Source organism: Pseudomonas sp. UYIF39, from assembly GCF_029963765.1.
Taxonomy (GTDB): Bacteria; Pseudomonadota; Gammaproteobacteria; order Pseudomonadales; family Pseudomonadaceae; genus Aquipseudomonas.
On the sequence record NZ_JALBYU010000002.1, the window covers coordinates 342,652 to 399,302 of the forward strand.

The window sequence follows — 56,651 nt, forward strand, 5'->3', positions numbered from 1 at the left end:
CTTTATCCTAGACGCGCTAATGCTTATGTATATTTCATTCGGGTATTTAAGAATTTTTCTAAATGATATTAGGGTATATGGGAAGGCCTTCAGCATTGGCGTTTGATTGCTTATGGCGGCTCCGGAAGGTCGACTGTCTCTTAGCACTTTTCGTTTTAGTATTACTGCTATATGTTCTATGACGTGAGTGTTGCTTATATTTTGTAATGATTGCAGGGCCGAAATTTCATCGCCATGAGTGCCATCGAATCTGCTTTTTTGAATCTGGCTTACCCTCCGCGGCTCGATCTGGGGCCGCAGCTCACGCACGAACAATTGCTCAGCTCAATGCAGTCGACAATGGCGCGCCACAAAGGCGGGCCGGTGTGGCTGTTCGCTTACGGTTCGCTGATCTGGCGTCCCGAATGCGCAGCGGTGGAGCGAGTGCGCGGTCGGGTGCATGGCTACCATCGCGGTTTGTATTTGTGGTCCCACGAACATCGCGGCACGCCCGAAGTGCCTGGGCTGGTGTTCGGCCTGGATCGCGGTGGTTCTTGCAGCGGCTTCGCCTATCGCTTGCCTGAAGAACAACTTGAAGCCTCTCTTTACGCACTTTGGCAGCGCGAAATGCCATTCCCGTCCTATCGCCCACACTGGCTCAACTGCCGTCTTGAAGACGGGAGTCAGGTTCAGGCGTTGGGGTTTGTATTGGAGCGGCATCTGCCCAGCTATGCGGGCAACTTGCCGGATCACGTGCTGAGCCACGTGTTCGAAAACGCTTGCGGGCGTTACGGCACGACTCGCGATTATGTCGAGCAGACCGCACACGCCCTGCGTAGCCACGCCATGCCAGACCGGAATCTGGAGGCGCGGCTCAAGCGCTGCAAATCAAAGGCCGATCAGGCGATTGCTTCGCGACTCTGACTGGCGACTTGTTTGTGCCACAGCGTTGGCGCAAGGAAGGCCATCGACAGTAAGCATGCGCCGATCAGCAGCACGAAACCGCCGTCCCAGCCGAAGTGGTCCACGGTGTAGCCCATCGCTGCACTGGCCGCGACCGAACCACCCAGATAACCGAACAGACCCGTGAAGCCCGCTGCCGTACCGGCGGCTTTCTTCGGTGCCAACTCCAGCGCTTGCAGGCCGATCAGCATCACCGGGCCGTAAATCAGGAAGCCGATCGAGACGAGCGCGATCATGTCGACTGTCGGGTTGCCCGCCGGGTTGAGCCAGTACACCAGGGTCGCAACAGTCACCAATGCCATGAACACCATGCCGGTCAGGCCACGGTTGCCACGGAAGATCTTGTCCGACATCCAGCCACACAACAGCGTGCCCGGAATACCTGCCCATTCGTAGAAGAAGTAGGCCCACGAGGTTTTATCCACGGTGAAGCCCTTGGCTTCCTTGAGGTAGGTCGGTGCCCAGTCCAGCACGCCGTAGCGCAACAGGTAGACGAAGACGTTAGCCAGGGCGATGTACCAGAGCATTTTGTTGCGTAGCACGTATTTGACGAAGATTTCCTTGGCGCTGAATTCTTCTTCGTGGCTGGCGTCGTAGCCTTCCGGGTAGTCGTTCTTGTACTTCTCGATCGGCGGCAGACCCACCGATTGCGGAGTGTCGCGCATGGTGACGAAGGCAAACACTGCCACCGCCATGGCGACCGCCGCCGGCACATAAAACGCTGCGTGCCAGTCATTGAACAGGCCCATGCCGAGCAGGAACAGCGGGCCGATCAGGCCGCCACCGACGTTATGCGCCACGTTCCACAAGGACACTACGCCGCCGCGTTCCTTCTGCGACCACCAGTGCACCATCGTCCGCCCACTCGGCGGCCAGCCCATGCCCTGAGCCCAGCCATTGATAAAGAGCAGGATGAACATGATGGTCACGCTGGACGTCGCCCAGGGCGCGAAGCCGAAAATGAACATCACGACGGCCGATACCAACAGGCCGAAGGGCAGGAAGAAACGCGGATTGGAACGGTCGGACACGATGCCCATCAGGAACTTGGACAGGCCGTAGGCAATGGCGATGGCCGACAACGCCAGGCCCAGCTCACCGCGGGTATAGCCCTCTTCGATCAGATAGGGCATGGCCAGGGAGAAGTTTTTGCGCAGCAGGTAATAGCCGGCGTAGCCGATAAAAATACCGGCGAAGATCTGCCAGCGAAGGCGACGGTAGGTGTTGTCTATTTTTTCTTCAGGCAATGGAGCCTGATGTGCGGCAGGACGAAAGAAAGCAAACATTCAAGAGCTCCAGATTTCTTGTTTTGACTGCGGATGCGAATGTTACAGTTTCGTTACCGAAAATAGCACCGGTTCGTATCGGCCAAATAGCGCAAATGCTGGAGATTGAATGTTCCTTTATGAACATGTCGCTCAGGTATAAATGTAGGGCGTTGTGGGAAACGTTACTGGCAGGTCTTCATGACGCATTTCGCTCCAGGATAGGACGAGGCTTTGGGAAATGTCCTTCGTTTGATTGGGAAGGAAGCGGTCTGAACAACTTCATTTGAAGTCCAGACCGCGTTATTGGGCTCAGCGAACCTGAACCACCACTTTCCCGACTGCTTTGCGCTGGCCAAGATCATTGATTGCCTGCGCCGCATTGCTCAGTGGATACACCTGCGACACCAACGGCTTCAACTTGCCTTCGGCAAACCAGCCAAACAATTGCTGGAAGTTCGCCGCGTTGTCTTGAGGCTGGCGCTGGGCGAACGAACCCCAGAACACGCCGACCACCGCTGCGCCTTTGAGCAGCGCAAGATTGACCGGCAACTCAGGGATGCGACCGCTGGCAAAGCCCACCACCAGCAGACGGCCGTTCCAGGCAATGGCGCGGATGGCCTGGTCGAACAGGTCGCCGCCCACCGGGTCGTAGATCACGTCGGCGCCCTGGCCATCGGTCAGGCGCTTGATTTCGTCCTTGAGACTGGTTTCGCTGTAGTTGATCAGCTCATCGGCGCCGGCAGCTTTGGCCACCGCGAGTTTTTCGGCGCTGCTGGCGGCGGCGATTACGCGGGCGCCCATGGCTTTGCCGATTTCCACGGCGGCCAGACCGACACCGCCGGAAGCACCGAGTACCAGCAAGGTTTCACCCGGTTGCAGGTTGCCCCGTTGCTTGAGCGCGTGCATCGAAGTGCCATAAGTCATGCTGAACGCGGCGGCGGTGTTGAAGTCCATCGATGGCGGGATGGGCAGCACGTTGTAGCCCGGCACCGCGACCCGTTCGGCGAAACTGCCCCAGCCGGTCAGCGCCATGACCCGATCGCCGACCTTAAGGTGGCTGACCTTTTCGCCTACTTCGCTGACCACGCCAGCCGCTTCGCCACCCGGGGAAAAAGGGAAGGGCGGTTTGAACTGATATTTGCCCTCGATGATCAGCGTATCCGGGAAATTCACCCCGGCGGCGTGCACGTCCAGCAGGATTTCATTCTTCTTCGCGACAGGGCTGGCGACGTCTTCCAGCACCAGCGATTCGGCAGGGCCGAAGGCTTTGCACAGCACGGCTTTCATCAGGGCTATTCCTTTGGGAGTGATGGCCGATAAGTGTAGGTGTGTGAGTCGATGGGTCAACGAGCATGCCCGGCCCTGATAGTCAGCCATAAGCTTGTGCTTGAGCGGCGGGTCGTTATGCTAGGCCGCAAACCGGATAAGGAGCGAATTGTGAAAGCGTGGATCATGTTGTTGCTGGCCCTGTCTCTGCCTGTGGCAGCGATGGCCGAAGAAGCCAAAGAAGGTGCAGCTCCGAAGGTCAATTACATCACCCTGAGCCCGCCGTTCGTGGGCAACTACGGGCTGGACGGGACGCCGAAGCTCAAGGTCTACAAGGCCGATGTGGCGTTGCGAGTGACCGGTGATGAGGCGACCAAACTGGTGAAAGCCAACGAACCGTTGATTCGTAATCAACTGGTGGCGTTGTTTGCCCAGCAGACTACCGAAGCGATGAACAACGTCGAGGCCAAGGAAAAGCTGCGTCAGGAAGCCCTTAAACAGACCCAGCAAATCATGAATGACGAAACCGGCAGCCCGGTGGTTGAGGATCTGTTGTTCAACAACCTGATCATCCAGTGAGTCTTGGCTTGTCTGATTAATTGCCAAGATCGCAGCCTTCGGCAGCTCCTACGCCGAGCGCGGTTCCCTGTAGGAGCTGCCGAAGGCTGCGATCTTTTGGCGCCCGTCAGCGTAACGCAATAACTGCAGCCCATTGCTCAGCGGTCACCGGCATCACCGACAGTCGCGAGCCTTTCTGCACCAGCGGCATCTCGGCCAGCGCCGCCTGCTGTTTCAGATAATCCAGCTTAAGCACTTTGGGAAACGTCTCGACATGCGCGACATCGATCGCGCTCCAGGCGTTTTTCTCTGCCGTGGCCTTCGGATCGTAGTAATGACTCTCCGGCTCCAGCGCCGTCGGGTCCGGATACGCGGCTTCGACGATCTTTGCGATCCCGGCGATCCCCGGTTCGGGGCAACTGGAGTGATAGAAGAAAAACTCGTCGCCCACGGCCATGGCCCGCAGAAAGTTACGCGCCTGATAGTTGCGAACCCCGTCCCAGCGCGCTTTGCCAAGCGTCTCCAGGCCCTTGATCGAGAGCTCGTCGGGCTCGGATTTCATTAGCCAATAAGCCATGGTTTTTGCTCCTTGCGAAGTGGGTGGGCAAGTTGTCGGGGAATTTTATGACAAACCGACGGTCGGTTGACGCCAGCGTTTGCGTGTCGGTTCACGTTGTCGCAAAATGCCGGCCTTCTAAGCTTGACGCTGCTGCACGGCCTACACCTACAACGGAAACCGCTGCTGTCATCGTGTTGATGTGCCTTTGGGGGGCAATCGATGAAACGCAAACCGGATTTACTATGGATTTTGGTTATTTTGTTTGGCCTGGGCGTCGTGACCACCGGCTATGCCCAAAGCCTGTGGAGCAACAAGACCGACGCTCCGATCGAAATCGCGCAGCAACAACAGCCATCGGCCTTCAAACGCTGAAACTGTCTTCGGACGCTGCTGATTCCAGTGGCGTCTAGCCGGCGAAATACCACGCCTTGTCTGTCACCGTTCCCTGTAGCGGCACATCCCAGCTCGCTTGAGCCAATCGTTCGACCTTCTGACATTCATGGGCCAGCCCCAATAGCGTCGGCTTGCGCCAGTTTTTACGTCGCGCCAGGTACGCCAGGCTTCGATCATAGAAACCACCGCCCATGCCCAGGCGTCCGCCGACATCGTCAAATCCCACCAATGGCAACAGCACCAGATCGAGCGCCCAGACTTTGCGTTGCCGGGCGAGGTTGTGCCGGGGTTCGAGAATACGAAAGCGGTTGGGTTTCAGTTTTTCGCCGGGACGAATTCGCTGGAACACCATTTTGGTTCGTGGCCAGGCGCTGAGCACCGGCAGATACGTCGCCTTGCCCCGACGTTGAGCCGCACGCAGCAAAACACGCGGATCGATTTCACCGTCAGTGGGCAAATAGAGAGAGATATGTTTTGCGCGGCGAAACAGCGGATGCTGGGCCAATTGCTTGTACAGCCCGCGAGCAGCCTGGCGTTGCTGACTGGGAGTCAGTGCGCGGCGGGCCTTGCGCAGCATGCGTCGAAGTTGCGGGCGGGGCAGCAGCGCAGGTTCGGTCATGGATTCGGGCTTCGGCAGTGCGGGTACATAAAGCGTACCCGTAAAAAAGCCGATGCCGGTATTTAAACCGGCATCGGACTGGAATCAGGCTCCCCGGATGTACCGCTGTCGACTTAGCCCTTGAACCCGAAAGTTCAAGGTGGAAGATGCAGTAGGCTTTAAGGCTTTCCGTCTAGCGGACATGCACACCAGCCCAACGTGCAACCTCCAGGGTATAGCAAATCGGCTCAGGGACATCGCCAACTGGCAAGCACCCCAGGGAGTTTTGCGAGTATACCCCAAGCGGTTTTGTGTTTCAGCCCTTGGTGACGTCCGGATCGGTGGCGAGCACCAGATCGACGCGATCCAGCAAGTCGCGAACCTGCTCGCGGGTCGAGCCGCTGGCCTGCACATCCGGGCGTTCTTCCTTGTGCAGGAGATCGTGAGTGATGTTCAGGGCGGCCATCACGGCGATGCGATCGGCGCCGATGACTTTGCCGCTGCTGCGGATTTCGCGCATCTTGCCGTCCAGGTAACGGGCGGCGCTCACCAGATTGCTGCGCTCTTCCTGCGGGCAGATGATCGAATACTCTTTATCGAGGATCTGCACGGTAACGCTATTGCTTGAACTCATGAGTCTTGCTCCAGGGCCTTGAGGCGCGAAATCATTGATTCGACCTTACGCCGGGCGATTTCGTTCTTTTCAATGAGGTGAGCGCGTTCCTCGCGCCAGGTCTTTTCCTGAGCTAATAGGAGTCCGTTTTGACTCTTTAGTTGCTCGACACGGGTAATTAGCAGTTCGAGTCTGGCCATTAGCGCTTGCAGGTCGGTGTCTTCCATTGGGTCCACTGAAATTGTGTCAGATGGGTGATAGCTGGCGGACAGCCTTTAATAGTCTTGGCGAGTCTGTCGATGTAGGATACAAGGCCTTCATTCTAGACATAGCGCCGTCTGGCGCCTAGCTGCCCATGCCCATTCAGAATTCCCCGTACCAAGCCTTCGCCAAACTGCTGACTTCCAGCGGTCATAACGTCTCGCCTGCCGAACTGCATGGCCTGCTGCTCGGCCGCAGTTGCGCCGGTGCCGGTTTCGATGCCGAAGGCTGGCTGATTGATGCCGCCGAGCTGCTCGAAAGCGAGCCGCAGGATAATGTCCGCAACGCCTTGATCGGCTTGCAGGAGATGGTCAAGGGCGAGCTCACCGGCGACGACGTGACCGTCGTTCTGCTGCTGCCGACCGATGACGAGCCACTGGCCGACCGCGCCGCCGCACTGGGCCAATGGTGCCAGGGCTTCCTCAGCGGTTTCGGCCTGAACTGCCGTGACAGCAGCATGCTGAGCACCGAGGCCACCGAAGTACTTCAGGACCTGGCGGCTATTTCACAGGTGCAAGACGCCCTGGAAGAGTCCGACGACGGCGAAAGCGATTACATGGAAGTGATGGAGTATCTGCGCGTCGCGCCGCTGCTGCTGTTCACCGAAAACAAAAAGCCGGACGCGTCGGCTGCCGCCAAACCGTCGTTGCATTAATCGCGTGCCAGGGAAAGCCATCTGCCCATGATTCATATCCCGAAATCGGAATACAGCCGTCGCCGCAAGGCCCTGATGGCGCAGATGGAACCCAACAGCATCGCCATCCTGCCCGCCGCCGCCGTTGCGATCCGCAACCGCGACGTCGAGCACGTCTACCGTCAGGACAGCGACTTCCAGTACCTCAGCGGTTTTCCCGAGCCTCAGGCGGTCATCGTTTTGATGCCTGGGCGTTTACATGGCGAATACATACTGTTCTGCCGTGAACGCAATCCCGAACGGGAGTTGTGGGACGGCCTGCGCGCCGGGCAGGAAGGCGCGATCCGCGACTTTGGCGCCGACGACGCCTTCCCCATCACCGATATCGACGACATCCTGCCGGGCCTGATCGAAGGTCGCGACCGGGTGTATTCGGCCATGGGCAGCAACCCGGAATTCGACCGGCACCTGATGGACTGGATCAACGTGATCCGCTCTAAAGCGCACCTCGGCGCCCAGCCGCCGAACGAATTCGTTGCCCTGGATCATCTGCTTCACGACATGCGCCTGTATAAATCGGCGGCAGAAGTGAAGGTGATGCGCGAAGCCGCACGAATTTCTGCCCAAGCACACATCCGCGCCATGCAGGCCAGCCGTGTCGGCCTGCATGAGTTCAGCCTCGAAGCCGAACTTGACTACGAATTTCGCAAGGGCGGGGCGAAGATGCCGGCCTACGGTTCGATCGTCGCCGCTGGGCGCAACAGCTGCATCCTGCATTACCAGCAGAATGACGCGGTGCTCAAGGACGGCGATCTGGTGCTGATCGATGCCGGTTGCGAAATCGACTGCTACGCCAGCGACATCACCCGCACCTGGCCGGTCAACGGCAAGTATTCAGCGGAACAGAAGGCAATCTACGAGTTGGTGCTGGCGTCGCAAGAAGCTGCGTTTGCGGAAATCGCCCCGGACAAACACTGGAATCAGGCCCATGAAGCCACAGTCCGGGTGATTACTGCCGGGTTGGTGAAGTTGGGCCTGTTGCAGGGCGACGTCGACGAGTTGATCGCCAGCGAAGCCTATAAAGCGTTCTACATGCACCGCGCCGGCCACTGGCTGGGCATGGATGTGCATGATGTCGGCGAGTACAAGGTCGGCGGCGAATGGCGTGTGCTGGAAGTCGGCATGGCGCTGACCGTGGAACCGGGCATCTACATCGCCCCGGACAACCAAAATGTGGCGAAGAAATGGCGCGGCATTGGCGTACGAATCGAGGATGACGTAGTGGTCACCAAAACCGGCTGTGAAATCCTGACCAAAGGCGTACCGAAAACGGTCGCCGAGATCGAGGCCTTGATGGCCGCCGCGCGGACACAAGCGGCATGAGTCGAGTCAATCTGGCAATTATCGGTGGTGGTCTGGTCGGCGCCAGCCTGGCGTTGGCGTTGCAGGCCGGGGCCAAGGCTCGTGGCTGGAAGATCGTGCTGATCGAGCCGTTTGCCCCCGGCGACACTTATCAACCGAGCTACGACGCCCGCTCTTCGGCGTTGTCCTACGGCGCCAAGCAGATTTATCAACGCTTGGGCGCGTGGCAGGAAATCTCCCGCCGCGCCGAGCCGATCAAACAGATTCATGTCTCCGACCGTGGACGTTTCTCCACCGCGCGATTGTCCGCGATGGAAGAGGGCGTTCCGGCGCTGGGTTATGTCGTGGAAAACGCCTGGCTCGGCCAATGCCTCTGGCAGGGGCTGGACAAGGACGTGATCAGCTGGCGTTGCCCGGCGGAAGTCACGCGCATGGAGCCGCTGATCGATGGCTATCGCCTGACCCTCAACGACGAAACCACTCTGGAATGCGATCTTGCGGTGCTGGCTGATGGCGGCCGTTCCGGTCTGCGCGAGCAACTGGGGATCGGCATCAAAAAGCGCCCGTACAACCAGAGCGCGTTGATTGCCAACATCACGCCGAGTGAAGCGCACAACGGCATGGCCTTCGAGCGTTTCACCGATGACGGGCCGATGGCCTTGTTGCCGTTGCCGGAAAACCGCTGCGCACTGGTCTGGACTCGATTGGGCATGGACGCGCAACGGCTGGCGGCCCTCGATGAAAAGAGCTTCCTCAGCGAGTTGCAAGGCGTGTTCGGTTATCGCCTCGGCACTTTGAAGCAGGTTGGTGCGCGGCATTTATACCCGCTGACATTGATCGAGGCCGAAGAGCAGGTGCGTCCGCATCTGGCGATTCTCGGTAATGCTGCCCACAGCCTGCACCCGATTGCCGGGCAAGGTTTCAACCTGTCTTTGCGTGATGCTCAAGCGCTGGCCGATGCGTTGCTGGCCAGCGAAACGTCTCCCGGCGATTTTGCGACCTTGCAGGCTTACCGCGAGCGTCAGCGTCTGGATCAGAACCTGACCGTGGGTTTCTCCGATCAGGTCACCCGTTTGTTCGGCAGCACTCAACCGCTGGTTTCCCTGGGCCGCAACATCGGTCTGCTCGGTCTCGATCTGCTGCCGCCGGCCAAACGCTGGTTCGCGCGGCAGGCCATGGGTTTGGGTACGCGTCCCGATGCTTAAGTGGCGGTCGGAAAATCCCTTTATATGCGGCTCAAGCCGCAAGCGAGACAGGCTTAAAGCATGGAAATGCGCGCAGATCTGCTGATTGTCGGGGCCGGAATGGTCGGCAGTGCCCTGGCGCTGGCGTTGCAGGACAGCGGGCTGGAAGTCCTGCTGCTGGACGGTAGCCCGATGAGCGTCAAACCCTTCGATGCCCAGGCTTCGTTCGAGCCGCGAGTGAGCGCCTTATCGACTGCCAGCCAGCGGATTCTTGAGCGTCTGGGCGTCTGGGACGGCATCGCCAATCGACGCAGCAGCCCCTACACCGACATGCAGGTTTGGGACGGCAGCGGCACCGGGCAAATCCATTTTTCGGCGGCCAGTGTGCATGCCGATGTGCTGGGGCATATCGTCGAGAACCGCGTGGTTCAGGACGCCTTGCTCGACCGCTTGCACGACTGCGACCTCGGAATGTTGGCCAACGCGCGCCTGGAGCAAATGCGTCGCTCCGGCGACGAGTGGCTGCTGACCCTGGCCGATGGCCGCACCTTGCGCGCACCTTTGGTGATCGCAGCGGATGGCGCTAATTCCGCCGTTCGGCGTCTGACCGGCATGGCGACGCGCGAGTGGGACTACATGCACCACGCGATTGTCACCAGCGTGCGCAGCGCCAAGCCTCATCAAATGACGGCCTGGCAGCGCTTCACCGACAACGGTCCGCTGGCGTTTCTGCCGCTGGAGCGTGACGGTCAGCAGGATTGGTGCTCGATCGTCTGGTCGACCACCCCGAGCGAAGCCGAACGCCTGATGGCGCTGGATGACGACGGTTTCTGCAAAGAGCTGGAGCGGGCCTTCGAAGGCCGACTCGGTAAGGTGCTCAGCGCCGATCCGCGTCTGTGCGTACCGCTGCGGCAGCGTCATGCCAAGCGTTATGTGGCTGAAGGTTTGGCGTTGATCGGTGATGCGGCGCACACCATTCACCCATTGGCCGGGCAGGGCGTGAATCTTGGTTTCCTCGATGCCGCCGTGCTGGCCGAAGTGCTGTTGCAAGCGGCCACGCGTGGCGAGCGTCTGGCGGATGTGAAAGTGCTCAGTCGTTACGAACGTCGGCGCATGCCCCACAACCTGGCGTTGATGGCGGCGATGGAAGGCTTCGAGCGCCTGTTCCAGGCCGATCCATTGCCGGTGCGCTGGTTGCGCAATGCCGGGTTGAAGATGGTCGACCAGATGCCTGAAGCCAAGGCGCTGTTTGTGCGCGAAGCACTGGGTTTGATCGGGGATCTACCGGCACTCGCCAAGGCCTGAGATTTTCACTGAGGCCGGAACATTCACCGCAAATTTCCAACCGTGCAACATCTGGTAACTCCTCCGCAAACTGTTCGATTGAGAACGCAAATGTGAGTCCATATCATTTGTCCTCACTTTTTCAATCGAGAGATCGCGCCCATGTTGGTACCGAAGCGTCTACTGACCGCACTCGCCCTGACCCTGATTGGCAGCACTGCTGCCCAGGCCGCTGATGAGGTGGTGGTTTACTCCTCGCGTATCGACGAGCTGATCAAGCCGGTCTTCGATGCCTACACCGCGAAAACCGGTGTGCAGGTGAAGTTCATCACCGACAAGGAAGCGCCGCTGATGCAGCGGATCAAGGCCGAGGGTGAGAACGCCACTGCGGATTTGCTGCTGACCGTCGACGCCGGTAACCTCTGGCAGGCCGAGCAAATGGGCATCCTGCAACCGTTCACCTCCAAGGTGATCGACGCCAACATCCCGCTGCAGTACCGCTCATCCGCCCATGCCTGGACTGGCCTGAGCCTGCGGGCGAGGACCATCGCTTACTCCACCGACCGGGTGAAACCCGGTGAGTTGACCACTTACGAAGGTCTGGCCGACAAGAACTGGGAAGGCCGCCTGTGCCTGCGCACGGCGAAGAAGGTCTACAACCAGTCCCTGACCGCCACCATGATCGAAGTCCATGGCGCCGACAAAACCGAGAAGATTCTCAAGGGCTGGGTGAGTAACCTGTCCACCGACGTGTTCTCGGATGACATCGCGGTGCTGGAGGCCATCAACGCGGGTCAATGCGACGTCGGTATCGTCAACACGTACTACTACGGTCGCCTGCACAAGCAGAAGCCTGATCTGGCGGTGAAGCTGTTCTGGCCGAACCAGGGCGACCGTGGCGTGCACGTGAACCTGTCGGGCATCGGCCTGACCAAACACGCCCCGCACCCGGAAGCGGCCAAGGCCTTGGTGGAATGGATGACCACACCTGAAGCGCAGAAGATCTTTGCTGACGTGAACCAGGAATTCCCGGCCAACCCTGCGGTTCAGCCTTCTACAGAAGTGGCGAGCTGGGGCAAGTTTGTCGCCGATACGTTGCCTGTGGAAATTGCCGGCAAGCGTCAGGCTGAAGCGATTCGGATGATGGATCGGGCTGGCTGGAACTGAGTCTGCAGCTTTAAAGATCAAAAGATCGCAGCCTGCGGCAGCTCCTACCGGGTGTACCCCATCCCAATGCAGGAGCTGCCGCAGGCTGCGATCTTTTTGCGTATGACGCACATTTCGCTGATTTTCTTCAGAGAGCTTTTCCTTGGCCCACCCCGCCCAACGCCGTTGTTACCCCCTGGTCTTCGCCATCGCTGCGCTGGTCCTGCTGCCCCTCAGCGTTTTGTTGTTGTCATGGCAAACCATCGATCATCAGATCTGGTCCCACCTCTGGGATACCCAGATGCCGCGCCTGCTGGGCAATACCCTGACCTTGGTGCTCGGCGTCGGTATCGGCGTGACGCTCTTGGGCGTGAGCCTGGCCTGGCTCACCAGCCTCTGCGAATTCCCCGGTCGGCGTTGGCTGGACTGGGCGCTGATGCTGCCATTCGCCATTCCGGCTTACGTGCTGGCATTTGTCTTCGTCGGCCTGCTGGATTTTGCCGGCCCCGTGCAAACCCTGTTACGCGAATGGTTCGGCTCGGGCTTGAGGTTGCCGCGCGTGCGCTCCACTGGCGGCGTGATTCTGGTCCTGGTGCTGGTCTTCTATCCCTACGTTTACTTGTTGGCGCGAACCGCGTTCCTGGCGCAGGGCAAAGGCTTGATGGAAGCGGCGCGAGTCCTCGGGCAATCCCCGTGGCAAGCGTTCTGGCGAGTCGCTTTGCCCATGGCGCGCCCGGCGATCGGCGCAGGCGTGGCGCTGGCGCTGATGGAAACACTGGCGGATTTTGGTGCGGTATCGGTGTTCAACTTCGACACGTTCACGACTGCCATCTACAAGACCTGGTACGGATTTTTCAGCCTCTCCACCGCCGCGCAACTGGCTAGCCTGTTGCTACTGGTGGTGATGGTCGTGCTGTACGGCGAGCGCCGTGCTCGCGGGGTCAACCGGGCGAGCAACGAACGACCAAGGGTCAAGGCGCTGTATCACCTGCACGGTTTCAAGGCGCTGGCGGCCATGAGTTGGTGCGGTCTGGTGTTCGCCTGCGCTTTCGTCATTCCAGTGCTTCAACTGGTGGTGTGGTTCTGGCAACGCGGGCGCTTCGACCTGGATGAGCGTTACGCGGGGCTGATCGTCCATACGTTGTACCTAGGCGGCATGGCGGCGCTGATCACCGTCAGTGTTGCTTTAGTGCTGGCGTTTGCCCGGCGTCTGGCCCCGACCCGAGCGATCCGCACCAGCATCAGCCTGGCCAACCTTGGCTACGCCTTGCCGGGTTCCGTGCTGGCGGTGTCGATCATGCTGGCGTTCAGTTACCTGGATCGCGAACTGGTGATCCCGTTGTCGGGTTGGCTGGGGGGCGCCGGCAAGCCATTGCTGCTGGGCAGCCTGTCGGCGTTGTTGCTGGCTTATCTGGTGCGTTTCATCGCGGTGGCTTATGGGCCGCTGGAAAGCAGTCTGGCGCGAATACGGCCATCTTTGCCCGAAGCGGCACGTAGCCTTGGCGTCAGTGGGCCACGACTGTTTTTCAAATTGTATCTGCCGTTATTGTTGCCCGGCACGTTGAGCGCCGCGTTGCTGGTGTTCGTCGATGTGCTCAAGGAAATGCCCGCGACCCTTCTGATGCGCCCGTTTGGCTGGGATACGCTGGCGGTACGCATCTTCGAAATGACCAGCGAAGGCGAGTGGGCGAGGGCCTCTTTGCCGGCCTTGACTCTGGTTTTTGTTGGCCTGCTACCGGTCATCGGATTGATTCGACGTTCAGCGCATCGAAACGCCTAGGTGCCAGTCCTACACCTTGAGGCTACAATGCGCGGCATTCGGTGCGGTCCGTCCTACAGACCAGGTAGCTGAAATCGGCCGAAAGCCTTCTATTTCAAGGCTTTGACCCCGTACAGCACCGGCCCGCACCTTCGCCACGCCCGGAAGGAGAAACCCATGGGACAGCGCACGCCTCTGTATGACCTTCATCTCGCCCTCGGCGCGAAGATGGTCGATTTTGGCGGTTGGGATATGCCTTTGCATTACGGCTCGCAGGTCGAGGAACACCATCAGGTGCGCCGCGATTGCGGGGTTTTCGATGTATCCCACATGACCGTGATCGATGTCAGCGGCCCTCAGGCCAAGGCCTGGCTCCAGCATTTGCTGGCCAACGACGTCGAGCGCCTGCACAGCACTGGCCGTGCCTTGTACAGCACCATGCTCAACGAGCGCGGCGGCATCGTCGACGACATGATCGTCTACCGTCTCGAGGATGGTTATCGGCTGGTGGTCAACGCCTCCACCCGCAATCAGGACCTTGCCTGGATGCAGGCTCACCTCGATGGTTTCGATGTGCAGCTCAACGAGCGATCCGAGTTGGCGATGCTGGCCATTCAAGGTCCTCAGGCCCGGCACAAAATCTCCGAACTGGTGACCCAGTCCCGCGGCAACCTGATTCAGATGCTCAAGCCCTTCGAAGGCCAGGCCGATGGTGACTGGTTCATCGCGCGCACGGGTTACACCGGCGAAGATGGTCTGGAAATCGTTCTGCCGGCCAATCAAGCACCAGGCTTCTTCAACGATCTGGTGGGCGCGGGCATCTCGCCAATCGGCCTCGGCGCGCGCGATACTCTGCGGGTCGAAGCCGGCATGAACCTCTACGGTCAGGACATTCATCAAGACGTTTCACCACTGGCCTCCAACATGGACTGGAGCATTGCGTGGGAACCGGCCACTCGCCAGTTCATCGGTCGCAGTGCTCTTGAAGCCGAGCGGGCGGGTGGCGTGCAGCACAAACTGGTCGGTCTGGTCCTTGAGGAGCGTGGGGTTTTGCGCGCTCATCAAGTAGTCCGCATCGCCAATGTTGGCGAAGGGGAGATCACCAGTGGTAGTTTCTCTCCTACGCTTAGCAAGTCGATAGCACTGGCGCGCGTGCCGATGGCGACAGCCGACCGCGCAGAAGTGGAAATCCGTGGCAAGTGGTACCCGGTCCGAGTGGTCAAACCGACCTTCGTACGCCATGGCAAAACCTTGATCTAACCTTTTTTGGCGGGCAACGACCGCTGACAATTCTCTTGAGGACACAGAACATGAGCGATATTCCTGCCGACCTGCGTTTTGCCGAAAGTCACGAATGGGCCCGTCTCGAAGCCGATGGCACCGTCACCGTGGGCATCAGCGATCACGCTCAGGAAGCCTTGGGCGACGTGGTGTTCGTTGAGCTGACTGAAGTCGGAACAGTCTTCGCTGCCGGTGATCAATCCGGTGTGGTGGAGTCGGTTAAAGCCGCTTCGGACATCTACTCCCCGGTTGCCGGTGAAGTGATTGCCATCAACGAAGAGCTGAGCGCCAACCCTGAGTTGCTCAACTCCGACCCGTACGGTGCCTGGATCTTCAAGCTCAAGCCAAGCAACGCTGGCGATCTGGACAAGCTGCTCGACGCCGCCGGTTACAAGGCTGCCATCGGCGAATAATCTTCGTTTTGCGAAATCCATGTGGGAGCGGCGGTGCGACGATTCGACTTGCCCGCTCCCACAGGTTTTATGGCTTTAGAACGGCTTTCACCGCCGCCACCGAACGCTCAACATCCGCTTTAGTCATGGCGGTAAACATCGGCAGCGAAACAATCAGGCGACCGACCCGTTCGGCCACCGGAAACATCCCTTCCTTGAACCCGCGCTCGCGATAAAGACTCAGCAGGTGAATCGGCGGGTAGTGATAGCCGATGCCGACACCCAACGCCTGCATCTGATCCATGAAGGTAGCCCGTGCCGGTTTGCCATCCTTGCGCTCTGGCAGCACCAGCTGGAATAAATGCCAGTTGCTGTTCTCGAAATCCGCCGGGGGCAATTGCGCCCCATACAACGCTTCGAAATCCGCTCCAAAACAAGCGAAATAGTGCCTGGCCAGTTCACGGCGATGAGTTGTGATTGCTTCGATGTGAGCAAATTGTCCAAGGCCGATGGCCGCCGCAACATCGGTCATGTTGAACTTACCGCCCAGCACATCAACGTCCAGTCCATCGAAGCCGCTGCGGGTGACGCCTTGTAAACGGTACTTTTCCGCCAGTCGCACTTCCTCGGCATTGTTCAATACCAGGCAACCGCCCTCTGACGAGGTGACGTTTTTGTTCGCCTGGAAACTGAAGGACACGAAATCGCCGGTCGAGCCAATGCGCTGGCCGTTGCAGCTCGAACCCAAGGCTTGCGCGGCGTCTTCGATAATCCGCAATCCGTGTTTTTTGGCGATCGCATACAACCGGCTCATGTCCACCGGCAAACCGGCAAGGTACACGGGAATGATCGCTTTGGTGCGCGGGGTGATTGCCGCTTCCAGCTGATCCAGGTCGATGTTGCGGGTGATCGGGTCAATGTCGGCAAACACCGGCGTAGCGCCGACTTCCAGAATCACGTTGGCGGTGGCAACCCAGGAAATCGGTGTGGTGATCACTTCATCGCCCGGCCCGATACCGGCAACGCGTAAGGCGATTTCCATGGTGCAGGTGCCGGAGTTGAAGGTGCGCACCGGGCGCCCGCCAAAATACTCCGAGAGTTGCGCTTCAAAGGCCTGAACCTTGGGGCCGCTGGTAATCCAGCCCGAGCGCAATACGTCACCCACAGCGGCAATCGTGGCTTCGTCGATGGTGGGTTTGGAGAACGGCAGGAAAGGCAGTTGGCTCATAAATACAGTTACCTGATCAGCGGACATTGGGCAGATGCCGAGCATGATGATCCGCAATGGCCGTTGGCGCCAGACATCGACTGCTATGCTGGTTTGACCGTGTTGCATCGACGTTGAGCGCCAGTCAAGAGAGAGCCCGTCATGTCCCAGTTGCCGTCCTTGAGCCAGTTACGCGACCCCAATGCCTTCCTTCGCCGCCACCTCGGGCCCGATGCCGCCGAGCAACAGGCGATGCTCGACAGTCTCGGCCTCGGCAGCCGGGTCGAGTTGATCGAGCAGACGGTGCCGCCGGGAATCCGCCTGAACAGGCCGCTGGACCTGCCACCCGCGCTCGACGAAGAAGCCGCGCTGGCCAAACTGCGCGGTTACGCCGAGCAAAACCAGGTCTGGACCAGCCTGATCGGCATGGGCTACCACGGCACCCTTACGCCGACCGTCATTGTGCGCAACGTGCTGGAAAATCCCGGTTGGTACACCGCATACACACCGTATCAACCAGAGATCGCCCAGGGCCGGCTTGAAGCGCTGCTCAACTTCCAACAATTGACCATCGACCTCACTGGCCTGGAACTGGCCAACGCCTCGCTGCTGGACGAAGCCACGGCGGCGGCGGAAGCCATGGCACTGGCCAAGCGTGTCGCCAAGTCCAGAAGCAATCTGTTCTTCGTCGACGAAAACTGTCACCCGCAAACCATTTCCGTAGTGCAGACCCGAGCAGAAGGGTTCGGCTTCGAGCTGATCATCGACACTGTGGATAACTTGAAACAGCACCAGGTGTTTGGCGCGCTTCTGCAATATCCCGACACCCACGGCGAAATCCGCGATCTTCGTCCGTTGATCGATCATCTGCATGCGCAACAAGCCTTGGCGTGTGTCGCCACCGACCTGCTGAGTCTGCTGTTGCTGACGCCGCCGGGGGAGTTGGGCGCCGACGTGGTGTTCGGCTCATCCCAGCGTTTCGGCGTGCCCATGGGTTACGGTGGGCCGCACGCGGCGTTTTTTGCCAGTCGCGATGAGTACAAACGGGCGATTCCCGGGCGGATCATCGGCGTGTCGAAAGATGCTCGCGGCAACGTCGCCCTGCGCATGGCCCTGCAAACCCGCGAGCAACATATCCGCCGGGAAAAGGCTAACTCGAACATTTGCACCGCGCAGGTGCTGCTGGCCAACATTGCCAGTTTCTATGCGGTCTACCACGGTCCGGAAGGGCTCAAACGCATTGCCCAACGCGTCCATCGGCTGACCAGCATCCTCGCCGCTGGCCTGGAGCGCCACGGCATCACCCGCCTCAACACACACTTTTTCGACACGCTGACGCTGGAGGTCGGTGGCACTCAGACGGCAATCATCGAAAGTGCCCAGGCCGCACAGATCAACCTGCGCATTCTCGGGCGCGGGCAGTTGGGGCTGAGCCTCGACGAAACCTCTGACGAATCCACCGTCGCGAAGTTGTTTGATGTATTCCTCGGTGCCGATCATGGGCTTAACGTCGACGAACTGGACGCTGAAACCCTCGCTTCCGGTATTCCCGCAGGTCTGCTGCGTACCTCGCCTTATTTGCGTCACCCGGTATTCAGCGCCCATCACAGCGAAACCGAGATGATGCGCTACCTCAAGCAACTGGAGAACAAGGACCTGGCGCTCAATCAATCGATGATCCCGCTGGGTTCCTGCACCATGAAACTCAATGCCACCAGCGAGATGATCCCGATCACGTGGCCGCAGTTCGCCAACCTGCACCCGTTTGTGCCGAAAGAGCAGGCGGTGGGTTATTCGCTGATGATCGAAGAACTGGAGCGCTGGCTCTGCGCGATCACCGGTTTCGACGCGATCTGTATGCAGCCCAATTCCGGGGCCCAAGGCGAGTACGCCGGGTTGCTGGCGATCCGCAAATATCACGAGAGCCGCCATCAAGGTGCCCGGGATATCTGCCTGATTCCGTCCTCGGCCCACGGCACCAACCCGGCGTCGGCGCAGATGGCCGGGATGCGGGTGGTGATCGTCGAATGCGACGAGGCGGGCAACGTGGATCTGGATGACCTCAAAGGCAAAGCCGCAGAGGCGGGCGACAAACTCGCCTGCCTGATGGCGACGTATCCTTCGACCCACGGCGTATACGAGGAAGGCATCAGCGAAATCTGCGAAGTTATCCACAGCCACGGCGGCCAGGTGTACATGGATGGCGCCAACCTCAACGCCCAGGTCGGACTGGCGCGCCCGGCGGACATTGGTGCCGACGTGTCCCACATGAACCTGCACAAGACTTTCTGTATTCCACATGGTGGCGGCGGGCCGGGCATGGGGCCGATTGGTGTGCGGGCGCATCTGGCGCCATTCGTGGCCAACCATCCGGTGGTACCGATTGACGGGCCACTGGCGCAGAACGGCGCAGTCAGCGCGGCGCCTTGGGGCAGTGCGAGCATCCTGCCGATCAGCTGGATGTACATCGCGATGATGGGGCCACAACTGGCGGATGCCAGTGAAGTGGCGATCCTCGCCGCGAATTACCTGGCGCAGCACTTGTCCGGTGCGTTTGCGGTGCTTTACACCGGGCGCAACGAGCGGGTGGCTCACGAATGCATTCTTGACCTGCGGCCACTCAAGGCGCTGACCGGGATCAGCGAGGAGGACGTCGCCAAGCGGCTGATGGACTATGGTTTCCATGCGCCGACCATGTCGTTTCCGGTACCGGGGACGTTGATGGTTGAACCGACCGAAAGTGAATCGAAGGCAGAGCTGGACCGGTTTATCGGGGCGATGCTGAGTATCCGCGCGGAAATCACCGAAGTGCAGAACGGCAACTGGCCGGCCGATGACAACCTGCTGAAACGATCGCCGCATACCCTGGCGGACATCACCGGGGTTTGGGAACGGCCCTACACCATCGAGCAGGCAGTGACGCCGGATGCTCATACCAAGGCGCATAAGTACTGGCCGGTGGTGAACCGGGTGGACAATGTCTACGGTGACCGCAATCTGTATTGCGCTTGCGTACCGGTGGATGATTACCGCTGACCTCAGGGCAAAAAAATGCCGCACATGTCAGCGGCATTTTTGTTTAGCAGTAGGTCTTACTCTGAAGCCACGGCATTCTTCGCCAGGATCGCGTTCGCCAGTTCCATGTCCGTGGCCTGCAGGCCAGGGTTGTCGGCGCGGACTTTCTGCATCGCGGCTTCCAGGTATGGGCCGCGAATGCCGCCGTCACTGGCGACAAAGCTGCCAGCATCGTCCTGGGCGGCAACGATCAGCTTGTGATCCTTGAAGGTCAGGTAGGTCGAACCGGTGGTCGCACCGGATGAGATGACGTTACGCCAAAAGCTATCGGCCATCGCCGAACCGACAGGAAGGGACAACAAGACGATGGTAGCGACAGCAAGTTTGAGACGCATATTGGGTGACTCCACTGGGTTAACTACGGCGTTGGATTGCCAATCCCCCAATCGAGTTCCATGACGGCTCATTCTGCCGGTTCAACCAGCAAAATAGCCCCTTGCTGCCCGATCACCCGAACGCGGCTGCCCGCCGCGGCATCGGGCCCTCGGGCCATCCACACACCGTCGGCGACCTTGATCTTGCCGCTGCCGTCGACAATCGCTGCATGTACCACAAAGGTTTTGCCGATCAGTTCCTGACCGCGCAGATTGAGATTCGGCTGATCACTCATCCGCACCGCACTGCGCTGGCGTCTCCACCAGTACAGGGCGGTGGCGATCGAAAGCAGGCCGAACAGCAGGAACTGCAATTCCCAGGGCATGTCCGGCATTACAAAGGCCAGCACGCCAACGGCAGCGGCTGCCATGCCGATCCACAGTAAGTAGCCGCCCGCGCCGAACACTTCGAGAATCAGCAGCACCGTGCCAAATGCCAGCCAGTCCCAGAACGATAGATGCTGCAGGAATGCCCACATAACGTGCCTCAGGCTTTCTTGTTATCGAACGTGGCCTTGACGATTTCGCCGATGCCGCCGACTGCGCCGATCATCGAGCTGGCCTCGAGCGGCATCAGAATCACTTTACTGTTGTTGGCCGAGGCCAGTTTGCCCAGCGCATCGATGTACTTTTGTGCAACGAAGTAATTGACCGCCTGCACGTTGCCGCCTGCGATGGCTTCGGACACCACTTTGGTGGCCTGGGCTTCGGCTTCGGCTTGACGTTCACGGGCTTCGGCTTCGAGGAACGCAGCCTGACGACCCCCTTCGGCCTCCAGAATCTGCGCCTGCTTCTTGCCTTCGGCAGTCAGAATCGCCGCGGCACGCAGACCTTCGGCTTCAAGGATTTGCGCGCGCTTGATCCGCTCGGCTTTCATCTGCCCCGACATCGCAGCCATCAAGTCAGCCGGCGGGCTGATGTCCTTGATCTCGATCCGGGTGATCTTGATGCCCCACGGCGCCGTGGCTTCGTCGACGGTGCGCAGCAGTTTTTCGTTGATCCCGTCACGCTGGCTGAGCATCGCATCCAGCTCCATGGAGCCGAGCACGGTACGAATGTTGGTTTGCAGCAGGTTGCGGATCGCGTGTTCGAGGTTGTTGACCTCATAGGCAGCCTGGGCGGTGTTGACCACCTGGAAGAAGCACACGGCATCGATCTGCACCGTGGCGTTATCGGAGGTGATGACTTCCTGGGGCGGAATATCCAGCACGCTTTCCATCACGTTGATCTTGCGACCGATGCGGTCCATTACCGGAATGATGATGTTGAGCCCGGGTTTGAGCGTGTTGGTGTAACGGCCAAAACGCTCGACCGTCCACCGGTAACCCTGAGGTACGACCTTGAAACCCATGAACAGAATGGCGACCACCAGGCCGACAAAAAGTAAAAGCACGCTTCCGATCTGCATAACGATTCCCTGTTAATCAATGAAATTTTCGATCGCGCGAGTGTAGCGGCGTGGGTCGGGGATAAGAACAAGTTAGTCACCCTTGGCATCATCAGGAGACATAAAAGGTTTCATTTCTGCTCACTCTGCGGCGTCACCCGCAATACCTCCTCAATCGTCGTCAAACCAGCCGCCACTTTTTGCGCCCCTGACAACCGCAAACTGCGCATGCCTTCCTTGAAGGCCTGGTGCCGCACGGCCAGCAAATCGGTGTCGGGGTTGATCAGCGCTTTGACGCCGTCCGTCAGTTGCATGATTTCATAGACCCCGGCGCGGCCGCGGTAACCGGTATCGCGGCATTCCAGGCAACCAATGGCGCGATGTGCGTTGTTCGGCAACGGTGCCTGCCAAGGCCGGGTCAAGGTTTGCCAGTCTTCTTCACCCAGGGTCAGCGGTGCCTTGCAATGCGGGCATAAGGTGCGGACCAGGCGCTGGGCCATGACGCCAAGTACCGTGGCTTTGATCAGGTAATGCGGCACGCCCAGTTCCAGCAAGCGGCTGATCGCGCTCGGCGCATCGTTGGTGTGCAGCGTCGACAGCACCAGGTGGCCCGTGAGCGCAGCCTGGATTGCCATTTCAGCGGTTTCCAGATCACGGATCTCACCGATCATGATGATGTCCGGATCCTGTCGCATCAGCGCGCGCACACCGGCGGCGAAAGTCAGGTCGATGTTGTGCTGGACCTGCATCTGGTTGAACGCCGGCTCGACCATTTCGATCGGGTCTTCGATGGTGCAGAGGTTGACCTCCGGCGTCGCCAGTTTTTTCAGGGTGGTGTACAGCGTGGTGGTCTTGCCGGAGCCGGTCGGGCCGGTGACCAGGATGATGCCGTTGGGCTGGCTCGTCATGTCCTGCCAGCGGCGCAAGTCTTCGGCGGAGAAACCCAACTGATCGAAATCCTTGAGCAGTACCTCCGGGTCGAAGATCCGCATGACCATTTTTTCGCCGAATGCGGTAGGCAATGTCGACAGCCGCAGCTCGACTTCGCCACCGTCCGGGGTTTTGGTTTTCACCCGGCCGTCCTGGGGTTTGCGTTTTTCCGCGACGTTCATCCGCCCGAGGCTTTTCAGGCGGCTGACGATGGCCATGGTCACTTGCGGCGGAAATTGATAGACGTTGTGCAGCACGCCGTCGATGCGAAAGCGCACCGTGCCTTGTTCGCGCCGGGGTTCGATGTGGATGTCACTGGCGCGTTGCTGGAACGCGTACTGGAACAACCAGTCGACGATGTTGACGATGTGCGCGTCGTTGGCGTCCGGTTCCTGGTCGCTGGCGCCGAGGTTGAGCAGCTGCTCGAAGTTGCCCAGGGTGTTCATCTGCTGATCAGCGTTGGTCGCGCCGCTGACCGATTTGGCCAGGCGGAAAAACTCCACGCTGAAGCGCTGGATGTCCACCGGGTTGGCGACCACGCGCTTGATCGGCAGCTTCAGCACATGGGTCAGGTCGGCTTCCCAGCCGGTGACGTAGGGCTGGGCGCTGGCCACGGTGACGGCGTCGCGGTCGATAGACACCGCAAGAATCTTGTGACGCTGGGCGAAGGCGTAGGACATCAACGGCGTAATCGCCGCAACGTTGATTTTCAGCGGGTCGATACGCAGATAAGGCTGGCCGGCCTGCTGCGACAGCCACAGGGTCAGGCTTTCCAGGTCGAGGTGTTTGCCGGGACGGCTGAGGTCGTCCAGGTGTTGGCTGGCGATGAATTCCAGCGGGTGCATCTGGCCATTGGCAGCGTGACGGCGTCGGGCATTGAGCGCGTGTTCGGCCGAGTCCTGACTGATGAAACCTTGGGCGACCAATTCACGCAGCAAATCATTGAGATCCAGCCAGCGGTCCTGAATGGCAAGTTGAACGGACATGCGGGCTCCTCATGAACAACAGTTCGCAAAGGATAGTCGCGGAGCCGCAGACCGTTGGGCCACTACGCGACGAAGCCGTGTCGAGTTTTTTCAGCCCGCCGCCTGAGCCGGTTCATCCCATGCGCAATCAGCTGCTTGCAGCTCAACCGAACAGACGCTGATCAGGTTACGTAATTTTTCCGCGATCACTTGGGCGCGGTGCCAGCTCAGACCGTCTATCACGATGTCGATCGACAACAGATCGTCCGTCCGCTGCACGTTGACCTGTTGCGGTGTCAGAAACTGCAAAGCGAACAGGTTGAGCGCCCGGCACAGCAGGTCCGGTTCGGCCTCGGCCAACAGTTGGTAATGAACACGGCAGTGGGCGTTGCTGACGTTCCAGACATCGGCGCGGGTGTGCGGGGTGTTCACGGCTTCTAGATGCGGCATGGTCGGTCTCCAAAATCACTGGAGGAATTTTTACATGCGTTGCCGGGCATTTCTTATCTATGATTGGGCTTATTGGCAATTATTCGAATTGCTTGATTCGGTAAGTTATCAATCAAAGGTTTTTTTATGCATAGCGAGCTGGATGGCTACGACCGCAAGATTCTCGCGTTGCTGCAAGAGGACGCTTCGCTCTCCAGCGCGCAGATCGCCGAGCAGGTGGGGCTGTCGCAGTCGCCGTGCTGGCGACGGATACAGCGGATGAAGGAGGAGGGGATTATTCGGGGGCAGGTGACCTTGCTCGACCGGAAGAAAATCGGGCTTAACACGCAGATCTTCGCCGAAATCAAACTCAACGCTCACGGGCGTTCGAACTTCACCGAATTCACCGAGACGATTCGCGGCTTTCCCGAAGTGCTGGAATGTTATGTGCTGATGGGGTCGGTGGATTTCTTGCTGCGGATTGTGACGGCGGACATCGAGGCGTATGAGCGCTTCTTCTTCGAGAAGCTGTCTATGGTGCCGGGGATTCAGGAGGTGAACTCGATCGTGGCGTTGTCGGAGATAAAGTCCACGACGAGTTTGCCGGTCTGAGGTTTTGCGGTGAATGGGCTGGCCTCATCGCGAGCAAGCTCGCTCCCACAGGATTTCAGTGATCCCTGTGGGAGCGGGCTTGCTCCGGGCGGCGTTCCGACGAAGGCGGTGTTACATACGCAGCAGCATCTTCCACGCACGATTCTGATACACCGCAATTGCCTGCTGCTTGCGCGCATCCAGCGACTCATCGGTGATCGGCTCGTTAGCCAATTGCGCCAACAGTTTCAGCTCACCGTACAAGCGATCCATTTCCGGGATGTCCAACACGCTGCGGGCGTGGTGCAGCCAGGCCTGGATGCGCTCGATGCGCGGCAGTTGCTCGGCCAGGTCTTCCGGCTGTTGCTGATAACGCTGTAGTTGCAGGGAAGTCGCTTCTTCACCCAGAAGGCGTGGCAACCAGCTGCCCAGTTGCGCAGCGCCCTGGCGATTGCCACGGACGTTGCGATCGGCAGCCCAGGTGCGGGCCAGCAACCAGCGCGAAGTGTTCAGCGAGAACAGGCCCCAACGCGGATCTTCCAGTTCTTCGAGGAACTGCTCCGGCGCGGCTTTGCGCACGTCTTCGTCGTCGACACCGGCTTGCACCAGTGGGCGCCAGTCTTCCAGCAAGGCATCCAGCGCGACGCGCAGATCGTGCGTCGACTGACGCGGCGCGGCTTGGCCCAGGCTGCTCAGCAGCGCGCGCAACTCAGCCAGGTTTTCGACCCAATCCAGCAACAGGCGCCAGTGGCCGTTGAAGCGATACTGCTCGGCCAGACGCTGGCTGCTGCTCAGCAAGTGCCAGCTCAGCGCGGCGAAAGCGTCGTCCAGCGGGGTTTCAGCGGTGATCTGCGGCGCCGGCAGGCTCAACGAGTAGCTGTTGGCATCGTACAGGCGATAACCGCGCTCGGCCTTGCTGATGTCACATGGCATCAGGGCCAGGGTCGCGGCCAGTTCGGCGGCCAGTTCCAGCAAAGCGGCCGGCTCGCCTTCGCGCAGTTCCAGTTCCAGTTCGCAGATTTCTTCTTTCTGTTTGCCCACGATCACGTGACCCAGATCCAGCGCGGCTTCGATCACCACTTTGGTCTTGCCACGGCCCCAGGCGATTTCCGCGCGTTCGCGGACGAAATCGGTGGTGAAGATCGGCTTCAGGGTTTTCTTGTCCAGCTCGGCCAATTCTTCAGGCCAGCATTCGCCGTCGAGTTTCTTCACGTCGAGCTTGGCTTTGGGCAGGTTCCAGTCGTATTCGTTACGCTCGGACAAACCGGCGACGCTCTGGCCACGGGTCTTGAGGGTCTGAATCACTTCTTCGCCATCGCGGCGCAGGCGCAGGGCAACCTTGGCGCGGGCCAGGTCGCGCTCAGGCGTGTCGAAGTACTGGTTCATCAACTCACGGCGTTCCCAGCCACTTTTGTTGCGTTTTTTCAGGAGCGGGTGCTCGCGCAGGGCAGCGAGAGTTTCTCGGCTGACGCGGAGTTTGATTTCGGTTTCTTTCTGCATGGCCGGAAAATCCAGGATCGGGAGCGCAGCCGGGGGGAATGTGTGGCTGCCAAGGTCGTGCAGTGTACAGGACTCACCCGTCCTACGCGCCGTGACGGTTTATTCCTGTCGCCAGATGGTTCTATGATGGACTTCAACTCGGGAGTTGGAGTCAGCGATGCCTTTGCCATCCATGAAAGATCAGTTCGCTGCGCTGATCGCCGCACCGTCCGTCAGCTGTACGCAGGCCAGCCTCGATCAAAGCAACCGTCCGGTGATCGATTTGCTGGCGACGTGGCTCGGCGATCTGGGTTTTACCTGCGACATCCAGCAGGTCAGCCCCGGCAAATTCAATCTGCTGGCCAGTTTCGGTTCCGGTCCCGGAGGCCTGGTGCTGGCCGGTCACAGTGACACGGTGCCGTTCGATGGCGCGCTGTGGCAGACCGATCCGCTGAAACTGACCGAAGTTGACGGCCGCTGGGTCGGGCTGGGCAGCTGCGACATGAAGGGCTTTTTCGCGCTGGCCATCGAAGCCGTCATACCGCTGCTCGATCAGCCGTTCAAGCAACCGCTGCTGATCCTCGCCACCTGCGATGAAGAAAGCTCGATGTCCGGTGCTCGTGCCTTGGCCGCAGCCGGGCGTCCGCTGGGGCGTGCGGCGGTGATCGGCGAGCCGACCGGGCTCAAGCCGATCCGCATGCACAAAGGCATCATGATGGAGCGCATCGACATCCTCGGTCAGAGCGGCCACTCCTCGGATCCACGCCTCGGCCACAGCGCCCTCGAAGCCATGCACGACGCCATCGGTGAACTGCGCGGTTTGCGCCTGGCGTGGCAGCGTCAGTTCCGTAATCCACAGTTCAGCGTGCCGACGCCGACCCTGAATTTCGGCTGCATCCATGGCGGCGATAACCCCAACCGCATTTGCGGCCAGTGTTCGCTGGAATTTGATCTGCGCCCGTTGCCGGGCATGGACCCCAATGCCCTGCGCGCGGAGATTCTGCAGAAGCTCAAGCCGATTGCCGAGTGGCATCAGGTGAAGATCGATTACGCGCCGCTGTTCCCCGCAGTGCCGCCCTTCGAGCAGGCCGAGGATGCAGAATTGGTCCGGGTCGCGGAAAAGCTCACCGGCCATCGTGCCGAAGCAGTGGCGTTCGGCACCGAAGCGCCTTATCTTCAGCGTCTTGGCTGCGAAACCCTGGTGCTCGGCCCTGGCGACATCGCCTGTGCGCACCAACCGGGGGAATACCTCGAAATGTCACGTTTGCAGCCTACGGTGCATCTATTACGTCAACTGATTGAACATTACTGCCTGACACCGGCGCCACTCGTATAAATCGCCCGTGTCCAAACCCGTATTCATGAGGAGAGCGCGCGTGTCGCCAAGCCTGTTCCGACGATAACCATCAGCCCGCTGTGCGTTTTCTGTTTCGCCCATTTTTTGGCTGCTATTTATTACAGGCCCAGGTTCATGCCCGAATACGTTAATTGGCTTCGTCACGCTTCGCCTTACATCAACGCCCACCGTGATTGCACCTTCGTCGTCATGCTGCCCGGTGACGGCGTGGAGCACCCGAACTTCGGCAATATCGTCCACGACCTGGTGCTGTTGCACAGCTTGGGCGTGCGACTGGTGCTGGTTCACGGTTCCCGTCCGCAAATTGAAACCCGCCTGGCCGCGCGCGGCCTGACCCCGCATTACCACCACGGCATGCGCATCACTGATGCCGCAACGCTGGAGTGTGTGATCGATGCGGTTGGCCAGTTGCGTATCGCCATCGAAGCGCGGCTGTCCATGGACATGGCTTCGTCGCCGATGCAGGGCTCGCGTCTGCGGGTGGCCAGCGGCAATCTGGTGACCGCACGGCCGATCGGCGTGCTTGAAGGCGTCGACTATCACCACACCGGCGAAGTGCGTCGGGTCGACCGCAAGGGCATCAATCGCCTGCTGGATGAGCGCTCCATAGTGCTGTTGTCGCCACTGGGTTACTCGCCGACCGGTGAGATTTTCAACCTCGCCTGCGAAGACGTCGCCACCCGCGCGGCCATCGATCTGGGGGCGGACAAGCTGCTGTTGTTCGGCGCCGACCTGGGTCTGATCGATGAAAACGGTCGCCTGGTTCGCGAATTGCGTCCGCAGCAAGTGCCGGCGCATCTGCAGCGGTTGGGCAGCAACTATCAGGCCGAGCTGCTGGATGCGGCCGCTGAAGCCTGTCGCGGCGGTGTCGCCCGCAGCCATATCGTCAGTTATGTCGAAAACGGCGCATTGCTTACCGAACTGTTCACCCGCGATGGCGGCGGTACGCTGGTGGCCCAGGAGCAATTCGAGGTGGTGCGCGAAGCGGCCATCGAAGACGTCGGCGGTTTGCTGGACTTGATCAGTCCGCTGGAAGAGCAGGGCATTCTGGTGCGGCGTTCCCGCGAGGTGCTTGAGCGTGAGATCGAGCAGTTCAGTGTGGTCGAGCGCGAAGGCATGATCATCGCGTGTGCGGCGCTGTATCAGATTGCTGATTCGGATGCGGGGGAGTTGGCGTGTCTGGCGGTGAACCCGGAGTATCGCCATGGCGGTCGTGGTGATGAACTGCTGGAGCGCATCGAAACCCGCGCCCGGGCGCAGGGGCTGAAAACCTTGTTCGTACTGACGACCCGGACCGCTCACTGGTTTCGCGAGCGTGGATTTGTGCCAAGCAGCGTAGAGCGTCTGCCATCAGCGCGGGCGTCGCTGTACAACTATCAGCGTAATTCGAAGATCTTCGAAAAAACCCTCTGACCTGATCGTTCCACGCTCTGCGTTTGATCGTTGCCACGCAGAGCGTGGCAACGATCATCAATCCTGCACAAACTTCGCACTGACATACGGCGAATAATCCGGCAGCAGCGTCTCGTGGCGAACGAGTCCAGCGTGACCTCGGCGAATTTGGCCCACTTCCGGGCCGCTATTAAAACGACGCTAATCAATTTTTGGCCTGTGGTCTTCTCGTACAGTTCACCTGCCTGGGGGACTTTGCTGGGGTCGATGCCTGTTTGATAGCCGACCGTGAGGTTCGCCGCGAGAGCGTTCGAAGAAACTACTAGCGATACACAAACTGTAACAATTAGACTGGATAGTGCGCGTTTGGTCGTCATGGCGCTGCCTTTCGATAGGGCTTGATTGCGAATTGCGTCAAAGCTAATCGATCTAAAAAAAGGCTCAAAAATACCGGTCAGAGCTAAATGCCTAAACAGTATGAAAAAGAGTTGGGTGATTCTTTTTGGGTTTATGACGAGTTCATTACCCGGCAAGGAGCGAAGTCACGGGCGATTAGACCTTGGTCGTAGACACACATAGTTACGATTGACTTGTGAGTCACTGTCTGGCGCTAATCGCGGATCTTAGGATCCTGGGCATACGACCCAGGACCAGGAACACAAGAATTAGAAACGATAGGAGCGAAACAATGAACAAGTCCACCTTGGCCTTGGCTGTGGCCGTTGGGGTTTTGGCGCAGCAGGCAGGCGCCGCGGGTTTCATCGAAGACAGCAAGGCTTCCGTCAGTTCCCGCACCATGTATTACAACAACGATAACCGAGAAGGCGGCGCGGATCAGAGAGAGACCGCTGAAGGCCTGAAATTCGACTATCTGTCCGGTTTTACCCAAGGCACTGTCGGCTTCGGTATCGACGCCCAAGCCCTCGTCGGTATCCATCTGGACGGCGGCAAAGGTCACCACCCAGCCAACAACAACACGTTCTTCCCAAGCGACTCCGATGGTTCGGCTGTGAACGAGTGGAGCCGCGCGGCGGCCAACGTCAAGGCCCGCTTCTCGAAGACCGAGGCCCACCTGGGTGGTGCTCTGCAGCCTAGCTTGCCGATTCTGGTAGCGAACGACAGCCGCCTGCTGCCACAGACCTTTGACGGTGGCACCATCACCTCGAAGGAAATCGACAATGTGACCTTCAACGCAGGTCAGCTGGAACACTCGGCGGGTCGCGCCTCGTCAAACTCCACCGGCCTGGCCGTGGCTGGCGGTACTCATGACAGCAACCAGTTCCGCTACGGCGGTGCTGACTGGAAGGTCACCAAGGACCTTACCCTGCAGTACTACCACTCGGATCTGAAGGACTACTACAAGCAGGACTTCTTCGGCTTGATCCACGTCTTCCCGATCAACGCCAACCAGTCCTTCAAGACTGATATCCGCTATTTCGATAGCAGCTCCAACGGTAAGAACGGTGATGCGGGTTATCGTTTCAACAACAACAACGGTTACGCCAGCAAGCCGGGCGAGGTCGATAACAAGACCTGGAGCGCAATGTTCACCTACACCCTGGGTGGCAATGCGTTCTTGCTGGGCCATCAGCGCGTCAACGATGACGGCGGTTTCGTTTACCTGAACCAGGGCAACGTGGTTGATGGTAATGGCCATGCGGAAGCCAATGGTGGCGCGAGCTTCTACCTGTTCACCGACTCCATGATCAATGGTTTCGTCCGTGCCGGTGAAAACACCACCTTCGGTCAGTACTCCTATGACTTCGCAGCGCTGGGTGTACCGGGCCTGAAAACCTCGATCGCCTACCTGCACGGCGATGACATCAAGGCAACGAACGGCAGTGGCCCTGATGCGTCCGAGTGGGAACGCGACATGCGGATCGACTACACCATCCAGCAGGGGTCCCTCAAAGGTTTCGGCGTGACGTTGCGTAACGGTGTCTACCGTGGCAGTGAAGTCAGCAACAACCCTGATGTTGACCAGACCCGTCTGATCTTCAACTACACCTACAGCTTCTTGTAATAGCCGTCAGAAAAAGCCTCGCCCGTCGGCGAGGTTTTTTTTGTGTTTTTTTCAATATTCCAAATAGTTCTTGTTTGTTTGTTTTTTATTCTTTTTGGTTTTTAGGCCGAGCGCCTAAAGTGGGTGGCTTACGAGCCGATACCTTGTGCCCCGACTCGGAGTAATAGCGCGGAGCTATATTCCTTAATGGCATAAAAAATTATTAAGTAATTCTTTTTGTGTTTATTATGCGGGCCAAAATCACAGTGGCAGTCACACGGTCTGGCACTAACCGAGCATTTCAGGATCCAGGGCATTCGACCCAGGACCGCAAGAATTAGAAACGATAGGAGCGAAACAAATGAACAAGTCCACCTTGGCCCTGGCTGTGGCCTTAGGGGTTTTGGCGCAGCAGGCAGGCGCCGCCGGTTTCATCGAAGACAGCAAAGCTACCTTGGGGCTGCGTAACTTCTATATCAATAACGATAACCGTGACAGTGCTGCTGGCACTCCTGCCAACAAGGCTAACGGCGTTCAGAGCAAAAACGAAGAATGGGGTCAAGGCTTCGACCTGCGTTTCACCTCCGGCTACACCCAAGGCACCGTCGGCTTCGGTATCGATGCTATCGGCCTGCTGGGCGTGCGTCTGGATACGGGCGGTGGCACTAACGGCGCCACTTCGACTTCTTACGGCGGCACTGTTTTCCCAAGCAAGTCCAACGGCGAAGCAGTTGATAACTTCTCCAGCCTGGGCCTGACTGCCAAAGCCAAGATCTCCCAGACCGAACTGAAGTTGGGCACCCTGCAGCCAAAACTGCCGGTGATCGTGACCAACGATGGCCGTCTGCTGCCGCAAACCTTTCAAGGTGGCCAGATCACCTCGAACGAAATCAAAGACCTGACACTGGTCGGTGGTCAGATCGAGCACGCCAAAGGTCGTAACTCCAGCAACAACGAAGAGTTGTCGATTGCCGGTGCGAACTCTCCCACCGCTACTGGCCGTGACAGCAACAAGTTCATTTACGGTGGTGGCGACTACAAAATCACCAAAGACCTGACTGCCCAGTACTATTACGGCAACCTGGAAGACTTCTACAAGCAACACTTCCTGGGTCTGGTTCACAACTGGGCAATCGGTCCTGGTGTGTTGAAGTCTGACTTGCGTTACTTCAACAGCTCCGATGACGGTGCCAACGGTCACGATTCGGCTTACTTCAGCTCCGGTAACTACCAAGGCTTCAAAGCAGGTAAAGGCAAGGTCGACAACAACTTGTACAGCGGCCTGTTCCTGTACTCCGTTGCCGGTCACACCTTCGGTGGTGGTTATCAGGTCAGCAATGGCAGCAGCGATTTCCCTTGGCTGAACCAGGGTGATGGCTCATCGGCTTACATTATTACCGACTCGCAGATTGCCAAGTTCGCCCGTGCCGGCGAACGTACCTGGCAAGCTCGCTACTCGTATGACTTCGCCAAGGTTGGCTTGCCAGGCGCCACTGCCGGCATCGTTTACTTGCGCGGTGACAACATCGACACCATTAGCAGCTCCAGCACTGCCGTGGCCGGCTCCGGCCGTTCCGAATGGGAGCGCGACCTGACCCTGGCGTACGTAGTCCAGGAAGGCCCACTGAAAAACCTGGGCCTCACGTGGAAAAACGCCATGTGGCGCAACGACGTCCCAGGCCAACGCGACCAGGACGAAAACCGCCTGATCGTCAGCTACTCGATCCCGCTGTTGTAATAGCGCTCGCGTAACCGCTGAAAAAAAGCCCCGCCTGGCATCTCGCCGGGCGGGGCTTTTGCGTTTTCAAGTCAGGCTCACCCCCGTAAACCCTCCTCGACATTTCCCTCTTTGTGCAGCAACTCAAGGCCTTCTCGAACCTTGTGGGCGATCATCGTCCTGACCGTTGCCGAGGTCCAGTGAACACATTTTTAATATTCATTTAAGATCTAAAAAGATCGATATTTATTCTTTTTAATGAATAAGAAAGACAGGCACAGTTGACCTCAATAAGCACTCACCAGGAGCAGCACCATGAGCCTCAGACTGGGCGATATCGCCCCCGACTTTGAACAGGATTCCAGCGCCGGCACTCTCCGTTTCCACGAATGGCTGGGCGATAGCTGGGGTGTGCTGTTTTCCCATCCGGCGGACTTCACCCCGGTGTGCACCACCGAGTTGGGCTTCACCGCCAAGCTCAAGGACGAGTTTGCCCGACGTGGTGTGAAAGCCATTGCCCTGTCCGTGGACCCGGTGGACTCGCACCACAAGTGGATCGAAGACATCAACGAAACCCAGAACACCCTCGTCAACTTCCCCATCCTTGCCGACGCCGACCGCAAGGTCTCGGACCTCTACGACCTGATCCATCCCAACGCCAACGACACCCTGACCGTGCGTTCGCTGTTCGTGATCGACCCGAACAAAAAGGTTCGGCTGACCATCACCTACCCGGCGAGCACCGGCCGTAACTTCCATGAAATTCTGCGAGTGATCGACTCGCTGCAACTCACCGACAACTACAAGGTGGCCACCCCGGCCAACTGGCAGGACGGTGATGAAGTGGTGATCGTGCCGTCGCTCAAGGACGAAGACGAAATCAAGAAACGCTTTCCCAAGGGCTATCGCGCGGTGAAACCGTACCTGCGTCTGACGCCACAACCGAATCGTTGAAGTTCAAAAGATCGCAGCAGGGGATTTCAGGCCGTTTCGACGGCCTGTTTTTTTGCCTGGAATAGTTGATTTTTTATAGCTCTAAATTGCATAACCAAATGAATAAATATGATTTATAGATATAACAATCACCTGTTAAGGTCACTTCCATCAAAGCGAGATCGCAAACCGCGAATCGCCAACACCGTTCAAGGAATCCTCTGAATGCTGGTCGTCTCACTCGGTGGCAGTCCCAGCCAACGCTCCCGTTCCGGGGTGCTGCTGGAGCGCTCCCAACGCTGGTTGCAGGAGCAAGGTGTGGAAGTGGTGAGTTACCAGGTACGGGACTTCCCGGCCGAAGACTTGCTGCATGCACGCTTCGACAGCCCGAAGGTGATCGACCTGCTGCAGCAGATTGAAAACGCCGATGGCCTGCTGATTGCGACGCCGGTGTACAAGGCATCGTTCTCCGGCGCCTTGAAGACCGTGCTGGACCTACTGCCCGAGCGTGCCCTGGCCCACAAGGTGGTTTTGCCAATGGCCACTGGCGGCAGTATCGCTCACATGTTGGCGGTGGATTACGCGCTCAAGCCGGTGCTGTCGGCGTTGAAAGCCCAGGAAATGCTCCACGGGATTTTCGCCGTGGACAGCCAGATCGCTTACGGCGAAGGCAGCACCCAGGCGCAGTTGGCGCCGGAGCTGGAAGAGCGACTGAATGAATCACTGGAGCTGTTTTTCAGCGCCATGGCGAGGCGGCCCAAGCCGATCGATCCGAACCTGTTGAATGAACGTTTGTTGAGTGCTCGCTGGAGCATTTAAGCCAGCACTTAAGCCACACCTGAAATTGATGTACTGGCCTTACTCGCCCGCTAACGGGCAAGCAGGTGCAGCCAAAACCCAACTGCAAAAAGGAGAGCGCCATGCGCACTGTCATTTTGCGTCGTGGTCTGGTCGCTCTGTTTGCTGCGGCTGTAACCTTCGGCGCCATTACTCAAGCTCAAGCGCTTTCTTCCCATGAAGGCGTCCTGCGAATCGGTTATCAAAAGTACGGCACCCTGGTGCTGCTCAAAGCCAAAGGCACCCTGGAAAAACGCCTCGCCGCCCAAGGCGTGGACGTTCAATGGACTGAATTCCCCGGCGGCCCGCAACTGCTCGAAGGGCTGAACGTCGGTTCCATCGACTTCGGTGTTACGGGTGAAACCCCACCGGTATTCGCTCAAGCAGCCGGTGCCGATCTGCTCTACGTCGCCTACGAACCGCCAGCGCCGCACAGCGAAGCGATCCTGGTGCCGAAGGACTCGGCGATCAAATCGGTGCAGGACCTCAAGGGCAAGAAAGTCGTCCTGAACAAAGGCTCCAACGTTCACTACCTGTTGGTCCGCGCACTGGAAGACGCCGGCCTCAAATACACCGACATCCAGACCGTATTCCTGCCGCCGGCCGATGCCCGCGCTGCGTTCGAACGTGGCAGCGTTGATGCCTGGGTGATCTGGGACCCGTACCAGGCCGCCGCTGAACAACAGTTGCAGGCACGCACCCTGCGTGATGGCCAAGGCATCGTCGACAACCATCAGTTCTACCTCGCGGCCAAGCCCTATGCGCAGAAAAATCCCGAGGTGATCAAGACCCTCGTGGAAGAAGTGCGCGCGGTCGGCGAATGGTCCAAGGCCAATCCCGAAGACGTGACCAAACAAGTCTCGCCACTGCTCGGCCTGCCGGCGGACATCACCCTGACCTCGATGAAACGCCAAGGCTACGGCGCGTTGTTCCTCACGCCTGAAGTGGTCGCCGCGCAACAGAAAATCGCCGACAGCTTCTACCAGCTCAAGCTGATTCCAAAGCCGCTGAGCATCAAAGACGTGATCTGGACGCCACCGGCGGCCGTTGCCAAAGCTCAGTAATTCGAATCCCTAAGGAGACCACTCCATGAGCCTCAATATTTTCTGGTTCCTGCCTACCCACGGCGACGGCCATTACCTTGGCACCGCTGAAGGCGCTCGCGCCGTCGACCACGGTTATCTGCAACAAGTCGCGCAAGCGGCGGATCGTCTGGGCTTCGGCGGGGTGCTGATTCCTACGGGTCGCTCTTGCGAAGATTCGTGGCTGGTGGCCGCGTCGCTGATCCCGGTGACCCAGCGTTTGAAATTCCTCGTCGCCCTGCGCCCCGGGATCATTTCCCCGACGGTGGCAGCTCGTCAGGCCGCGACGCTGGATCGCCTGTCCGGCGGTCGTGCGTTGTTCAATCTGGTAACCGGCGGTGATCCGGAAGAGCTGGCCGGCGACGGTTTGTTCCTGACTCACGAAGAGCGCTATCAAGCCTCGGTGGAATTCACCCGCATCTGGCGCCGCCTGCTGGAAGGCGAAACCGTCGATTACGACGGTCAGCACATCAGCGTGAAGGGCGCCAAATTGCTCTACCCGCCGATCCAGCAACCGCGTCCGCCACTGTACTTCGGCGGTTCTTCGGAAGCGGCGCAAGACCTCGCGGCAGAGCAGGTCGAAATGGTCCTGACCTGGGGCGAACCACCGGCCGCCGTTGCCGAGAAGATCGAACAAGTACGCGCTAAAGCCGCAAAGCTCGGTCGTACCGTTCGCTTCGGCATTCGTTTGCATGTGATCGTTCGTGAAACCAATGCCGAAGCCTTGCAAGCGGCGGATCGGTTGATCTCTCATCTGGACGACGAAACCATCTCCCGTGCCCAAGCCTCGCTGGCGCGCTTCGATTCCGTTGGTCAGCAACGCATGGCCGCGCTGCATGGCGGCAGCCGTGACAACCTGGAAGTCAGCCCCAACCTGTGGGCCGGTGTCGGCCTGGTGCGCGGCGGGGCCGGTACAGCATTAGTGGGCGATGGTCCGACCGTGGCCGCTCGCGTGAAGGAATACGCGGACCTGGGCATCGACACGTTCATCTTCTCCGGTTACCCACACCTGGAAGAGTCGTATCGCGTCGCCGAATTGCTGTTCCCGCACCTCGATATCGAGCGTCCGGAATTGCCGAAAAGCGCCGGTTACGTCAGCCCGTTTGGTGAGATGGTCGCCAACGACATTCTTCCCAAAGCCGCGTCGCAGAGCTGAGGCGCGCCATGAAGAAACTTCTCCATAACCTTGCGCCCTGGGCGTTGCCGGTGTTGCTGCTGGCGGTGTGGCAGTTGTCGGTGTCGGCGGGCTGGTTGTCGACACGGATTCTGCCGGCGCCAATCGCCGTCATCGAAGCCGGCGTCAGCCTGGTGCGCAGCGGTGAAATCTGGACGCACCTGGCGATCAGCGGCTGGCGCGCGGCGCTGGGCTTCACCATCGGCGGCAGCATCGGTCTGACCCTGGGTTTCATCACTGGCCTGTCGAAATGGGGCGAACGCCTGCTCGACAGCTCGGTGCAGATGATCCGCAACGTGCCGCACCTGGCGCTGATTCCGCTGGTGATCCTGTGGTTCGGCATCGATGAGTCGGCGAAGATTTTCCTGGTGGCGTTGGGCACGTTGTTCCCGATCTACCTCAACACTTATCACGGCATCCGTAACGTCGATCCGGCGCTGGTGGAAATGTCCCGCAGTTATGGCTTGTCCGGTTTCAGCCTGTTCCGACAGGTGATCCTGCCGGGTGCGCTGCCTTCGATTCTGGTCGGCGTGCGTTTCGCGCTGGGCTTCATGTGGCTGACGTTGATCGTCGCAGAGACCATTTCCGCCAGCTCCGGCATCGGCTACCTGGCGATGAATGCCCGGGAGTTCTTGCAGACCGACGTGGTGGTATTGGCGATTCTTTTGTACGCCGTGCTCGGCAAACTCGCCGACCTCGCGGCCCGTGGACTAGAACGCGTGTGGCTGCGCTGGCACCCGGCCTATCAGGTTGTTAAAGGAGGTGCGGCATGACGGCTCAACAACCTCCACGCCTGCTGCGCGGAATTCCGCTGGCGGTGCGCAAACTGCAAAAAACCTTTGGCTCGCGGCAGGTGTTGCGCGAGATCGATCTGCACATCCCTGCCGGTCAGTTTGTCGCCGTGGTCGGTCGTAGCGGTTGCGGCAAAAGTACCTTGCTGCGCTTGCTCGCCGGTCTCGACAAACCTACGGGCGGCGAATTGCTCGCGGGTTCTGCGCCGCTCAGTGAGGCGCTGGAAGACACCCGATTGATGTTCCAGGAAGCGCGTTTACTGCCCTGGAAAAAGGTCATCGACAACGTCGGCCTCGGGCTCAAGGGCAACTGGCGTCCGCAAGCGCTGGAAGCGTTGGAGGCGGTTGGCCTGGCCGACCGCGCCAATGAATGGCCAGCGGCCTTGTCCGGTGGGCAGAAGCAACGCGTGGCCCTGGCTCGCGCGCTGATCCATCAACCGCGTTTGCTGTTGCTGGACGAACCGCTGGGTGCGCTGGATGCACTGACCCGAATTGAAATGCAGCAACTGATCGAACGGCTCTGGCAGAAGCACGGTTTCACCGTGCTGCTGGTCACCCACGATGTCAGTGAAGCGGTGGCGATTGCCGATCGGGTGATCCTGATCGAAGAGGGCGAAGTCGGCCTCGACCTGCACGTTGAGCTGCCGCGCCCTCGGGTTCGCGGCTCCCATCGACTGGCGGCGCTGGAAACCGAAGTCCTCAATCGCGTGCTGGCGTTGCCCGGCGAACCACCGGCACCGGAACCTGTTTCACCATTGCCTACGCAATTGCGCTGGGCTCAATAACTCAAGCCTTATCCAACGACAGGAATCAACATCATGACGATCAAAGCCATCAACGTTCGTAACCAGTTCAAAGGCTCCATCAAGGAAATCGTGCTCGGCGACGTTTTGTCCGAAATCGACGTACAGACCGCTTCCGGCATCGTCACCTCGGTGATCACCACTCGCTCGGTGAAGGAGCTGGAACTGGTGGTCGGCAGCGAAGTGATCGCGTTTGTGAAATCCACTGAGGTGTCGATCGCCAAGTTGTAAGCGCGTGCATTGCGCTCAACCCCGAAGGGTTTGAACCCTTCGGGGTTTTTTATGCGCCGGTGTTCATGGCTCGGGCGCGCAGCGCCAACCGGCGACGGGCGCATAGGTGCCGAGTGAAGACAGCAGGCGAGGGTCGCTGAATAGCTCGCTGGCGTGTGGATCGATGTCAGCCGACAACAGTGGTTGGCCGACCTGCCTGGGCAGTGTGGAGTAGTCGATGTGCCACGGCGTTTGCCCGCCGTGGTGACGACCAAAAGAGAGTTCGCAGGCAAGCTGTTGCGGTGCGGTTGCCGCATCGATGTGTTCACGCAAATGGCCGCCGGGATTCAGCGCAACGGCACGGCTGGCGGCGAACAGAAAGTAGTCACCGGCCAGCACCAGGCAAGCAACGCGCGTCGGATCATCGACCGCCTGCAACCACTGACCGCGACAGGTGCCGCGAGAGTCCGGCAGTCGTTCCCAGATCTCGTAGTAGTCATCGTCCAGGGCGGTTTCGATCAGGCGTTCGCTGGTTTCGAAATGCATGCGCCCGATGTCTTCTTCGGTGCTGACGGGCTGATAGTCGAGTTTGCGATGCCACTGGCAAATGTCGCCGTTGACCTGGGTTACGCCGGCGAAGCCTTTTTGCTCGCTCAGGGTCAGCAAGTCAGCGTGATTCAGTTGTTCCAGCGGCAAGGCCGGAAGCGGGGTAGGCGGGATGCGCAGGTCGGCAAACAAACGCGGGGTTTGCAGCCAGTACACGGCTGTTTCGCTGTCGACGCGCCCCGACTGGAATTTGATCAGGCGTCGTTGCCACACGCCAAGGTAGTTGTCTGGAACGTTCGCCATGAACACCTCGTTGCGTTATGCGTTGCGCTTGGACAGGTAGGGCGGCAAATACAGGCCCAGATAGGCATCGAATACCCGCATGCCTTCTTCGGCCATGCGTGGGGTGATCTGTCCGTGTTGTTGCACCGAGCGCGCATAGACGCGGTCGCCGAGCTCCATGGCCAACGCAAACACATCAACGTCTGTCGGCAGTCTCGGCAGCTCGAAGTGGTGGTCGAAGAGTTTGTGCATCAGGTCGCCGAGTTCGATGTCGTGCTGACGGTCGGCCTGGGTAACTTCCGTCAGCCCGTGCTGGGCAAGAATGAGCTGGCGGGCGGCGGCGTCTTCGCTGTAGATCGCGAGCATGCGTTGTTCCACCAGTCGCGACAGATCGCGCCAGCCGTTGAGGGCGTGATGGTCGATGGGGGCTTGCAGGCAGGCACGGAACGCAGCGTGGACGTCGGCCGTCAGGGCTTCGAGCAGCGCCGGGACGCTGGCGAAGAAGTGGTAGACGGAGGAGGGCGGGATCTCCGCGCGTTCGGCGACGCTGTAGATCGACAGGCTGGCCACGCCCTCGGCAGCCAGCAGCGTGCGGGCGGCATCGAGTATCGAATCGATCCGGGCCTGGCTGCGGGCGCGGGGTTTGCGTGGGGTGGCGAGTCGGGTCATTGAAGTCTCCTGCGGGGCAGCGGGCATTGTACGAGCAGGCATCTATGTTGTCTTCCCGACCGCCATCGTCGGAATGCCGCCCAGACCAAGCTCACTCCCACATTTGATCGATGTGAAACACCGATTTCGCGTACGCAGGAAATCCCCTGTGGGAGCGAGCTTGCTCCGGGCGGCGTTCCGACGATGAATCCACCGCGGTCCTACTTAATGAATCCATAAAAAAACGCCGCAAGCTGTGAGGCCTGCGGCGTTGTTTTTACTGCAACCGCTTACACGGTATGCAGGTACCAGTTGTACTCGAGGTCGGAGATGGAGTGTTCGAACTCCTCCAGCTCGCTCTCTTTACATGCGACGAAGATATCGATGTATTTCGGATCGATGTACTTGGCCATGACTTCGCTGTCGTCCAGCTCACGCAATGCATCGCGCAGGTTGTTCGGCAGGCTTTGCTCGTTCTGCTCGTAGGAGTTGCCTTCCACGGGTGCGCCGGGCTCGATCTTGTTGGTCAGGCCGTGGTGCACGCCTGCCAGGACCGAAGCCATCAGCAGGTACGGGTTGGCATCGGCGCCGGCAACGCGGTGTTCCAGACGGACCGCGTCGGCGGAACCAGTCGGCACCCGTACCGCAACAGTACGGTTGTCCAAGCCCCAGCACGGTGCATTCGGCACGTAGAACTGTGCGCCGAAACGACGGTAGGAGTTGACGTTCGGGCATAGGAAAGCCATCTGCGCCGGTAGGGTCTCGAGCACACCGCCGATCGCGTGACGCAGTGCGGCGTTCTGCTCGGGATCCTCACTGGCAAAAATGTTTTTGCCATCTTTATCAAGAATCGAGATATGGACATGCAGACCGTTGCCCGCCTGGCCCGGGTAAGGCTTGGCCATGAAGGTGGTGTCCATTTCATGGTCGTAGGCGATGTTTTTGATCAGACGCTTGAGCAGGACCGCGTAGTCGCAGGCCTTGATCGGGTCGGCAACGTGGTGCAGGTTCACTTCGAACTGCGCCGGGGCACTTTCTTTGACGATCGCGTCGGCAGGGATGCCTTGCTCTTTCGCACCTTCCAGAATGTCCTGGAGGCAGTCGACGTATTCGTCGAGGTCGTCGATCAGGTAAACCTGTGTCGAATGCGGGCGTTTGCCGGAGATAGGCGAGCGAGGCGGTTGTGGGCGACCGTTCACGTTCTCCTGGTCGATCAGGTAGAACTCCAGTTCGAACGCGGCGCAGATGGTCAGACCCATCTCGTCGAACTTGGAAACAACTTGACGTAGAACTTCACGGGGATCCGCGAAGAAAGGTTCACCTTCAAGTTCGTGCATGGTCATTAACAGTTGCGCGGTAGGGCGCTTCTGCCAAGGCTCGTTGCACAGGGTGTCAGGGATTGGATAGCAGATTCGGTCAGCATCGCCGATGTCCAGACCCAGGCCGGTGCTTTCCACCGTCGAGCCATTGATATCCAGAGCAAATAGAGAGGCCGGCAGGTTGATGCCTTTCTCGTAAACCTTGTGGAGGCTGGTGCGTTCAATGCGCTTTCCGCGCACCACACCATTCATATCCGCAATCAGAAGGTCAACGTACAGAACCTCAGGATGTTCCTTAAGGAACGCGTTCGCTTCGTTAAGCTGAACGGCACGCGGGGGTACCGACATGATGCAACACCTTTGTTGTTAAAAATATCAATCATTGATCTCTTCGGATTCCAGTCAACCCGAACGGCATGCCGAAGTCAAGCGAGGCCTTTTTTGCCCTAAAAAAGCACCCGTTGGGCTTTTTTGAGGCACTTTGGGGCGTTTTTATGTCTTTGAGCGCTTTAGCGCCTGCGGGCTTGAGCTTGCCGTGTTGTATTTTTTACGGGGGTGTTGTGTAAAAAAATGAACAAGGCTAAGCTCGATTCAAACCCATAACACCAATAATACCGGGGTGCTTCATGTCTCGCCTGCCGTTAATCGGCGTCACCGCCTGCTCTAAGCAGATCGGTCTGCATGCTTATCACATCAGTGGCGACAAGTACGTCCGCGCCGTGGCCTCAGCGGCCAAGGGGCTGCCGGTGATTCTTCCGTCCCTGGCTGATTTGCTAGCACCGTCCGATATTCTGGACGGTTTGGATGGCATCCTCTTTACAGGCTCTCCTTCCAATATAGAACCGTTTCACTATAGCGGCCTAGCCAGTGCGCCGGGCACTGCTCATGATTCTGCACGCGATGCCACCACCCTCCCGTTGATCCGCGCCGCAGTCGAGGCCGGCATTCCCGTGCTCGGTATTTGTCGCGGCTTCCAGGAAATGAATGTGGCGTTCGGCGGTAGCCTGCATCAAAAAGTTCACGAAGCCGGTCCATTCATGGATCACCGTGAAGACGATAGCCTACCGCTTGAAGGACAGTATGCGCCAAGTCACCCGGTGCACATTCAACCGGGTGGTGTGCTTGCAGGTCTGGGCCTGGCGAGCGAGATACAGGTCAATTCGATTCATGGTCAGGGCGTTGAACGTCTGGCGCCGGGCCTTTGCGTCGAGGCCTTGGCTCCCGACGGGTTGATCGAGGCAGTCTCAGTCCCGCAGGGCAAGGGTTTTGCTTTAGGAGTGCAATGGCATCCCGAATGGCAGGTAAGCTCAAACCCGGATTACCTTGCGATCTTCCAGGCATTTGGCGATGCCTGCCGTAAGCGCGCATTACAACGCGACGCCGATGCGTCAAACAACGCCTGACTTATAAGAGTCAGGAAACCAAGCCTAAGAGGCATTTATGAGTAACAACCTCGACCAGCTCACCGATTGGTTGAAAGACCACAAGATCACAGAAGTCGAATGCATGATCGCCGACTTGACCGGGATCACCCGGGGCAAGATTTCGCCGACCAACAAGTTCATTGCCGAAAAAGGCATGCGCCTGCCCGAGAGCGTTCTGTTGCAGACCGTGACCGGCGACTATGTCGAAGACGACATCTATTACGAACTGCTCGACCCGGCCGACATCGACATGATCTGCCGTCCCGACCAGAACGCGGTATTCCTTGTGCCCTGGGCCATCGAGCCCACCGCTCAGGTGATCCACGACACCTACGACAAGCAAGGCAACCCGATCGAGCTGTCGCCGCGCAACGTGCTCAAAAAGGTGCTGAAACTCTATGCCGACAAGGGCTGGCAGCCGATCGTGGCGCCAGAAATGGAGTTCTACCTGACCAAACGCTGCGAAGACCCGGACTTCCCGCTGCAACCGCCGGTTGGCCGTTCCGGTCGCCCGGAAACTGGTCGCCAGTCCTTCTCGATTGAAGCGGCAAACGAATTCGATCCATTGTTCGAAGACGTCTACGACTGGTGCGAATTGCAGGAGCTGGACCTCGACACGCTGATCCACGAGGACGGCACGGCGCAGATGGAAATCAACTTCCGTCACGGCGATGCCCTGTCCCTGGCCGACCAGATCCTGGTGTTCAAACGCACCATGCGCGAAGCCGCGCTCAAGCACAACGTGGCAGCCACTTTCATGGCCAAACCCATGACCGGCGAGCCGGGCAGTGCGATGCACTTGCACCAGAGCATCATCGACATCGAGACCGGCAAGAACGTCTTCTCCAATGAAGACGGGACCATGAGCCAGTTGTTCCTGAATCACATCGGTGGTTTGCAGAAATTGATCCCCGAGCTGTTGCCGCTGTTCGCGCCGAACGTCAACTCGTTCCGCCGCTTCCTGCCGGACACTTCGGCACCGGTGAACGTGGAGTGGGGCGAAGAGAACCGTACCGTGGGCCTGCGGGTTCCGGATGCCGGGCCGCAAAACCGTCGGGTGGAAAACCGCCTGCCGGGCGCCGATGCCAACCCGTACCTGGCGATTGCCGCGAGCCTGCTCTGCGGTTACATCGGCATGGTCGAAGGCCTGAACCCGAGTGCGCCGGTGGTGGGCCGTGGCTATGAACGCCGCAACCTGCGCCTGCCACTGACCATCGAAGACGCGCTGGAACGCATGGAACACAGCGCGACTATCGGGAAGTACCTGGGCAAAAAATTCATCACTGGCTACGTCGCGGTCAAGCGGGCCGAGCATGAAAACTTCAAGCGCGTGATCAGTTCGTGGGAGCGGGAATTCCTGCTCTTCGCCGTCTGATGCGCCGGGCGCGGCTGGAATTTGCCGCGCCTTTCACTAAAATCTTAGGAGAATTCGCATGACCAGCAACAACCCGCAAACCCGTGAATGGCAAACCCTGAGCAATGATCACCACCTGGCCCCGTTCAGCGATTTCAAGCAGCTGAAAGAGAAAGGCCCACGGATCATCACCAACGCCAAAGGCGTTTACCTCTGGGACAGCGAAGGCAACAAGATCCTCGACGGCATGGCCGGCCTGTGGTGCGTAGCCATCGGTTACGGTCGCGATGAACTGGCCGATGCCGCCAGCAAACAAATGCGCGAACTGCCTTACTACAACCTGTTCTTCCAGACGGCTCACCCGCCGGTGCTAGAACTGGCCAAGGCCATCTCCGACATCGCGCCACAAGGCATGAACCATGTGTTCTTCACCGGTTCCGGCTCTGAAGGCAACGACACCATGCTGCGTATGGTTCGTCACTATTGGGCGATCAAAGGCCAGCCGAAGAAGAAAGTCATCATCAGCCGCAAGAACGGTTATCACGGTTCCACCGTGGCCGGCGCGAGCCTGGGTGGCATGACGTACATGCACGAACAAGGCGACTTGCCGATCCCGGGCATCGTCCACATCGCGCAGCCGTACTGGTTCGCTGAAGGCGGCGAGATGACACCGGAAGAGTTCGGTATCTGGGCGGCCAATCAGCTGGAAGAGAAGATTCTGGAAGTCGGCGTGGACAACGTCGGTGCGTTTATTGCCGAGCCGATCCAGGGCGCCGGCGGCGTGATCATTCCGCCAGACACCTACTGGCCGCGCATCAAGGAAATCCTCGCCAAGTACGACATCCTGTTCGTGGCTGACGAAGTGATCTGTGGTTTCGGCCGTACCGGTGAGTGGTTCGGTAGCGATTTCTACGACCTCAGACCCGACATGATGACCATCGCCAAAGGCCTGACGTCCGGCTACATCCCTATGGGTGGCTTGATTGTGCGTGACGAAGTGGTTGCGGTGCTCAATGAAGGCGGCGATTTCAACCACGGTTTCACCTATTCCGGACACCCGGTGGCCGCTGCGGTGGCACTGGAGAACATCCGCATCCTGCGCGAAGAAAAAATTATCGAGCGCGTTCATGCAGAAACGGCACCCTATTTGCAAAAGCGTCTACGGGAACTGAACGATCATCCGTTGGTGGGCGAAGTGCGCGGGGTGGGTCTGCTGGGGGCGATCGAGCTGGTGCAGGACAAGGCCACTCGCAAGCGTTACGAAGGCAAGGGCGCCGGCATGATTTGCCGCACGTTCTGCTTCGAAAACGGCCTGATCATGCGCGCCGTCGGCGACACCATGATCATCGCTCCGCCACTGGTGATTACACCGGCTGAAATCGATGAGTTGGTGACCAAGGCACGCAAGTGCCTGGACCTGACCCTGAGTGCATTGCAGGGCTAAGTGCTAGGCTCTGAGCGGGGTGTGAAGTTCGCATTTCGCTCAGAGCAAACGAAGGATAGGTCTTTCCTTGAAAGCCTGCCTTGGATCTTGCCAGACTACCGGTTGTTTCAGATGCCCAGGAAAGGCCGCTGAACACGTGGTTAAAAAGAAAAATTGGAGCATTACCCATGAAGGCATTAGGTATGAAGATAACTGGCAAGACCCTCCTCGCCATGTCCCTGATGGGCGTGATGGCGGGCGCAGTTCAGGCGGACGATAAAGTTCTTCACGTGTACAACTGGTCCGATTACATCGCACCGGATACCGTCAAGAAATTCGAAGCCGAGTCGGGGATCAAGGTTGTTTACGACGTATTCGACAGTAACGAAACATTGGAAGCCAAGTTGCTGGCAGGCAAGTCCGGCTACGACATCGTCGTACCGTCGAACAACTTCCTGGCCAAGCAGATCAAGGCTGGGGTTTACCAGAAGCTCGACAAGTCCAAGCTGCCTAACTGGGACAACCTGAATAAAGACCTGCTCAAAGCGGTATCGGTGAGCGACCCGGGCAACGAACACGCTTTCCCGTACATGTGGGGTTCGATCGGTATCGGCTTCAACGCCGAGAAGGTCAAGGCTGCACTGGGTGCCGATGCGCCTACCAATTCCTGGGACCTGATCTTCAAACCTGAAAACGCCGCCAAGTTGAAGTCGTGCGGTATCAGTGTCCTCGATTCGCCAACCGAGATGATTCCGGTGGCGTTGCACTACCTGGGCTATCCAACCGACAGCCAGGACAAAAAACAACTGGCCGAAGCCGAAGCGCTGTTCCTGAAGGTTCGTCCTTCGATCGGCTACTTCCATTCGTCCAAGTACATCTCCGACCTGGCGAACGGCAACATCTGCGTGGCTATCGGCTACTCGGGTGACATTTACCAGGCCAAGACCCGCGCCGCTGAAGCCGGTGACAAGGTCAAAGTCAGCTACAACATTCCGAAAGAAGGTGCAGGCAGCTTCTACGACATGGTCGCCATCCCTAAAGATGCCGAAAACGTCGAAGGCGCCTACAAGTTCATGACCTTCCTGCAAAAGCCGGAAATCATGGCTGAAATCACCAACGCCGTACGCTTCCCGAACGGTAACGCGGCTGCCACCCCGTTGGTTGATAAAGATATCACTGCCGACCCAGGCATCTACCCGCCAGCGGACGTGCTGGCCAAGCTGTACGCGATTGCCGACTTGCCGGCCGCCACCCAGCGAATCCTGACTCGCAGTTGGACCAAGATCAAATCCGGTAAATAAGAAGTAAAACCCTGTAGCAGCTGCCGCAGGCTGCGTCCAACGGCGAAGCAGTTGTGCTGTTGAAAACGCGGGAAGGTCCTTCGGACCTTAACGCAGCCTGCGGCAGCTGCTACAGGGATCTTCATAAAGTTTGCTGGAACGGTTTTTCGAGGGTAAGTTGCGCGCCGGTTTTGTTGCCAGGCAGCCGTGGCGGTCATGTAACGCGGGGCAACTTGGGCCCAACTAATTTTAGAGGACCTTCATGTGCCTATTTTTTCTTTGTTGCGCAATGCACTGCTGGTCGGCGCCGGACTGACGCTTGCCGTTAGTGTCCAGGCCGCTGGCACTGTGCATATTTATAACTGGTCGGACTACATCGGTTCGACGACCCTGGCCGACTTCCAGAAAGAGACCGGCATCAAACCGGTTTATGACGTTTTCGATTCTAACGAAACCCTGGAAGGCAAGTTGCTGGCCGGGCGTACCGGTTATGACGTGGTCGTGCCGTCCAACCACTTCCTTGGCAAGCAGATCAAGGCGGGTGCTTTCCAGAAGCTCGACAAGAAACAACTGACCAACTATGCCAACCTCGACCCTGTGCTGCTCAAGCGCCTTGAGCAAAACGATCCGGGTAACCTGTACGCCGTGCCGTATTTGTGGGGCACCAACGGCATCGGTTACAACGTCGACAAGGTCAAGGCTGTGCTGGGCCTCGACAAGATCGATTCCTGGGATGTGGTGTTCGAGCCGGAAAACATCAAGAAACTGCACAGCTGTGGCGTGGCGTTCCTCGACTCCGCCGATGAAATGATGCCCGCGGTCCTCAACTACATGGGCCTGAACGCCAACAGCACCAACCCCGCAGACTACAAAAAGGCCGAAGCCAAGTTACTGGCGGTGCGGCCTTATGTGACCTATTTCCACTCGTCCAAATACATAGCGGACCTGGCCAATGGCGATATCTGCGTGGCAATCGGCTTTTCCGGCGATATGTTCCAGGCCAAGGCCCGCGCGGCTGAAGCCGGCAAAGGCATGAACATCGCCTACTCGATTCCGAAAGAGGGCGGCGCGCTCTGGTTCGACATGCTGGCGATCCCCAAGGATGCAACCAACGTCAAGGAAGCCCACGCCTTCATCAACTATTTGCTCAAGCCTGAAGTGATTGCACAGGTCAGCGATTCGGTTGGCTACGCGAACCCCAACCCTGGCTCGGACAAATTGATGGAGCAATCCATCCGCACGGACGAGTCGGTTTATCCACCGCAAGCCGTACTCGACCAGACTTACGTGTCTGTCGAGTTACCACCAAACATTCAACGTTTGATGACCCGCAGCTGGACCAAGGTCAAGTCGGGTAAATAGCATCAAGGCTCAAACTATCCAAGGTTCGCTCGCCTCGGGCGAACTGCAAATTTTGTTGGGAGTTTCGTAAATGGCAGTTGCCTCCGGCGCCTATAAGAAAGCCCTCGAGGGCGACCAATCACCTAAACAGGTGTTGGTCAAAATCGACCGGGTCACGAAGAAGTTCGACGAGACGATTGCCGTGGACGATGTGTCCCTGGAAATCAAGAAAGGCGAGATTTTCGCCCTGCTCGGCGGTTCGGGATCGGGCAAATCCACGTTGCTGCGCATGCTCGCAGGCTTCGAACGGCCCACGGAGGGGCGCATTTTCCTCGATGGCGTAGACATCACTGACATGCCGCCGTACGAGCGGCCGATCAACATGATGTTCCAGTCCTACGCCTTGTTCCCGCACATGACCGTGGCGCAGAACATCGCCTTCGGCCTCAAGCAGGACAAAATCCCCGCCGCTGAAGTCGATGCGCGCGTAGCCGACATGCTCAAGCTGGTTCAGATGACGCAGTACGCCAAGCGCAAGCCGCATCAGTTGTCCGGTGGCCAACGTCAGCGTGTGGCCCTGGCACGTTCCCTGGCCAAGCGGCCGAAGCTGTTGCTGCTCGACGAACCGATGGGTGCTCTGGACAAGAAGCTGCGTTCGCAAATGCAGCTTGAACTTGTCGAGATCATCGAGCGGGTCGGCGTAACCTGCGTCATGGTCACCCACGACCAGGAAGAGGCCATGACCATGGCCGAGCGCATCGCGATCATGCACCTGGGCTGGATCGCACAGATCGGCAGCCCGATCGACATCTACGAAACCCCGACCAGCCGTCTGGTCTGCGAGTTCATCGGCAACGTCAACATCTTCGACGGTGAAGTGATCGACGACGCCGAAGGCCACGCGACCATCACCTGCAAGGACCTGGACCGTCAGATTTACGTGGGCCACGGCATCAGCACGTCGGTTCAGGACAAATCCGTGACCTACGCGATCCGTCCGGAAAAACTGCTGGTGACGCCGACCATGCCGACCTGCGAATACAACTGGTCCAGCGGCAAGGTGCACGACATCGCCTACCTCGGTGGCCACTCGGTGTTCTACGTCGAACTGCCGAGCGGCAAGATCGTCCAGTCTTTCGTCGCCAACGCCGAGCGCCGTGGCCAGCGCCCAACCTGGGGTGACCAGGTTTACGTGTATTGGGAAGACGACAGCGGCGTGGTACTTCGCTCATGAACATACGCAAATTCAAACGCCGACTCAGTCGAATAATTCCCGGTGGCCGTCAGCTGGTCATCGGGGTTCCGTTCATCTGGCTGTTCATGTTCTTCATGTTGCCGTTCTTCATCGTTCTGAAGATCAGCTTCGCCGAAGCCGACGTGGCCATCCCGCCGTACACCGAGATCTACAGCTACCTCGACCAAAAGGTGCAGTTGCTGCTTAACCTGAGCAACTACGCGATGCTGGCCGGTGACGAGTTGTACATCGCCGCCTACCTCGGCTCGTTGAAGATGGCGTTGATCAGCACCGTCCTCTGTTTGCTGATCGGCTACCCGATGGCCTACGCCATTGCCAGTGCGCGGAAAGAGCTGCAAACAGTACTCGTGCTGCTGATCATGATGCCGACCTGGACCGCGATCCTGATCCGCGTTTACGCGTGGATGGGCATCCTCAGCAACAACGGTCTGCTCAATGGTTTCCTGATGAGCATGGGCTGGATCAATGAGCCGCTGCAGATCCTCAACACCAACCTCGCCGTGTACATCGGCGTGGTGTATTCGTACCTGCCGTTCATGATCCTGCCGCTCTACGCCAACCTGGTGAAGCACGATGCCAGTCTGCTGGAAGCCGCATCGGACCTGGGTTCGAGCACCTTCAACAGTTTCTGGAAAATCACCATTCCGCTGTCCAAGAACGGCATCGTCGCGGGCTGCATGCTGGTGTTCATCCCGGTGGTAGGCGAGTTCGTGATCCCTGAACTGCTCGGCGGTCCGGAAACCCTGATGATCGGTAAAGTGCTCTGGCAAGAGTTCTTCAACAACCGTGACTGGCCGGTGGCGTCTGCCCTGGCGGTGGTGATGCTGGCGATCCTGATTGTGCCGATCATCCTGTTCAACCGCAGTCAGGCCAAGGAAATGGAGGGTAAAGAATGAAGCGCTTCCGTTTCTCAAGTTTCATGCTGGTTGCGGGTTTGCTGTTCATCTACGCGCCGATGCTGATCCTGGTGATCTACTCGTTCAACGCCTCGAAACTGGTGACGGTGTGGGGCGGCTGGTCGATCAAGTGGTACGTCGGCTTGATGGACAACACCCAACTGATGGGCTCGGTGGTGCGCTCGCTGGAAATCGCCTGCTACACGGCGGTGGCGGCGGTGGCACTGGGTACATTGGCCGCGTTCGTCCTGACCCGTATCACCCACTTCAAGGGTCGCACGCTGTTCGGTGGCCTGGTGACCGCGCCGCTGGTGATGCCCGAAGTGATCACCGGTCTGTCGCTGTTGCTGCTGTTCGTGGCGATGGCGCAGATGATCGGTTGGCCACAGGAACGCGGCATCATCACCATCTGGATCGCCCACACCACGTTCTGTGCAGCGTATGTGGCGGTGGTGGTCTCGGCGCGCTTGCGTGAACTGGACTTGTCCATCGAAGAAGCCGCCATGGACCTCGGTGCGCGGCCGTGGAAGGTGTTCTTCCTGATCACCATCCCCATGATCGCGCCATCGTTGGGCGCAGGCGGCATGATGTCGTTTGCCCTGTCGCTGGATGACCTGGTGCTGGCGAGTTTCGTGTCCGGTCCTGGTTCCACGACCTTGCCGATGGAAGTGTTCTCGGCGGTGCGTCTGGGGGTGAAACCCGAGATCAACGCCGTGGCCAGTCTGATTCTGTTGGCGGTATCGATCATGACATTCCTGGTCTGGTTCTTCAGCCGTCGTGCCGAAGAAAGTCGCAAACGTGCGATTCAGCAGGCGATCGAAGAAGGCGCTGCCGACTCCTGGAAACAACCGGACGTGCGTCGCGCCCAGGCTCCAGAAGCGGCTTAAAGGTTGGCTACAAATGTGTGGCCAACCCAGATTCAATGTGGGAGCGAGCTTGGTCCGGGCGGCGTTCCGACGATAGCGGAGTTTCAGTCAACATCAATTTTGACTGTTACGCCCTCATCGTCGGAACGCCGCCCGGAGCAAACTCGCTCCCACATTTTGCTTATGCCACCCAAGGCGACTTGCGGATGATCTCGACGAAGTTCATCGGCCTGAAGCCTGGCTCGCTGTCGACCAGCACATCCGCGTTCACGGTGCCAAACGTGGTGTCCGGCTTGTGTTTGAAGCCATTGGCAAACGCACACAGGATGCACTCTTTGAACCCTTCGCCACGCGGGTGGGCATGCACCACTTCTTCGCGTTGCGCGCTGGGGAACGCGGCGTAGTCGATGCCCAACACATCCATTTCAACGCCAGCAGTCACCAGCGCCACGTTTGGCCGCAGGTGTTGCGGCACGCCCGGTGTGGTGTGCAGAGCAATCGACAACCACACTTGCTCGATATCGTCATCCGACAAACCATAAGGTTTCAGGAACGCTTTGGCAGCGTTGGCACTATCGACTTCGAAGCGCTCGTCTTCAGTGCGATGACCTTCCACCAAGCCCAAGTCATGGAACATCGCACCGACATATAGCATCTCGGGGTTGTAGGCCAGTTGCTTGCGTTCACCGCTCAAGGCACCGAACAGAAACACCCGACGCGAGTGGTGATACAGCAGGTCTGATTCGACGTCGCGAATATATTCGGTGGTGGCCTTGGCCAACGCGCTGTCGGGGATTTTGATACCGGCGATGGTGCTGCTCATGGTGCTGTCCTCATGGGAAACGCCGTGGCGGCGCTGATGGGTTCAGTCTGTCCGCGCACCCGAAACCGGACAATCGATCCATGGCTGCGATCCCGGCCAATGAGCATGCATATCGCGCCAACCTCGCTTGTTGAACGCGGATTGGCTAGGGTTGAAACAGATAATCCTGGATGCACGCACGCCCTGTAGCAGCTGCCGAGCCTGCGAGGCTGCGTCCGGCTGCGAAGCAGTCGTAAACCCTGCGCACGCGATTCACCTGAAAGACCGCAGTGCCTGATTTCACGACTGCTGCGCAGCCGAACGCAGCCTCACAGGCTCGGCAGCTGCTACAGGGCGTGTGATGGCCGACTTTCATTTCAAGACCTGGAAGGCGAATCTTGCCATGAGTAAAACCGTTGCCATCGTGGTCTTCGCCGGCGTTCAGTCTCTGGACGTCACCGGTCCCATGGATGTGTTTTGCGAAGCCAATCGTTTCCTTGAGCCCCCAGATCACTATCGACTGGAGGTGATCGGCGTCGAGCGTGGGGCGATGCCGTGTTCCAACGGTTTGTCACTCAATGCCCATCGGCATTTCAGCGATGCGCTGGAGGCCTATGACTTGCTGCTGGTGGCCGGTGGGCCGCAGTTGCCGTTCATGGATTTTGGTGCGGCATTCGATACCTGGCTGCGCGATGCCTGCGCGCAGGCTCGACGCTTTGGCTCGATCTGCAACGGCGCGTTCATGCTTGCCCGGGCCGGGTTGCTGGAAGGGCGAACGGTGACCACCCACTGGGGCGACGCCGCAGCGCTGGCAAAGTTGTGCCCGTCGACTCAGGTCGAAGCTGATCGCCTTTACGTGGAGGACGGCAACCTCTACACCTCGGCGGGTGTCACGGCGGGGATTGATCTGTCGCTGTACTTGCTGGCCAGGGATCACGGGCCGGAAGTAGCGCTGAGTGTGGCAAAGCGACTGGTGGTGTTCACTCAGCGCTCCGGCGGGCAGTCACAGTTCAGCCCATTCCTCACGCCACACGCCGAACCCACTTCTGCCGTGGCGTTGGCGCAGCTCTACGTGTTGGCCAACCTGACGGGCGACCTGACGATTGCCGACCTGGCCAACGCCGCCAACATGAGTGCCCGCAACTTTTCCAGGGTGTTTACCAAAGAGGCGAAAATCACCCCTGCGGAGTTCGTCGAGCGGGCCAGAGTGGACGCGGCGCGGGTGCTGCTTGAAAGCACCCAGTCGCCACTGAAGACCGTGGCCTATCAGTGCGGATTTCGCGATGCCCAGCACATGCGCAGTGTGTTCAACCGCAGGCTGGGCGTGACGCCGCAGCAATTCAGGTTGAACTTTGCGGCGATGGTTTGAGCAGGGATTTTTGTTGGCTGGCAGGGCCTCTTCACGCCCTGAGCTTTTCCGTCAACACGGTTTTGCTGTGTCCGGCTCGCGATGGCGGCATCCCAGCCAGCGGAAATCTATTGAGCCGCACGCGCCGGCAACAGCTTCAACGTACTGCGCGTGTTGGCCGTGACTTCTTCGTCATTGAGATGCGCCTGGTAGTAGATCCCTTCGATGTACGCCTCAGCCTGATCGTCATAGTGGCTGTCGAACGGCACGCCACTTTGGCCGACCGGGTTGACGGTCAGGCTGTGGGCCGGGTCGGCGAAGTCGATCAGGCGGCGGGTCGACGGGCCGTACGTCACTGGCCACGGCGCCGGGCCGATTTTGGCCGAAAGGTTGTTCGGTACTTCATGGGTGCCGGGGGCTGCGAACGGGCCGACGTTGAAGATCCGGTCCAGCGGCTTTTGCTGCCCCAGCGGATGGCCATGGGTCAGCGTGTGCGCCTTGCCCCACTGCCATTGCGCGAAATCGGCGCCGAGGGTGGTTTTGAGATGAGCAATGCTCGCCTGCCACGCAACCTTGACCGTATCTGCGCGGGTTTCCTTGCCGAGGGTGTTGCGGTTGTCCCACCACGGCGAATCGGCAGTCGCGGCCAGGCGAGGCAGTGCGGAATCAATCACCCGGGTCGACAGTAACGTCTCGAAAAAGTCATTGCCCAGCTCATCGCGCATCGTCGCGTCAGCCAAGTTGAACAGGAACTGGTTGAACAGCGTGGCGCTGGTGGATTCGAGCGGGTAGTCGCCTTTCCATTGGGCCAATTGCTCAACCAGTTTGAGTTCGGCGGGATCGCTCACCACTTCACGCAGTAAGGGCAACAACGGCGCGAGCAAGCGCGGGCCGTAAGCGGTGGTGGTGCCCAGTTGCAGCTTCTGGCTGGCGTCCAGATCCCACTTGATAGTCTTGTCGCTGAGCTGGCGATTGAGCTGCTGACCTCGATCGGCCAGGTTGTAGTAACCGGGAATCTCCATGCCGGTCGGCGACACCGGCTGGAAGTTGGCCGAGACGATGTAACCGCGTGCCGGGTTCTCTTCCTGTGGGTTGGCGCTGAACGGGTAAAAACCTTCCTTGTCCGCGTCGGCGGTACTGCCATCGAGGATGAACCCCGGACGCACACCCGCCGGACGTTTAGGCAATTGCGCCGCCGCCCACCAGCCGATGTCGCCCTTGGCGTTGGCCCAGACGATGTTCAGGCCCGGCGCCTGGATCTTTGCGCAGGCACTGCGCGCCTTGGCCAGGGTGTCGGCGCGGTTGAGCTGATAGAAGCCCTCAAGGATCGGATTCTGGCTTTCGAGAAAACCCCACCACATGGCGATCGGCGTTTTACCGACGCCGCTGCCCAGCGCATCGTTGACGATCGGACCGTGGGGCGACTGGCGCAGCACCAGTATCACCGGTGCCTGGCCCTTGACCGCGATCTGCTGTTCGCTGGTTACCATGTCCACCCACTTGCCGCGATACCAGACTTGATTGGGATTGTCCGGATTGACCTTCTCGGCGATCAGGTCCAGGTCGTCGTTCTGGAACATGGTGATGCTCCAGCCGAAGTCGAGGTTCATCCCGAGAGAGGCGAACGGCATCAACGCCTGATAGTGGCCGTAGAGCTCAAAACCCGGTGCCGAGAGCTGCGCTTCATACCACACCGACGGCGCGGAAAAACGGATATGCGGGTCGCCGGCCAACAGCGGTTTGCCGCTTTTGGTCCGGCTGCCGGAGACGGCCCAGGCGTTGCTGCCCTCGAACTGCGGCAAGCCGTTGTCGGCCAGTGCCTGTTCGCTGAGACGGGCGAGGGCGTTGAGGTCTTTCCAGTCGGTACTGGCGAGGGGTGGCATGGCAGCGCTGCGGTTTTTCGCCAGCACGCCCTTGGGCTGCCAGTCGAGATCGAAGACGTTCAGGTAGTTGGCGCCCAACTGATCGCGCACGTAGGTCAGCAACGGTTCGGTGCGAAACGCTGCGGCAAAACTGTAGGCCATGTAACCGGCGATGCTGATGGTGTCCTGTGCGGTGAACGGGCGTTTGGGAATGCCCAGTACATCGAACTCCGCAGGTTTTGGATGGCTGTCCTGATACTGGTTGATGCCATCCAGATAGGCTTGCATGGCGATAAAGGCCGGCGACTGTTTGTCCATGTTCGCCAAGTAGGTGTCGGCGCGTTCGCGAATGCGCAGGCTGCGCATCAGCTTGTCGGTGTCGAGCAGTTTCGGGCCCAGTACCTCGGCCAGCTCGCCGCGGGCGAGGCGGCGCAGGACTTCCATCTGAAACAGCCGGTCCTGGGCGTGCACGTACCCGAGGGCGCGATACAAGTCGGTTTCGTTCTCGGCGCGGATGTGCGGGATGCCGCGCTCGTCATAGCGCACGGTGACCGAACCTTGCAGGTGTTGCAGTTCCACCATGCCCTGGCGTGACGGCTGCTTGCTGTAGACGTACCAACCTGCACCTGCGGCGAGCGCAACAATCAGCAGGGCAAGAACGGTCAGGCTACGTTTCATGGTGGTTCCTTGTTGTTATGAGTGGCAGCAGTTCCCTGGCGCCACTGTTTAACACGGCTTGCCGATGTGGCCATCGCACTTAGGAGGGATTCGCGTCTCCTGCCGGCCTTACTTCACTGCTTCGACGGGCCACGGACAGTAACAACCCACGGCCAGTGTGTGCGTGGCATTCACCGTGCGGCCTTCGTTCAACGCTTGCAGAATCGGTTCGATAAAGCTGTTACTGGAATTGCAGGTCAGGCCTTCGCTGTACGGGCCGAAATACGCCAGTTTGCCGCTGCGATCCCAGATCGCCACGGCCGGGCTCGCGGGGATTTGTTCGGAGCCGGGCAGGACGACGATGCTTTTAAGGCTGCTTAAGGTGCTCGGCAACTGGCCGTGGCTGCCAGGCTTTTGTACCGCATAAAACTCCACGCCTTGCGGTGCATAGTGCTCAACCAGTTCGCTCAAGTGTTGTTGGTTACCGACGTTGCACGGGCAGGCCGGGTCCCAGAAGTGCACGAGACGGATGGCGCCGGGGCCGGCGAGGTTGTCGGGCAGGCGCAGCGGGTCGCCGGAGAACACCGCGGTGTGCTCGCTGAACGCTCGCAGGTAGCGGCCCTGAAACCAGTCGTAGGCAGCCCACAGCACGCCGGCACACGCGAGGGTGAGCAGGCTGGCAAGCAGTGTGGCGCGGTAGGGCGAGCGCATGGATTTCAGTCCTCGAAGGTGCGCTAGCTTGCCATGCTTGCCCCAACAGATGAATATCGCAGGCCCATAAAGTCCGTTTCGCGTTCTGGAATTGCTCATGTCTGCCACTTTCGACCCCGATCATCTGCGTGCCAGCTTGCGGCCGCTGGCCGACTGGCAGCCGCTGTCGTTGGAAGCGCTGGCTTACCAGCGTTTCTACGGGCTGGATTTTGCGGGACGTGACGTGCGCAGTGGCCTTGGGCGTTTCGCGGTCGATGGTTATGAAGTGGTCAGCCAGGTCTGGTGGCCCGAGCGGGCGAAGGCGACGCTGTTTTTGTTCCACGGTTTTTACGATCACACCGGGCTTTACCGGCATGTGATCGAGTGGGCGCTGGATCAGAATTTTGCGGTGATTGCCTGCGA

Annotated in this window: 54 protein-coding genes, 1 other RNA gene and 1 pseudogene (1 of these 56 running past the window's edge); 35 read left to right on the plus strand and 21 right to left on the minus strand. The window is 59.1% G+C overall.

Annotation, left to right across the window (positions count from 1 at the left end; all coding sequences use genetic code 11):
• Nucleotides 1-234: 234 nt before the first annotated feature.
• Nucleotides 235-903: a gamma-glutamylcyclotransferase gene (locus MO767_RS04560; protein WP_129440131.1), complete on the plus strand. Its 669-nt coding sequence runs from the start codon at nt 235-237 to the stop codon at nt 901-903.
• On the opposite strand, the gene glpT is transcribed toward MO767_RS04560, so the two are convergent.
• Both glpT and MO767_RS04570 read right to left on the minus strand, forming a co-directional pair.
• On the minus strand, nt 879-2,228 hold the full coding sequence (glpT, locus tag MO767_RS04565) for a glycerol-3-phosphate transporter (protein ID WP_282479564.1): 1,350 nt from the start codon (nt 2,226-2,228) through the stop codon (nt 879-881). The two genes, MO767_RS04560 and glpT, sit on opposite strands and share 25 nt — an antisense overlap.
• Before the next feature lie 291 nt (nt 2,229-2,519).
• Nucleotides 2,520-3,497, minus strand: a complete 978-nt coding sequence (locus MO767_RS04570) for an NADPH:quinone oxidoreductase family protein (protein ID WP_282479565.1) — start codon at nt 3,495-3,497, stop codon at nt 2,520-2,522.
• 150 nt (nt 3,498-3,647) lie between these two features.
• On the opposite strand from MO767_RS04570, the gene MO767_RS04575 reads away from it, so the two are divergent.
• The gene (locus MO767_RS04575) at nt 3,648-4,055 is read left to right on the plus strand and encodes a flagellar basal body-associated protein FliL (RefSeq protein ID WP_111448353.1); all 408 of its coding nucleotides are present in this window, start codon (nt 3,648-3,650) and stop codon (nt 4,053-4,055) included.
• Between the two features lie 106 nt (nt 4,056-4,161).
• On the opposite strand, the gene MO767_RS04580 is transcribed toward MO767_RS04575, so the two are convergent.
• Nucleotides 4,162-4,611, minus strand: a complete 450-nt coding sequence (locus tag MO767_RS04580) for an EVE domain-containing protein (RefSeq protein ID WP_282479566.1) — start codon at nt 4,609-4,611, stop codon at nt 4,162-4,164.
• Between the two features lie 201 nt (nt 4,612-4,812).
• Between MO767_RS04580 and MO767_RS04585 the strand changes: the two genes are divergently transcribed.
• The gene (locus MO767_RS04585) at nt 4,813-4,965 is read left to right on the plus strand and encodes a hypothetical protein (protein WP_008024268.1); all 153 of its coding nucleotides are present in this window, start codon (nt 4,813-4,815) and stop codon (nt 4,963-4,965) included.
• Nucleotides 4,966-4,999: 34 nt separating this feature from the next.
• On the opposite strand, the gene MO767_RS04590 is transcribed toward MO767_RS04585, so the two are convergent.
• The 4 genes from MO767_RS04590 to MO767_RS04605 all read right to left on the minus strand — a co-directional run bounded on the left by MO767_RS04590 (nt 5,000) and on the right by MO767_RS04605 (nt 6,424).
• Complete coding sequence (locus MO767_RS04590; protein WP_282479567.1) at nt 5,000-5,605, minus strand: 5-formyltetrahydrofolate cyclo-ligase; 606 nt, start codon at nt 5,603-5,605, stop codon at nt 5,000-5,002.
• A gap of 86 nt (nt 5,606-5,691) precedes the next feature.
• A non-coding RNA gene (gene ssrS / locus MO767_RS04595) (6S RNA) lies at nt 5,692-5,870 on the minus strand.
• Nucleotides 5,871-5,900: 30 nt separating this feature from the next.
• Complete coding sequence (locus MO767_RS04600; protein ID WP_007942435.1) at nt 5,901-6,218, minus strand: cell division protein ZapA; 318 nt, start codon at nt 6,216-6,218, stop codon at nt 5,901-5,903.
• Nucleotides 6,215-6,424 (minus strand): TIGR02449 family protein, encoded by a 210-nt coding sequence (locus tag MO767_RS04605; protein WP_007982902.1) that lies wholly within the window; start codon nt 6,422-6,424, stop codon nt 6,215-6,217. Before MO767_RS04605 ends, MO767_RS04600 begins: the two co-directional genes overlap by 4 nt.
• Nucleotides 6,425-6,552: 128 nt before the next feature.
• On the opposite strand from MO767_RS04605, the gene MO767_RS04610 reads away from it, so the two are divergent.
• The 8 genes from MO767_RS04610 (at nt 6,553) to gcvH (ending at nt 15,521) form a co-directional block, all read left to right on the plus strand.
• Nucleotides 6,553-7,113 (plus strand): YecA family protein, encoded by a 561-nt coding sequence (locus tag MO767_RS04610; RefSeq protein WP_134098581.1) that lies wholly within the window; start codon nt 6,553-6,555, stop codon nt 7,111-7,113.
• A 27-nt stretch (nt 7,114-7,140) separates the two neighbouring features.
• The gene (gene pepP, locus MO767_RS04615) at nt 7,141-8,475 is read left to right on the plus strand and encodes a Xaa-Pro aminopeptidase (protein ID WP_282479568.1); all 1,335 of its coding nucleotides are present in this window, start codon (nt 7,141-7,143) and stop codon (nt 8,473-8,475) included.
• Nucleotides 8,472-9,659: a 2-octaprenyl-6-methoxyphenyl hydroxylase gene (gene ubiH, locus MO767_RS04620; protein ID WP_282479569.1), complete on the plus strand. Its 1,188-nt coding sequence runs from the start codon at nt 8,472-8,474 to the stop codon at nt 9,657-9,659. The genes pepP and ubiH overlap by 4 nt, the downstream gene beginning before the upstream one ends.
• Before the next feature lie 66 nt (nt 9,660-9,725).
• On the plus strand, nt 9,726-10,943 hold the full coding sequence (locus tag MO767_RS04625; RefSeq protein ID WP_282479621.1) for a 2-octaprenyl-3-methyl-6-methoxy-1,4-benzoquinol hydroxylase: 1,218 nt from the start codon (nt 9,726-9,728) through the stop codon (nt 10,941-10,943).
• Between the two features lie 141 nt (nt 10,944-11,084).
• Nucleotides 11,085-12,089: an extracellular solute-binding protein gene (locus MO767_RS04630; protein ID WP_282479570.1), complete on the plus strand. Its 1,005-nt coding sequence runs from the start codon at nt 11,085-11,087 to the stop codon at nt 12,087-12,089.
• 142 nt (nt 12,090-12,231) lie between these two features.
• The gene (locus MO767_RS04635) at nt 12,232-13,848 is read left to right on the plus strand and encodes an iron ABC transporter permease (protein ID WP_282479571.1); all 1,617 of its coding nucleotides are present in this window, start codon (nt 12,232-12,234) and stop codon (nt 13,846-13,848) included.
• Between the two features lie 156 nt (nt 13,849-14,004).
• A complete protein-coding gene (gene gcvT, locus MO767_RS04640; protein ID WP_282479572.1) occupies nt 14,005-15,087 on the plus strand; it encodes a glycine cleavage system aminomethyltransferase GcvT in 1,083 nt (360 codons plus the stop codon).
• Between the two features lie 50 nt (nt 15,088-15,137).
• Nucleotides 15,138-15,521 carry a glycine cleavage system protein GcvH gene (gene gcvH, locus MO767_RS04645; protein ID WP_033060614.1) on the plus strand — a complete coding sequence of 128 codons (384 nt, stop codon included), beginning with the start codon at nt 15,138-15,140 and terminating at the stop codon, nt 15,519-15,521.
• A 67-nt stretch (nt 15,522-15,588) separates the two neighbouring features.
• Here gcvH and MO767_RS04650 read toward each other — a convergent pair whose 3' ends face one another.
• Nucleotides 15,589-16,728: a DegT/DnrJ/EryC1/StrS aminotransferase family protein gene (locus tag MO767_RS04650; RefSeq protein ID WP_282479573.1), complete on the minus strand. Its 1,140-nt coding sequence runs from the start codon at nt 16,726-16,728 to the stop codon at nt 15,589-15,591.
• Between MO767_RS04650 and MO767_RS04655 the strand changes: the two genes are divergently transcribed.
• Together MO767_RS04655 and gcvP are read left to right on the plus strand one after the other, a co-directional pair.
• Entirely contained in the window at nt 16,720-16,845 is a 126-nt protein-coding gene (locus tag MO767_RS04655; RefSeq protein WP_282479574.1) for a hypothetical protein, read from the plus strand. The genes MO767_RS04650 and MO767_RS04655 overlap by 9 nt on opposite strands.
• Before the next feature lie 24 nt (nt 16,846-16,869).
• Nucleotides 16,870-19,743: an aminomethyl-transferring glycine dehydrogenase gene (gene gcvP, locus MO767_RS04660; RefSeq protein WP_282479575.1), complete on the plus strand. Its 2,874-nt coding sequence runs from the start codon at nt 16,870-16,872 to the stop codon at nt 19,741-19,743.
• Nucleotides 19,744-19,799: 56 nt separating this feature from the next.
• Here the strand turns inward: gcvP and MO767_RS04665 are convergent, their stop codons facing one another.
• The 5 genes from MO767_RS04665 to MO767_RS04685 form a co-directional block, all read right to left on the minus strand.
• Nucleotides 19,800-20,117, minus strand: a complete 318-nt coding sequence (locus MO767_RS04665) for a DUF2388 domain-containing protein (protein ID WP_282479576.1) — start codon at nt 20,115-20,117, stop codon at nt 19,800-19,802.
• Nucleotides 20,118-20,185: 68 nt separating this feature from the next.
• Nucleotides 20,186-20,635 carry an NfeD family protein gene (locus MO767_RS04670; protein ID WP_282479577.1) on the minus strand — a complete coding sequence of 150 codons (450 nt, stop codon included), beginning with the start codon at nt 20,633-20,635 and terminating at the stop codon, nt 20,186-20,188.
• A gap of 8 nt (nt 20,636-20,643) precedes the next feature.
• On the minus strand, nt 20,644-21,564 hold the full coding sequence (locus MO767_RS04675) for an SPFH domain-containing protein (protein WP_282479578.1): 921 nt from the start codon (nt 21,562-21,564) through the stop codon (nt 20,644-20,646).
• Nucleotides 21,565-21,674: 110 nt separating this feature from the next.
• Nucleotides 21,675-23,459, minus strand: coding sequence for a type II/IV secretion system protein (locus MO767_RS04680; RefSeq protein WP_282479579.1), 1,785 nt, complete (start codon nt 23,457-23,459; stop codon nt 21,675-21,677).
• 90 nt (nt 23,460-23,549) lie between these two features.
• On the minus strand, nt 23,550-23,888 hold the full coding sequence (locus MO767_RS04685; protein ID WP_282479580.1) for a hypothetical protein: 339 nt from the start codon (nt 23,886-23,888) through the stop codon (nt 23,550-23,552).
• 126 nt (nt 23,889-24,014) lie between these two features.
• Between MO767_RS04685 and MO767_RS04690 the strand changes: the two genes are divergently transcribed.
• Nucleotides 24,015-24,479 carry an Lrp/AsnC family transcriptional regulator gene (locus MO767_RS04690; protein ID WP_282479581.1) on the plus strand — a complete coding sequence of 155 codons (465 nt, stop codon included), beginning with the start codon at nt 24,015-24,017 and terminating at the stop codon, nt 24,477-24,479.
• A gap of 111 nt (nt 24,480-24,590) precedes the next feature.
• On the opposite strand, the gene MO767_RS04695 is transcribed toward MO767_RS04690, so the two are convergent.
• Nucleotides 24,591-25,958 carry a CYTH domain-containing protein gene (locus tag MO767_RS04695; protein ID WP_282479582.1) on the minus strand — a complete coding sequence of 456 codons (1,368 nt, stop codon included), beginning with the start codon at nt 25,956-25,958 and terminating at the stop codon, nt 24,591-24,593.
• 157 nt (nt 25,959-26,115) lie between these two features.
• On the opposite strand from MO767_RS04695, the gene argE reads away from it, so the two are divergent.
• Entirely contained in the window at nt 26,116-27,273 is a 1,158-nt protein-coding gene (gene argE, locus MO767_RS04700) for an acetylornithine deacetylase (RefSeq protein ID WP_282479583.1), read from the plus strand.
• Nucleotides 27,274-27,408: 135 nt separating this feature from the next.
• Entirely contained in the window at nt 27,409-28,707 is a 1,299-nt protein-coding gene (argA, locus tag MO767_RS04705) for an amino-acid N-acetyltransferase (RefSeq protein ID WP_201184805.1), read from the plus strand.
• Between the two features lie 183 nt (nt 28,708-28,890).
• Here the strand turns inward: argA and tauA are convergent.
• Nucleotides 28,891-29,063 (minus strand): annotated as a pseudogene (tauA, locus tag MO767_RS04710) (taurine ABC transporter substrate-binding protein); the annotation flags it as partial.
• 311 nt (nt 29,064-29,374) lie between these two features.
• On the opposite strand from tauA, the gene MO767_RS04715 reads away from it, so the two are divergent.
• From MO767_RS04715 to MO767_RS04755, 9 genes are all read left to right on the plus strand, one after another.
• A complete protein-coding gene (locus MO767_RS04715) occupies nt 29,375-30,709 on the plus strand; it encodes an OprD family porin (RefSeq protein WP_282479584.1) in 1,335 nt (444 codons plus the stop codon).
• A gap of 340 nt (nt 30,710-31,049) precedes the next feature.
• Nucleotides 31,050-32,426 carry an OprD family porin gene (locus tag MO767_RS04720; RefSeq protein WP_282479585.1) on the plus strand — a complete coding sequence of 459 codons (1,377 nt, stop codon included), beginning with the start codon at nt 31,050-31,052 and terminating at the stop codon, nt 32,424-32,426.
• 294 nt (nt 32,427-32,720) lie between these two features.
• Nucleotides 32,721-33,359 (plus strand): peroxiredoxin, encoded by a 639-nt coding sequence (locus MO767_RS04725; RefSeq protein WP_282479586.1) that lies wholly within the window; start codon nt 32,721-32,723, stop codon nt 33,357-33,359.
• Between the two features lie 204 nt (nt 33,360-33,563).
• Nucleotides 33,564-34,157: an NADPH-dependent FMN reductase gene (gene ssuE, locus MO767_RS04730; RefSeq protein ID WP_282479587.1), complete on the plus strand. Its 594-nt coding sequence runs from the start codon at nt 33,564-33,566 to the stop codon at nt 34,155-34,157.
• A 101-nt stretch (nt 34,158-34,258) separates the two neighbouring features.
• Nucleotides 34,259-35,239: a sulfonate ABC transporter substrate-binding protein gene (locus MO767_RS04735; RefSeq protein ID WP_282479588.1), complete on the plus strand. Its 981-nt coding sequence runs from the start codon at nt 34,259-34,261 to the stop codon at nt 35,237-35,239.
• Between the two features lie 25 nt (nt 35,240-35,264).
• Entirely contained in the window at nt 35,265-36,413 is a 1,149-nt protein-coding gene (gene ssuD, locus MO767_RS04740; RefSeq protein ID WP_282479589.1) for an FMNH2-dependent alkanesulfonate monooxygenase, read from the plus strand.
• 8 nt (nt 36,414-36,421) lie between these two features.
• Nucleotides 36,422-37,204, plus strand: a complete 783-nt coding sequence (gene ssuC / locus MO767_RS04745) for an aliphatic sulfonate ABC transporter permease SsuC (RefSeq protein ID WP_282479590.1) — start codon at nt 36,422-36,424, stop codon at nt 37,202-37,204.
• On the plus strand, nt 37,201-38,007 hold the full coding sequence (ssuB, locus tag MO767_RS04750; RefSeq protein WP_282479591.1) for an aliphatic sulfonates ABC transporter ATP-binding protein: 807 nt from the start codon (nt 37,201-37,203) through the stop codon (nt 38,005-38,007). Before ssuC ends, ssuB begins: the two co-directional genes overlap by 4 nt.
• Nucleotides 38,008-38,040: 33 nt before the next feature.
• Nucleotides 38,041-38,256, plus strand: coding sequence for a TOBE domain-containing protein (locus MO767_RS04755; protein ID WP_003229256.1), 216 nt, complete (start codon nt 38,041-38,043; stop codon nt 38,254-38,256).
• Between the two features lie 63 nt (nt 38,257-38,319).
• Here the strand turns inward: MO767_RS04755 and MO767_RS04760 are convergent, their stop codons facing one another.
• From MO767_RS04760 to MO767_RS04770, 3 genes are all read right to left on the minus strand, one after another.
• On the minus strand, nt 38,320-39,084 hold the full coding sequence (locus tag MO767_RS04760; protein WP_282479592.1) for a hypothetical protein: 765 nt from the start codon (nt 39,082-39,084) through the stop codon (nt 38,320-38,322).
• A 15-nt stretch (nt 39,085-39,099) separates the two neighbouring features.
• The gene (locus tag MO767_RS04765; protein ID WP_282479593.1) at nt 39,100-39,732 is read right to left on the minus strand and encodes a TetR/AcrR family transcriptional regulator; all 633 of its coding nucleotides are present in this window, start codon (nt 39,730-39,732) and stop codon (nt 39,100-39,102) included.
• A gap of 269 nt (nt 39,733-40,001) precedes the next feature.
• Entirely contained in the window at nt 40,002-41,378 is a 1,377-nt protein-coding gene (locus MO767_RS04770; protein WP_282479594.1) for a glutamine synthetase family protein, read from the minus strand.
• Between the two features lie 278 nt (nt 41,379-41,656).
• Here MO767_RS04770 and MO767_RS04775 point away from each other — a divergent pair, with 278 nt between their 5' ends.
• The 8 genes from MO767_RS04775 (at nt 41,657) to MO767_RS04810 (ending at nt 50,890) form a co-directional block, all read left to right on the plus strand.
• Nucleotides 41,657-42,433 carry a gamma-glutamyl-gamma-aminobutyrate hydrolase family protein gene (locus MO767_RS04775; protein ID WP_282479595.1) on the plus strand — a complete coding sequence of 259 codons (777 nt, stop codon included), beginning with the start codon at nt 41,657-41,659 and terminating at the stop codon, nt 42,431-42,433.
• 37 nt (nt 42,434-42,470) lie between these two features.
• Nucleotides 42,471-43,829 (plus strand): glutamine synthetase family protein, encoded by a 1,359-nt coding sequence (locus MO767_RS04780; RefSeq protein ID WP_282479596.1) that lies wholly within the window; start codon nt 42,471-42,473, stop codon nt 43,827-43,829.
• Between the two features lie 58 nt (nt 43,830-43,887).
• The gene (locus tag MO767_RS04785; protein ID WP_046045153.1) at nt 43,888-45,252 is read left to right on the plus strand and encodes an aspartate aminotransferase family protein; all 1,365 of its coding nucleotides are present in this window, start codon (nt 43,888-43,890) and stop codon (nt 45,250-45,252) included.
• A gap of 182 nt (nt 45,253-45,434) precedes the next feature.
• Nucleotides 45,435-46,532 carry a polyamine ABC transporter substrate-binding protein gene (locus MO767_RS04790; RefSeq protein ID WP_282479597.1) on the plus strand — a complete coding sequence of 366 codons (1,098 nt, stop codon included), beginning with the start codon at nt 45,435-45,437 and terminating at the stop codon, nt 46,530-46,532.
• A gap of 243 nt (nt 46,533-46,775) precedes the next feature.
• Complete coding sequence (locus MO767_RS04795; protein WP_282479598.1) at nt 46,776-47,873, plus strand: polyamine ABC transporter substrate-binding protein; 1,098 nt, start codon at nt 46,776-46,778, stop codon at nt 47,871-47,873.
• 70 nt (nt 47,874-47,943) lie between these two features.
• Nucleotides 47,944-49,086 carry a polyamine ABC transporter ATP-binding protein gene (potA, locus tag MO767_RS04800; protein WP_008150457.1) on the plus strand — a complete coding sequence of 381 codons (1,143 nt, stop codon included), beginning with the start codon at nt 47,944-47,946 and terminating at the stop codon, nt 49,084-49,086.
• Between the two features lie 35 nt (nt 49,087-49,121).
• A complete protein-coding gene (locus MO767_RS04805) occupies nt 49,122-50,003 on the plus strand; it encodes an ABC transporter permease subunit (protein ID WP_282479622.1) in 882 nt (293 codons plus the stop codon).
• Nucleotides 50,000-50,890 (plus strand): ABC transporter permease subunit, encoded by an 891-nt coding sequence (locus tag MO767_RS04810; RefSeq protein ID WP_201184827.1) that lies wholly within the window; start codon nt 50,000-50,002, stop codon nt 50,888-50,890. The genes MO767_RS04805 and MO767_RS04810 overlap by 4 nt, the downstream gene beginning before the upstream one ends.
• 160 nt (nt 50,891-51,050) lie before the next feature.
• On the opposite strand, the gene MO767_RS04815 is transcribed toward MO767_RS04810, so the two are convergent.
• On the minus strand, nt 51,051-51,692 hold the full coding sequence (locus MO767_RS04815) for an HD domain-containing protein (RefSeq protein WP_282479599.1): 642 nt from the start codon (nt 51,690-51,692) through the stop codon (nt 51,051-51,053).
• A gap of 382 nt (nt 51,693-52,074) precedes the next feature.
• Between MO767_RS04815 and MO767_RS04820 the strand changes: the two genes are divergently transcribed.
• On the plus strand, nt 52,075-53,040 hold the full coding sequence (locus MO767_RS04820) for a GlxA family transcriptional regulator (protein ID WP_282479600.1): 966 nt from the start codon (nt 52,075-52,077) through the stop codon (nt 53,038-53,040).
• 107 nt (nt 53,041-53,147) lie between these two features.
• Here MO767_RS04820 and MO767_RS04825 read toward each other — a convergent pair whose 3' ends face one another.
• Nucleotides 53,148-55,559: a penicillin acylase family protein gene (locus MO767_RS04825; protein WP_282479601.1), complete on the minus strand. Its 2,412-nt coding sequence runs from the start codon at nt 55,557-55,559 to the stop codon at nt 53,148-53,150.
• A 108-nt stretch (nt 55,560-55,667) separates the two neighbouring features.
• Nucleotides 55,668-56,249, minus strand: a complete 582-nt coding sequence (locus MO767_RS04830; RefSeq protein ID WP_282479602.1) for a DUF6436 domain-containing protein — start codon at nt 56,247-56,249, stop codon at nt 55,668-55,670.
• 97 nt (nt 56,250-56,346) lie between these two features.
• Between MO767_RS04830 and MO767_RS04835 the strand changes: the two genes are divergently transcribed.
• A protein-coding gene (locus MO767_RS04835) for an alpha/beta hydrolase (protein ID WP_282479603.1) crosses the window boundary here: on the plus strand, nt 56,347-56,651 show its 5' end (the start). 643 nt of this gene lie beyond the right edge of the window; only the first 305 of its 948 coding nucleotides appear in the window; it begins with the start codon at nt 56,347-56,349; its stop codon lies off the right edge, out of view.

Bases quoted from the DNA above. Each gene is read 5' to 3' on its own strand.
- MO767_RS04625 (WP_282479621.1), top strand. From the start codon at position 9,726: ATGCGCGCAGATCTGCTGATTGTCGGGGCCGGAATGGTCGGCAGTGCC.
- gcvH (WP_033060614.1), top strand. From the start codon at position 15,138: ATGAGCGATATTCCTGCCGACCTGCGTTTTGCCGAAAGTCACGAATGG.
- gcvT (WP_282479572.1), top strand. From the start codon at position 14,005: ATGGGACAGCGCACGCCTCTGTATGACCTTCATCTCGCCCTCGGCGCG.
- ssuD (WP_282479589.1), top strand. From the start codon at position 35,265: ATGAGCCTCAATATTTTCTGGTTCCTGCCTACCCACGGCGACGGCCAT.
- argE (WP_282479583.1), top strand. From the start codon at position 26,116: ATGCCTTTGCCATCCATGAAAGATCAGTTCGCTGCGCTGATCGCCGCA.
- ubiH (WP_282479569.1), top strand. From the start codon at position 8,472: ATGAGTCGAGTCAATCTGGCAATTATCGGTGGTGGTCTGGTCGGCGCC.
- MO767_RS04685 (WP_282479580.1), bottom strand. From the start codon at position 23,888: ATGCCGCATCTAGAAGCCGTGAACACCCCGCACACCCGCGCCGATGTC.
- argA (WP_201184805.1), top strand. From the start codon at position 27,409: ATGCCCGAATACGTTAATTGGCTTCGTCACGCTTCGCCTTACATCAAC.
- MO767_RS04775 (WP_282479595.1), top strand. From the start codon at position 41,657: ATGTCTCGCCTGCCGTTAATCGGCGTCACCGCCTGCTCTAAGCAGATC.
- MO767_RS04600 (WP_007942435.1), bottom strand. From the start codon at position 6,218: ATGAGTTCAAGCAATAGCGTTACCGTGCAGATCCTCGATAAAGAGTAT.
- MO767_RS04820 (WP_282479600.1), top strand. From the start codon at position 52,075: ATGAGTAAAACCGTTGCCATCGTGGTCTTCGCCGGCGTTCAGTCTCTG.
- MO767_RS04785 (WP_046045153.1), top strand. From the start codon at position 43,888: ATGACCAGCAACAACCCGCAAACCCGTGAATGGCAAACCCTGAGCAAT.
- MO767_RS04630 (WP_282479570.1), top strand. From the start codon at position 11,085: ATGTTGGTACCGAAGCGTCTACTGACCGCACTCGCCCTGACCCTGATT.
- MO767_RS04780 (WP_282479596.1), top strand. From the start codon at position 42,471: ATGAGTAACAACCTCGACCAGCTCACCGATTGGTTGAAAGACCACAAG.
- MO767_RS04570 (WP_282479565.1), bottom strand. From the start codon at position 3,497: ATGAAAGCCGTGCTGTGCAAAGCCTTCGGCCCTGCCGAATCGCTGGTG.
- gcvP (WP_282479575.1), top strand. From the start codon at position 16,870: ATGTCCCAGTTGCCGTCCTTGAGCCAGTTACGCGACCCCAATGCCTTC.
- ssuB (WP_282479591.1), top strand. From the start codon at position 37,201: ATGACGGCTCAACAACCTCCACGCCTGCTGCGCGGAATTCCGCTGGCG.
- pepP (WP_282479568.1), top strand. From the start codon at position 7,141: ATGATTCATATCCCGAAATCGGAATACAGCCGTCGCCGCAAGGCCCTG.
- MO767_RS04825 (WP_282479601.1), bottom strand. From the start codon at position 55,559: ATGAAACGTAGCCTGACCGTTCTTGCCCTGCTGATTGTTGCGCTCGCC.
- MO767_RS04670 (WP_282479577.1), bottom strand. From the start codon at position 20,635: ATGTGGGCATTCCTGCAGCATCTATCGTTCTGGGACTGGCTGGCATTT.
- MO767_RS04690 (WP_282479581.1), top strand. From the start codon at position 24,015: ATGCATAGCGAGCTGGATGGCTACGACCGCAAGATTCTCGCGTTGCTG.
- MO767_RS04580 (WP_282479566.1), bottom strand. From the start codon at position 4,611: ATGGCTTATTGGCTAATGAAATCCGAGCCCGACGAGCTCTCGATCAAG.
- MO767_RS04765 (WP_282479593.1), bottom strand. From the start codon at position 39,732: ATGACCCGACTCGCCACCCCACGCAAACCCCGCGCCCGCAGCCAGGCC.
- MO767_RS04695 (WP_282479582.1), bottom strand. From the start codon at position 25,958: ATGCAGAAAGAAACCGAAATCAAACTCCGCGTCAGCCGAGAAACTCTC.
- MO767_RS04720 (WP_282479585.1), top strand. From the start codon at position 31,050: ATGAACAAGTCCACCTTGGCCCTGGCTGTGGCCTTAGGGGTTTTGGCG.
- MO767_RS04675 (WP_282479578.1), bottom strand. From the start codon at position 21,564: ATGCAGATCGGAAGCGTGCTTTTACTTTTTGTCGGCCTGGTGGTCGCC.
- MO767_RS04605 (WP_007982902.1), bottom strand. From the start codon at position 6,424: ATGGAAGACACCGACCTGCAAGCGCTAATGGCCAGACTCGAACTGCTA.
- MO767_RS04755 (WP_003229256.1), top strand. From the start codon at position 38,041: ATGACGATCAAAGCCATCAACGTTCGTAACCAGTTCAAAGGCTCCATC.
- MO767_RS04810 (WP_201184827.1), top strand. From the start codon at position 50,000: ATGAAGCGCTTCCGTTTCTCAAGTTTCATGCTGGTTGCGGGTTTGCTG.
- MO767_RS04610 (WP_134098581.1), top strand. From the start codon at position 6,553: ATGCCCATTCAGAATTCCCCGTACCAAGCCTTCGCCAAACTGCTGACT.
- MO767_RS04815 (WP_282479599.1), bottom strand. From the start codon at position 51,692: ATGAGCAGCACCATCGCCGGTATCAAAATCCCCGACAGCGCGTTGGCC.
- MO767_RS04760 (WP_282479592.1), bottom strand. From the start codon at position 39,084: ATGGCGAACGTTCCAGACAACTACCTTGGCGTGTGGCAACGACGCCTG.
- glpT (WP_282479564.1), bottom strand. From the start codon at position 2,228: ATGTTTGCTTTCTTTCGTCCTGCCGCACATCAGGCTCCATTGCCTGAA.
- potA (WP_008150457.1), top strand. From the start codon at position 47,944: ATGGCAGTTGCCTCCGGCGCCTATAAGAAAGCCCTCGAGGGCGACCAA.
- MO767_RS04650 (WP_282479573.1), bottom strand. From the start codon at position 16,728: ATGAGCCAACTGCCTTTCCTGCCGTTCTCCAAACCCACCATCGACGAA.
- MO767_RS04735 (WP_282479588.1), top strand. From the start codon at position 34,259: ATGCGCACTGTCATTTTGCGTCGTGGTCTGGTCGCTCTGTTTGCTGCG.
- MO767_RS04790 (WP_282479597.1), top strand. From the start codon at position 45,435: ATGAAGATAACTGGCAAGACCCTCCTCGCCATGTCCCTGATGGGCGTG.
- MO767_RS04680 (WP_282479579.1), bottom strand. From the start codon at position 23,459: ATGTCCGTTCAACTTGCCATTCAGGACCGCTGGCTGGATCTCAATGAT.
- ssuE (WP_282479587.1), top strand. From the start codon at position 33,564: ATGCTGGTCGTCTCACTCGGTGGCAGTCCCAGCCAACGCTCCCGTTCC.
- MO767_RS04590 (WP_282479567.1), bottom strand. From the start codon at position 5,605: ATGACCGAACCTGCGCTGCTGCCCCGCCCGCAACTTCGACGCATGCTG.
- MO767_RS04725 (WP_282479586.1), top strand. From the start codon at position 32,721: ATGAGCCTCAGACTGGGCGATATCGCCCCCGACTTTGAACAGGATTCC.
- MO767_RS04560 (WP_129440131.1), top strand. From the start codon at position 235: ATGAGTGCCATCGAATCTGCTTTTTTGAATCTGGCTTACCCTCCGCGG.
- MO767_RS04665 (WP_282479576.1), bottom strand. From the start codon at position 20,117: ATGCGTCTCAAACTTGCTGTCGCTACCATCGTCTTGTTGTCCCTTCCT.
- MO767_RS04830 (WP_282479602.1), bottom strand. From the start codon at position 56,249: ATGCGCTCGCCCTACCGCGCCACACTGCTTGCCAGCCTGCTCACCCTC.
- ssuC (WP_282479590.1), top strand. From the start codon at position 36,422: ATGAAGAAACTTCTCCATAACCTTGCGCCCTGGGCGTTGCCGGTGTTG.
- MO767_RS04585 (WP_008024268.1), top strand. From the start codon at position 4,813: ATGAAACGCAAACCGGATTTACTATGGATTTTGGTTATTTTGTTTGGC.
- MO767_RS04770 (WP_282479594.1), bottom strand. From the start codon at position 41,378: ATGTCGGTACCCCCGCGTGCCGTTCAGCTTAACGAAGCGAACGCGTTC.
- MO767_RS04715 (WP_282479584.1), top strand. From the start codon at position 29,375: ATGAACAAGTCCACCTTGGCCTTGGCTGTGGCCGTTGGGGTTTTGGCG.